Source organism: Methanonatronarchaeum thermophilum (assembly GCF_002153915.1).
Classification (GTDB): Archaea; Halobacteriota; Methanonatronarchaeia; order Methanonatronarchaeales; family Methanonatronarchaeaceae; genus Methanonatronarchaeum; species Methanonatronarchaeum thermophilum.
In genome coordinates, this window is sequence record NZ_MRZU01000003.1 from 114,875 (window position 1) to 171,135 (window position 56,261).

The following is a 56,261-nucleotide window of genomic DNA, read 5'->3' on the forward strand; positions in this document are numbered from 1 at the left end:
CGAACAAATCAAAAACGAATTGGTAAAAAGAGCCAGATACGGAGGAATCAGATACTCAACAACAAAAAAATTCCACAGCGATTTCGACAAAAAAGACCAATTCAACATCAAAATCCAAGAAAAAACCTTAGTATACAGACCAATCTGGAACGTAAAAACAGAAAAAGGACAATACACCGTAGACGCTGCCGACGGTAAAGTAATATCAGGAACAATAGACGACGGAGTAATGTTCATCTAAAAACATACCTCCAACCCCCAACCACCCATAAAAAATGGATCCCAGAACAAAAAACATAGTTATCAGTAGTTCCATAGGCTAAACGTTCTACCAACCAAACCCTGAAACTTTTTAAACATCAATAGATAGACCTACTTGACAGCAAAAAAACAACCATATTATTCTTTCCCTTGATAGAACATATACCTACAATCCATAATTGTTCTACCCAACATCGATAATTGTTATCCACAAAAAAACAGGTTTCAGTGTGAACGAATAAAAACAACAAAACAATCCAGCCATTAGCAACAAAACAGAGTATCTATAACTCCCCCGCCGAAAATATTTAATTACTGTAACTACAAGGGTATATGCCGAGGGGCCGTGGCCTAGTCAGGAAGGGCGACGGGCTCCAGCGGTTTTTGGTATGATGAACAACGGGTCGACCGAACCCCTACCTGACGAGGTGGGTAATGACGATCCGTTGGAGCACTGACCAGTGCCTGAAGAGACCCGTAAATCGAGGGTTCAAATCCCTTCGGCCCCATACTCCGGGAGAGGGGGTTAACCTCTCCCAAATACTCAATAAATCTTGTTTACGAACCATTAGTTTTTTATTAAAAAAAGTTCTGCACTCGGTTTTTAGGTCTAACTAAATTCTATTCTGTAATCTAACCCACGACTAAAGTCGTGAGTTTCCGCAGTGCTTCTGTATGAAAAAAAGGTGTTTTTACCCTGCTTTTAGGTTATTTTAAATATATCAGATCCGAGTATGGGTCATAAGATAATTAACAGATTTAGTAGAAATCCATTTGGTTTGTTGTGTTGTATTTGTTGGTTTGAGGTTATTCAGCTCTATATGGACATTCGGTTCTGGGACATCCTTTGCATGAGAATATGTTTTTTATGTCGTTGATATGTTGGCCTAATCCTAGTACGAATGAGAGTGTTTTCTGCGGTGACAAGGCGTTTGTATTTTCTAACTTTACACCAATTTTGTGTGCATCAATTTGGTTGAATATAAACTCTTGGTTTTCAATACCCCAATCTACTCTACCACTTCCTGGTGGGATGACCCGGGTTGTGTTTAGGCCTTTTTCTTTAACTTTATTCCTTAGTTCTAGACATACTTCACGTAATGCTTTATCCAAAACAATGTTTTCTAATGCATCACATACAAGTAGATCTAGATTCATTCTTTCCTGACCGGAACCTACCTCCTGTCTAATTGGGTTTTTATAGATGTTATCTCCGATTGTTACGACACCTATAGCAAGAAACTCTGATTCTAGAAGACCTTTGGGCGGTGAATATTTATCGATGCCACTACCTTGTTTTTCAATTATTTTTTGAACTGAACGAGGCTCTATATAAGAAAAAACTTCGTCTTTTATCTCGTAGATTACTTCTAACACTTTATTTTTTGTTTGTTTATTTTGAACCCAGTTTGTGAATGGAGGTCCGTTAACTACCGATTCTATGTCTAAATCAACATCGATATTTTCATAAATATATTCCAAGTGTATATCCATACTCAATATAAACACCAGTTAGAGTTTAAAAAACATTGTAAATATAATCTATCCTATATCGAAAAAATAACTTTCTTTAAGGATAACTATGTTTAGGTGGTTTTTTGAATAAAGATGTTATTTTTCTTAATATGATTTCAAGGGATTTGTGCATTAAAAATCCGTCTTCAGATATCTACTATAACAAACCTGATGTCCTTATCGATACAGGATTGGATGGTAACCTAGCGTTAAGGCTACTTAAAGAAACCAATGTTGAAAGCGATCTAAAATATATTGTTCTTACACATTCACACTATGACCATATCGGTGGGGCAAAAAAACTTAGAGAACTGACTGGAGCCGAAATAGCGATACATAAAAATGGATATCAATCCCTTAAGGAAGGGGATGGTCAGAAGACTGCTTCAAGTCTATTTGGAGCCGATTTTGATTTTTTCGAACCGGATATATCTTTAGAAGATGGAGATGAAATCGGTGGTTTAAAGGTGATTCATACACCAGGGCATACCGATGACAGCATCTGCTTACTTGATAGAGAAGATAAGAAGTTGTTCACTGGAGACACCGTGTTTTCAAACGGAAGGCCAGGCCGCAGTGACCTAAAAACTGGAGATACAAACCAACTGATAGATTCATTAAATCGAATAAAACAACTCGATTTAGAGAAAATATACACCGGACATGGTGGTCCAGGTAAACCAGAAGCAATCGATAGAGCCCTAAATTTTCTGAAAACATCATACATCTAACGGGCAATTAAAAATTTTTAATTTAAATAGGTATTCCTATGGATTTAAGTCAAAAAGGGATTTATACGTTAATCATCAAAGCTAATGAAACCACCCAGGTTGTTGGGGCAATCGGTGAATTACAATTCGATGGTGTGTATCTCTACATCGGCTCTGCTTTAGGGCCAGGAGGCTTGAAAAGAATCAAAAGACATCAAGAGATAGCTGTTGGTATTCGAGACGTGGAAAGATGGCATATAGATTACCTACTATCTAAAGCAGATCTAGTTGGATATGCATTCTCTTTTACCGAACGGGATGTCGAGTGTAAAATAGCTGGAGCATTAGATACAAATAAATCAGTACAGAAGTTTGGTTGTAGTGACTGTAAATGTGAAAGCCATTTATTTAAAACAAAAAATCTGGGAGAGGGAGTAAATAAAATCAAGAAAGCATATACTAATAACAACCTAAAACCAGAAATCAAATTACTGGATGATGAAATCGAAAATGACAAAGAAAATTAAAGACGTAAGTAAAACGAAAAAAGAAAAGACGAAAGTAAAGGACTACATGACAACAGATGTTGTCATAGTCAAACCTGAAGACACAGTTAAAGAAATCGTTGAAATGATACATAAAACAGGTCACGATGGATTTCCAGTGGTTGAAAGGGGTGAAGTTAAAGGTTATATATGCGCAAAACACCTGTTATTGAAAGACAAAACCGAGCCAGCATATAAAATAATGTCGGAAGACGTTACCCTATCATACAAAGAGATGGATTTGGAGGATGCAGCTCGACTAATGTTCAGAGAAGGAGTTTCAAAACTACCAGTAGTACGGGAAACAGGCCGCATGATAGGTATAATTTCAAACACCGACGTAATAAGGTCCCAAATAGAGAGAGCAGACTCCGACAAGATATACAACCTTAAAAAAACACTTGAAGACATCCATGGATTAAACGTCAAGGTGGAGAAGGGATACGTCGAAGTAGACCAATTGATACCGACACAACGCATGATACACAACGACGAACTAAAAGGCCGTATGTACGAAATGAGAAAAGGTCTTGCAGAGCCGATAATAGTTGTAGAAAAACCAAGAAAAACAATATTGGTCGACGGCCATCACAGAGCAGTTGCGTCAAAAAAACTTGGGATAAAAGAAATCGAAGCACACAAACTAAAGATAAACACAGATAAAAAAATCGGTTTAGAAAAAATACCAGAAAGCAGTGGAATAAAGACCTTAGACCAAATCGATATAATAGACTTCCCTCCCCACCCACTAGTTAAACTCACAAAAATGTATGGAGATAAAAAACCCTAAAAACATTGAGTTAAAATGAACCTAGAAATAATAGAAGAAATAAGAGACGTAATCGAAAACCGTAAAGAAAACCCAAAAAAAGACTCCTACGTAAACCAACTACTAAAAAACGAAGACAAAATACTAGAAAAAATCGGAGAAGAATCAACCGAGCTAATAATATCTACAAAAAACCTAAACCAAGAAAACAAAAAACAAGAATTCATACACGAAGCAGCCGACCTACTATTCCACACAATACTACTATGTCAATCTCAAAACATAGATTTCAACGAAGTACTAAAAGAACTACAGAAAAGAAGAAAATAACAACACGCCCTCCTATTCTAAACAAAGGAGAGACAATGCAAACAAAACAACCTTTCTAAGATCTAAATTTTTTTATTTAATAGTGGATTTTCAGGGCGCTGGTGTTTAAGAGAAGTTAAAGGGAACCAATCTCCTTAATATATCTCTCATAGTTATTATCCCGGTTGGCTCGCCATCTTCAATAACCAACAAACGGCTTATGTCATGTTCATCAAGTTTAATCATAGCGTCATCAAGGGTGCTGTCACCTGAAATAGATATGATTTCTCTGGTCATTACATCTTCAACAACAATTTCAACCTTACCTTCACCCACAGCTTTGGCTATATCGGTTAAAGTAACCATACCCACTATCTCCATACCCTGAACTACTGGAGCGCCCTTAATATTGTTTTCATACATCTTTGAAGTAGCACTCTGAATAGATTCTGAATGATCGATAGTAATCAGGTTATCTGAAGAAATCTGTTTAACTGGAATTATAGGGATAGAATGAATCTCCTTTATCCTAATAATAAGTTTGTTATCAAGGTCATCCCTACCAGCAACCTCACCACGAATCAACATTTTATTAACTGGAGTAGGGCCAATCTGAATCTCATCTCCACCTTCAAAAGACTTGATATCGCCCAATATACGGATTGTAGCTTTACATTGATCAGGTTGAGGTAATGTAGTTAGATCTATCTCAGTTGCTGTTGCTCCCTCAATCTGCTCGCCACCTAGAAAAATCTGAACAGGCTCACCTTCATCGAAACTCTCATAATCAAGTGCGGCATATGCACGAGAAGTAGGTTTATATCCACCTTTAGGGCCTGGAACACCTTCAATTAACTCCAATGCCTTAAGTGACTGCATTTGATTTCTAATGGTACCTGGATTCCTATTAATAGCTGAAGCAACTTTCTCCCCTTTAACAGCTGACTTATCTTTCTGATATAGATTTATCAGAGCATTAAGAATTTCACATTGAGTTGGAGTTAATTCCATAATATTCACATCCTAAAGCTGGTGTAAAACAGTTCTGACCTAAAAAAACCATATATAAATCCTTACAACAGTAGCCAGAAATTCCTAATGGTTATTAGTAATCAATTATTATTAAGGTTTTTGACAGCAAATGATAAAACAACCAACCGAAACAAAAAACAACAGAAAACGGGGAACAAGATGTATAAAAACAAAAATATCTCAATCCAAGAAAAAACCCAAACCAAAAAAGTTCCAATAGAAGAACCAGTATCACTATTCATAAATGGAAAACACTTCAAGACATTCATGATAAGTCCAGAAAAAAAAGAAGAATTCACAATCGGACACCTTATAAGCGAAGGAATAATAAAAACCCCAGAAGAGATACAATCAATAGACATAGACGGAAAAGAGATAAACACAATACTAAAACAATACAAAGAACAGCCAAGCAAAGGCCTCATAGTAAGTGGATGTGGAGGAGGTACAAACTACCTAGACGAAAACAACCTACCAAAAATCAAAAACAAAACAAAATTCAACCTAAAACAAATCAACAAATTCATGCTAAACGTACTTGAATCCGGAAAAAACACCGGAGTCCACAGCAGTGGAATACAAACAAATGACCAAAAATACCAACAAATAATCTACGACATAGGCAGACACAACTCCATAGACAAAATAATCGGAGCAGCAGTCAAACAAAAAATAAACCTAGACAAAAGCTACGTAGTCTCAACCGGCAGAATGTCCTCAGACATGGCATTAAAATGCGCCAAAGCAGGAATACCAATAGCCGGGTCACACAGATCACTAACAACCCTAGCAATAGAAATCGGCGAAAAAACCAACCTAACACTACTAGGAAACCTAAGCAACCCAAAACAAACAGAGATCTACACAAACCCACAAAAAATAATCAACCAAAAAAACCACTAAAAAAAAATAAAAATAAATCAAAATAGATGTTTCGAATGAAATCCATAACAATGAGAAACACATTATGGGCCTGCATGCGCGACAGGTACTACCAACTTAAAGACGAACCCGACTTCTCAAGCTATATACAAAACCTACTGAAACTACTAAACCAAACATATCCAGAACAAAAAGAAGCAAAAAAATATTTCCCAAAAGGTATCGGCCTAAAAAAACTATATTACGAAATAAATCAAGAAACCGGAGAAATACCAAAAGACGAAGAACAGAAAGCCGTATACCTCAAACTCACAGCTGGAGCAAAATACAAAGAATATCAAGACCTAACCAACAAAATCAAAAGACAGGTCGAAGAGATGATAGATTTCTACAACTCACCAAGAAAAAAACCAGTAAACCTAGAAACACCAGAAACAATCCTATCCCTACTAGGCCTACCAAACGGCTTACTCAAAAAATCCGGCAAAACAATTGTAACACAAATACTAGAACTCGGAGATGACATTGAGGTAAGTATCTCAAAAAGAGGCCGCAAAACAACACCCAGAATAAAAAGAACAACAAATAGATACAAAGCAGTCGTATTCTCCAGATACGGAAGACCCTTCTGTAAAATAGGCGCAAACTCCAAAAAAATAGAGATAGGTGACGCAGAAAAAAACAAATTCAAACCAAAAACATACAGAACTAAAGACTTTAAAAACAAAAAAGAACTAACCAAAGAATTCCAAAAACAATATAAATCAATAAAAAAAGCCTACAACGACCTTGAAAACATATAAAATAAGGAACAAAAAAATGGACCAAAAAAAAAGACTAGAAAAAGCTAGAATACAACTTCTAATAAACAACCCCTTTTTCGGACACCTAGCAAACTACTTCCAATTCAAAGAAAACAAAACAATAAAAGGCCCAATAGCAACAAAAAACAAAACCATATACTACAACCCAAAAAATACCACTCAATACAACAATGAAGAACTCCAGACATCGATAGCCCACGTAATAATGCATACAGCACTAGGACATGACTGGAGACAAGGCAACAGAAACAAAAAAATATGGGACACATCAACCGATCAAGCCGTAAACCACCTATTAAACGCAAGCAACTTCACACTACCAAAACAAACCGAATTAAAAGCCAACTTCAAAGATAAAAGCGCGGAAGAAATATACGCAGAACTAAAAAAACAAATAAAAGAAAAAAACAACAAAAACCAAGACAAAAAACAACCAAACCAAAAACAAATAAAAGAAAAAAACAACCAATACAAAGGAGCAAGCCTCGAAAACAAAATAGACAGCCATGAAACATGGGAAAAAACAACAAAAAAACAACAAAAAAACAATCAAGAAGAATGGAAACGAAGAATGACAGAAGCAGCTAAACACGCTGAAAAAGAAGGCCAACTCCCAGGAACAATAGAAAGAAAAGTCAAAAAAACCACAAAACCCAAAATCAACTGGAGACACCAACTCAGAAGATACATAATCCAACACGCCAGAGACGACTACAACTGGATGAGACCAAACAGACGACTCCTACAATACAACATATACTACCCCTCCGCCAGAAACGAAAAACTAGAAATAGCAGTAGCAATCGACACAAGCGGAAGCATAAGCCAAAACCAACTAGAAACATTCCTATCAGAAGTTAAAGAAATACTAAACTACACAGACAACTACAAAATCATCCTAATAGCCTGCGACGCAAAAATACAAAACTACAGAGAAATCACCTCAGAAGAAACAACAAACATAAACAAAACAATACAAAAATTCGCCGAAAACATAAAAGGCGGTGGAGGAACCAAATACTCCCCAGTACTTGAAAAACTCAAAAACAAACAAATAAACGCATTAATCTACCTAACAGACGGAAAATGCAACGAAAAACTAAAAAAACCAAAATACGATGTAATATGGGCAATATCACAACAAGGAACAACAGAACGAATAAACTTTGGAAAAAAAATCCAAATAAACACAGAAAACTAACTTCAAAAACAAGTCAACCAAACCCCCCAAAATAAACTCCCAACAAGCCAAAACAAAACAACAAAAAACACAACAAAAAAACAATAAACACACCAAAACTAAGTAAAAAACCAAGACAACAAAAACATCAAAAAAAACAACCCTCATCTTCTACTAAAAAGTATACAAAACCATCAAAATCATCTTTAATGGGATACTTCTAGAAGACAAATATCCAGCAATATTTACAACACTACTAATTGAGATACCAATAATCCTATTACTCCTATAAACAAAAAAATTGTATTAATCAACTATATTCTAAATAAAATCATTTGTAAAGATATTGAAGTTTATTTTGATATTGAATCGGTGATTAACGGACCTCCAGTTCTCGAAAATAGGTAATTTTTTAAAAAAAAATAAGCTATAAACAATTTAAAGATTAAAGTAAAAATATCAAGGAAGTTTTTAACGAGATATAAGGTAAAATTTAAACTCGCGAACCTTTATGGGAAAGTGGCCTCAACAAATTTTTTGATGTGAGATCATTGGAAATTAAGTCCTTAAACATATCAAGTTTTTATAATGTTTTTTTAAAGAAGTTTTAGTGGGTTGAGTGTAGTTATTTTTTGGCAACTATTTTTTCTGGATTATTTTTATCAAAGTAAATAGCTAGTTTTTAAATTAATTAATAAAGTTTTACACTAATTATTTATTGTTTAAATTAACTAGCTTAAAAAGTATTGACTAAAATAATATTGAGGTCTAGATAATGATTTCGATATTAAGTGTACCAATTGTTCTATCAGCCATCGCTTTTTTATTCTCAATGCTAGGGAGAAGTGGAGGAACACTCTACACACCCTTATTTTTCTGGATGGGTTTCGACCTCAAAACCCAAGCTATACCTCTATCTATATTTTTAGGTTTCTTAACAAGTTCAATTGCAATGGCAAACTACAGCTGGAAAAAAATATTAAATTGGCGTATAGCTATTCCTTTAGGCTTAACAATGCTGATTTTTTCGCCTTTAGGAGCTTATTTTCAACTAAACATACCCGAAAAACACATAATCTTCATTCTAGCATGTTTCACAGCACTATCAGTCATACCTCTCCTATTTGAAAAAACAATCAATATCCAAAATAAAAAGTTTAACAAAAAAAACCTGGTTATAGGTCTTTCTGGAGGCGCATCTCTAGGTTTTTTTACAGCAATTATCGGAAGAGGAGGAGGAACCTTCATCGTCCCATTACTATACACCATTGGTGTAAAAATCAAAACAGCAGCCGCAATATCATCCTTCGCAGTAGCATGTTCACAGGGAAGCAGTCTCATAGCATACTTATCCCTCCATGCTGAACCAGAATGGACCTTATGGATAGCCAGCATCTTAGCAGTAATAACTGGCAGCCTAGCAGGCTCGAAATTTATGGTGGAAAGCCTAAGCTCACGCCAAATCAAATGGATATTCATAATAATAAACCTCCTAATAGCCACCACCCTAATAATAAACGACGTAATCCTAGCATAACCTCTCAAATAAAAAAGCAAATTAAAATTTAAAATAAGCATTCAAAACTTCTTTTTACCCTTCAAAACATCTCTAAAAACCCAAAAATAACTATAAAAAACAGAAAAGCAAAACGGAAAAAAACCTTTAATAGAAGATAGTGCGGGGGGCGAGATTCGAACTCGCGAACCCCTACGGGACAGCGCCCTCAACGCTGCGCCTTTGGCCATGCTCGGCAACCCCCGCAACATTAACGTAGACAAGAAAAACCTCTCAGGAACTACAAACCTCCGTTAGATCTACTAAAACACAGAATGTAAAAATCTTGTCCACAAACCTCTTTCCATACTTATTCTCAAATACTTTTATTTGTTTCCCACCACCTAAAAAAAAAACATCAAGACAACAACGAAATCATGTAAATATTAATTGTGTATATTAGATTAGTTAATGTTATATAGTTTATATGTTAAATTATATTCATAATGAAAGGAAAAACTGATGAAGAAAAATGTATTAGTGCAATTGATTATACAGGTGATTGGGATGCCTGGTTAGACAGACTTCATAATGGGATTAAATCAGCAGAAAAATTGGGTATGTCTGAAGAAAGAATCCAAAAAATTGGTAGAAGACTTGCAGATCACCTTTCAAAAAGTATTTGTGCTTCAACACCTGAAGAGCAATTAATGAAAGATCTATGGAATGTTGCATCAGAAGAAGAAAGAAAAACAATGACATCCGTTTTTTTCAAACTTTTAGATAAAAGAGGGTTTTAAAACAACCCTTTTTTTTAAATATAGAATCGAGATTTCTTAGAACATCAAAAAATAACACTAAAAAAATTTATATATTTATTTTAATTTAAACAAAACTTCGATATCTACTATTTTTTTATCCTAATTTTTCCATTTAAAATAATTTAAAATTAAAATTTGAGTTCTAATTTAATTTAGAATCTTTAATCAATGATTTTCGAATTAATCCGATAAGTTGTTATTTATTTTCCGGAAAAAAATTCTGGATATAACTTAACATTAAAGCCTTTCTTAAAAACATTTTGAAAGGAAGTAGAAATTTAACTTTTTTTATTTACCTTATTAAGTTCCATATCTCCTTATTATTAAAAAAATAGACCTCTAGTTAAGTAGATTACAATGATGGTCAAAAAATTCCTATTCAGCTTAATTATAGTTGGGGTAATCTGTTTAGCTTTCACAGGAACCACACATTCAACATTCACTGATACAGAAAACTCCCAAAACATACTAAACGCAGGAACCATAGACATAGCAGCTGGATCGGATCTAGAAAACCTCCAAAACCCACTAAATACAAAAATAACTCAAGAAATACAAAACACTGAAACAATAAACACCACAATCAAAAACATCGGAACAAACAAAGCAGAAATACACCAAACAACACAAATACAAAACGATAACGAAAACAACATAAACTATATTTTAAATATAACAAAATACGACGGCACACAAAAGATAAATCAAATACAAATCGAAAAAAACCTAACACAAACTAACGAAAAAATATACCTAGAAACACTCGAACCAAACCAACACTTAAAAATCACCAATGAATTCACAACTAAAACAGAAACAACAGACCAAAACATAATAGAGATAACATACACAGCAAAACAAACAGATACAGAAAAAACAAACAAATTTTACGACAATCTCAACACAATCACAATAAATCTAGAAAAAACCCCACAACAACCAGAAACACCAACAAAACAAACAAATGAAAACACCAACAACAGAACAAATGACCCAACAAACACCAACCCAAACGACAACAAAACAAACGAAAAAGAACTAAACAACTCAACCAAAACCAATGAAAACAACACAATAGGCAACACAACTAATGGCGATGAATTTAACAACACTACAGCTAACAAGGGATTAGACAATACAACTGCAGATGAGGAGAATAGTCCAGTTTGTAATTCTAATATTCATGAGGAAAACAAAATTACAGCTAACAAGGGATTAGACAATACAACTGCAGATGTGGAAAACCAAACCGATGGGTCTGTTAATACTGGGGAAGATTTTTGTAAGTTAACTTCAGATTGTGGACCGGATTGTGTAGGTGCTAAGGAAAATAAAGGTGTGGAGTCTGAATTCGTAGAATGTGATGGATTGGATTTGGCTTAGGTGTATATATTGCTTAAGTGTATATCCTAAAAATGATAATTGAGATGAAGTCTTTTATGACTTGTATATTGTTTTTGGTGGTAACGAGGTTGAAGATATTTTAGTGTAAATGATTACTAGTTTTTTTATTTTTTTTATTTTTTTGTGTGTTGTTTTGGTTGTTTTTAGGAAAAACCTAAATATGTTTTTTGTTTAATTTATTGTTGGAAGGAGTATTGGATATTTTGGTGGGTTATATTTGATTATTGATGGTATTTTAAGGTTGTTTAAGAGTGAGGAGGGTGTTAGTCCGGTTGTTGGTGAGATATTGATGGTTGCGATTGTTGTTTTGATGGCTGCAATTGTGGCTGCTTTTGTGTTTGGTGTGGTTTCGGTTCCTGAGGCTACTCCTCAGGCTTATATTGCTGTTGATGAAGTTGATTTAGATGAAGAGGGTGTTGAGGTTAAGTTGCTGCATGAGTCTGGTAGTTCTTTAGATGCACAGGATACTTCAATCATAATTACTAATTTGAATGACACCGATATGATGAATTCAACTAGTCTGTCTGATTGGGATGGTGTTGATGTAGAGTGGTCTGTTGGTGAAAGAATTAGTAGTGTGGTTGAGTTTGATGAAGAATTTACAGATGAGGTAGTTGATGAAATTGAAATTCGTGTGGTTCATGAGCCTTCAGGTGGTACTGTAAGCGTATTAACTTCTTAAATTGGGTGATACCTCCCTGGCTTTTAAGAGTTTAAAAAGAGTTTAGGGTTGGTTTTTTTTGGTTTAGAATAAGGTGTGGAGTTGATGAGGGTTTTGTTGGGAAATTCACCCACATATGATTTGTTTATCATATGTGGGTTGGGTGGTTTATAGTTGTTTTTTTATTGCTTGTTTTAGTTCTTGGTAGTTGTGTTTTTTTTCTATGTCGTCTACGTTTTGTTTGACGTCTTTGGATGGTTTGTATAGGTATCCTTTGTTAGCTTCTCTTAGCATCGTTAGGTCGTTGAAGCTGTCTCCTACTGCTATTGTGTTTAGGTTTATTTTGTTGAATGTTTTTATGGCTGTTAGTTTTATATCGATGTTTTTGGGTGGTGTGTATCCATCTAGGTATCCTTGTTCGTCCCATTTTAGTGTTCTGGCGAATACCATTGGTTTATTGAATTCTTCCATTATTGGGTTTATGAATTCGTAGAAAGAGTCTGTTAGTATTGCTACTTGTGCGTTGTTTCTTGCCCATTTAACAAATTCAGGAGCTCCTTCTAGAGGTTCTATAGTTTTTATTACTTTTTTTATGTATTGTAGGTCTATTTTGTTTTCTCTAAGCACTTGATATCTATGTGCCATAAGTTCGTTGTAGTCTTTTATGTCTCTGGTTGTTAGTTCTAGTTCTTCTATTCCGGTTTCTTCTGCGACTTCTTCCCATATCTCTGGGATCAGTATGCTTTCAAGGTCTAGACAGATTATGTTCATATGTATCACGTTTATTTTTTGTTTTTAGATGATTAGGTTTATTGAGCTGTATAAAAAGATTATTCCGAATACTAGAAGTATGATGGCGCTGAGATATCCGATTGTTTTTTGAAATGTTTCACTTTTTTCGGCGCCTATTTGCATTATTGCAGGGAAGGTTGTTATCCAGAGTAGTATTCCTAAGAAGAATCCAACTATTAATAAAATGCTTCCTGTTTGGATGTTTAATCCAACTACGTTTATGTTCCCTGTTTGTAGTATTGTAACTCCTACTGTTAGCCACCAAATTATTTGGTATGGATTTGTTAGTGAAAGAGTAAAGGTTTTATAAAATCCTTTTCCACTTGTTTTATATGTTTTTATGAGGTTTTTGGCTCCTTTATATGCTCCATAGGAGATATAAACCATTATTATCCCTCCAATCGCCATTATTATTGCTTGAAGGGTGTTTGAATTGTATATGATTGTTGTAGCTCCGAATAGAGCTAGTATGAAGAATAGTATGTCTGCAGATAGAGCTCCCAACCCTGATTTAAATCCTGATCTCCATCCATTAAAAACACTTTCTTCTGCTATAACTGCGTTTATAGGTCCTGGTGGAGCTGCTAGTGATAGACCTAACAACATGCCTCCTGTAATCGCTATTAATTGTTCTATTATCATTTTTAGGCTATAACCTCACAGGTTTTCGTTATACTCTATTGCTTCTTCTTTGTTTACAGCGAATATCTCACCTTTGCCTCCACTATGTACTATGAGACTTTGGCAGTTTTCCACTACGTCTGTTGGCCTGTATTCATGGACTCTAGGTTCTTCTGGAAGTATGCCAATAAAAATCCAAGTACAGCATGTTACAGGGTCTTCAAATGGCTTTTCAGTTATTTCACATTCATTTGTTTTACCACAGGTAGGACAGCCTACTTCAATCATGATTTTAGGTATTATTCTACAGTTACTTGATGTTTTCTAGAATTCTCTATTCATAGTTCCGATTAAAAAGACAAACCATTAAACAGATTGGGATTCTAAACTCGTAATTCATAATAAAAATACAAAACAAAATAGAAGGGATTTATATCTAAGCGGGTCTTTAGCAACCCTATAATAAGGTTTTAATGTTTGTTGCGGAGATACCTGTTTTTTTGCTTGAACTCCCTACTGCGACTGTGGTTCTATATCTAGTAGTTATGGAGGTGATTTATAGGTTATTTGAGGAGATGGAACCCCTTTTTAGGGGGTTATGTTAGATGATGTAGATGGCTGTTAATAGGACTGTTAGGTTGTATAGTGTGTGTGCTATTATTGGGCCTATTACGCTTTGTGTTTTTAGGTAGAGGTATCCTATTACTAGTCCCATTATTAATGGGCCTATGATTTGGATTATTACTCCATAGCTTGCGTGTACTAATGCGAATAGTATGGCTGCTGGTACCAGTCCTATTCTTGTTTGTAGGTAGCCTCTGAAGAATATTTCTTCGGCTATTCCTGCTGATAGGGAGATTATTAATGCCATTATTGGGCCTAGTGCTACCATTTCTTCGAATAGGAGGTTTTGTTCTTCTATTCCGAATATTGATAGTGTTTGGGTTAGTAGGAATGCGAGGAGCAGTGTTATTGCTGCGAATATGATTCCAAGTATTATGTTTTTGGTTAGGTTTTCGGTGTGTAGTCCGAGGTATTTTTTGTAGTTTCCGTTGTTTATGAATTTGACCCATAATATTGGGATTAAAACGAATGGTATGAACATTAGTGCTGAGTTTATTATTAGTGATTCCATTGTTAGTTCGAAAAGCTCTGTTATCTCCATTCCGACGATTGTTCTGAGTTCGAATGCTAATATACCGTCTGCTATTGAGTTTCCGAATATGAACCATATTGTTAGTACTAGTAGCATCAGCATGACGCCGTCTATGTATCTAGATAGGTCAAGTTCTGACCATTCTTCTATTTTATCTGTTATTCTGTTTGGCCTTAGTACGAATGAGAAAACGAATATAGCGAATAGTAAAGAGATTATGGCGGATGTTATTGCCATATATGGGAAGGAGTATTCTATATTTGGAAATATCTCTATTTCAAGTAGGTATATTGTTAGAAAGTTGAAGGATAGGTATACGAAAAAAAGGCCTAGTATTATTGTGATAACGTTTAGTGCAAGATTTAGCCATTTAGATTTATCTGCGTTTTGGTTCATTTGTTTTACTCCTAAATTTTTGGTTTGGTTTTTTGAAAAAGGGGTTTTTTTTGTATTGTTTAGATATCTACTTTAGTTATTGGTTTCATTGTGTTTTTTTGGGTTTGATTTAATGATGTGTAGGTTAGATATATTCTTTGTATATGTTGAAGTTTCATGGTTTGATTATTAGGTATTTATTTAGTTAATTGTTTAATTAGTTTGTTTATGGTGTTTTTATGTTGGTTGGAATTGGTAAGTTTGGTTTTATTGGTTCTTCGTTTGTTGACGCTTTGTTTGATGAACGGGCTGATCGTGAAGATGTTGATGTAAGGGTAGTTGGTTCTGGCTCTAAGATGGGTGTTGATGATTGTATGTCGGTTATGAAGTGTTTGTTGGAGTTTGATTTGGATTGTCTTATTTTGGTTTCCCCTAACCCAAGTATGCCGGGTCCTGCTAAGGCTCGTGAACTTGCTGTTGAAAGTGGTTTGCCTTGTATTGTTGTTAGTGATTACTTTGGTGTAGGTAGTAAAGGTGATGTTGAGGACAGTGGTTTAGGCTATATTTATGTTAAAGGTGATCCTTTAATCGGTGCTAGACGTGAGTTTTTGGATTTTGTAGAGATGGCTGATTTTAATTCCAATGTCTTGAAGGTTTTGTCTTTGTGTGGTTCTTTCCGTAAACTTCAGCTTGAGATTGACAGGTTTGTGGGTTCTGATTTGGACGATCCCTACCTACCTCGTTGTGTTATAACTCCTGAGAAAGCGGTTGAGGATGAGTTTTCGAATCCATATGCTGAATCTAAGGCTATTGCGGCTTTGGAAATCGCTAACAGGGTTGCTGAGATCAATCATAAGGTTTGTTTTAAGATCAATGATCGGGAAAGGTATGTTAGGTTGGCCTCTAGTTCTCATGAGATGTTGAAGAAGGCTGCTGTTCTTGCTGAAGAGGCTAGAGAGATTGAAAAGAAAAATGATTCTGTTAGGAGGACTCCACATAAAAAAGATGGTGGGTGTTTGGAGAAGAAGAGATTACATGAAGATATTTAAATCCCATCTATCTTTTTTTGATTTATAGTTCTCTGATTTTTTTTGGTCGTTGTGTTGTTTTTTTGGAACGTTTTTTGGTTTTTGGTGTTTTTTATGTGAGTGTTTTTTCGAATATTTTTGTTGATGTTAGTATTAGTATTAGTGTTATTGCTAGTAGTGTTAATCCGTATATGTCGTATAGTTCCATTATGTTTATTGTTGCTGCGTAGATTACTGCTATGATTATTGAGAATGTTAGTGCGTATAATCCTATTTTTTTGTCTGTTTCTCTGTCTATTTCATCCATTTTTTTGTTCCTCCATTTTTTTTAGTTTGTTTTTTATTTTTGTTATCGGTTTTACTGGTGTGGGGTTTACTTTGTTTAGGGTTGCTAGGTATATGCTTACGTAGTCTCCGATGTATACTCCGCTTAGCATTTTTGTTAGTGGTGTTTTTCCTGGTGCTTTAATTTCATTTATATTTTTTGCGTATTTAAATGTATTTTTTGTTGCGTTTATTAGCTGGGTTGTTTTTTGTGGTTCGTTTTGTTCTCTTATTAGGCATACGGTCATGTTTTTTGTTATTGGATTGCTCCATCCGACAACCTCGTTGTGGTTGAGTTCTGGGTATCTATTGAATATTGAGAATTGTTTTGCGTTTTCGTTGATTTGGCATTTCCATCGGTATGCAACCGGCTCCATTTTTTGGTATCCATATATCACTGGGATTGTGTTTTTTAGGTTTTTTGCTGTTTTTTTGGCTATGTTTTTTTCGATTGGTGTTTCTGGTTGGTTTGTTTTTTTTATTTGTTTTAGTGTTTTGATTGTTTCTTCGATGTCATGTTTTTTTGTTTGGTTGGAGTTTTCTAGGATTTTTAGTAGTGGTATGAATAGGTATGGGAATGCTGCGCGGGGTTGTAGCCCTGTTGGAGGTTGAAATGTCTTTATTTTGTTTTTTTCTGCGATTTTCTGTAGTTTGCCGTTGGATGTTATGCAGGCTATTTTGCATCCTTTTTTTAGGGCTTTTTTTATTGAGCTGAGTGTTTCTTTTGTGTTGCCTGAATAACTTACGGTGAGTAGTAGTGTTTTTTTGTCAACATATTTAGGGAGGTCGTAGTCTCTGTTCACGATGATTGGGGTTGAGATCTTGTTTCTTAATAGTTTCTCTAGCATGTATCCGCCTATTGCGGATCCACCCATCCCGGTTATAACTATGTTTTTAATGTTGGTGAGATCCATTTGTATGTCTGTTTTTTGGTAGGCTTTTAAGCACATCTCTGGATACATTTCGAGTTCTTTTAACATTCCTTCGCTGTCATACCGGTTTATTTGTTCTCTTGATAACATACCTCGTAATGATTTAATAACAAGAGATTTAACTTTTTTGGGAAAAATAGGGTATGGAATACCTTTTTTTATTTTTGTTTTTTTGTTTCTTTATGTTTTTTTATGGTTAATCCAGTTTTTTTGAGTTGTTTGAAGAAGTTTGGATATGATATTTTTATTGATTCAGCTGTATCGATTTGGGTTTTTCCTTCTGCTTTTATTGCAGCTATTGATAGTGCCATTACGATTCTGTGGTCGTCATATCCCTTTAGTTTGTTTCCTTTGAGTTTGGATTGTTTTATTGTTAAGCCATCTTTGTGTTCTTTTATGTCTGCACCCATTTTTTTCAGTTCGCTGGCCATTGCTTTTATTCTATCGGATTCTTTGTATCTGGCGTGCTCTACGTTATGTATACGGGTTTTTCCTTCTGCTTGTGTGGCTATGACTGATAGTATTGGTAGTAGGTCGGGTATGTTTGAGGCATCTATCTCTATTCCTTTTAGTGGTTTTGGTTTTACTGTTATTTTATCGTTTTTACGTGTTACTTTTGCTCCGAACTTCTCGAGTAGTTCAAGTATTTTTTCGTCCCCTTGTTCACTGGGTGGTAGTCCGTTGATTTCTATTTTTTTGTCTGTAATTGCACCTATAGCTAGTATGTTTGCTGCTGAGGAGAAATCGCCTGGTATCGTCATGTCTAGTGGTTGGTATTGTTCATCTCCCTGAACCTTGTAGTTTCTTTTTTCTTTTTCCACATCTATACCTGCTTTCTTCATTACTTCAAGTGTTATATCGATGTATGGTTTGGATCTTATTTTGGTTGTTGCATCTATTTCGCTGTCTTTTTTGGCTAAAGGTACATTTATTAGTATGCTTGAAATGAACTGGCTGGATATATCTCCTCGTATATCTACATATCCTCCAGTTAGTTTTCCATTGATAATTAAAGGAGCTGTTCCATCTAGTTTAGAGCTTTTAATTCTAGCTCCCAATTTGTTGTATGCATCGATTAATGGTTTATTTGGCCTTGACCTGAGTGAACTGTCTCCAGTTAACACAGAGTATCCTTTTTCAAGGTGTGTGGAAACACCTGATATAAATCGGAGGGAGGTTCCGGAGTTTTTAAGGTCGATTACGTCTTCAGGGATTTTTGGAGAACCATTAAATCCATCAACAACCAACCTATCTTCCTGGAATTCAATTTTAGCTCCAAACGCTTCACATCCACTTACAGTAGCTAAAGTATCTTCAGATAACAATGGATTCTTAATAATTGATTTACCTCTAGCAAGAGCGGCTATTGTAATAGCTCGGTGCGTATAGCTTTTAGAAGGAGGAGCAACTAAAGTCCTAGGGGTTATATCCCCACCATCAATTTCCACTTTCATTAAAAACCTATTAATCCTAAAAAATAAAGTAAATACTGCAATGTTGACTGAGAACATAGAGAAAGAGGTCAAACTACTTCATAGACACATTAAAGTACTTAACGTCGCCTACAAAAAAGGTCCAATTGGCATGGGGCAATTATCGGAGATAACAGGGATCCCAAAACACAAAGTAAGATATTCACTAAGAGTCCTTGAAAGAGAAGGATATATAGAGCCATCCACAGAAGGAGCAAAAGTACACAACATGGATAAATTCCAAAAAAAATACAAAAAAGACTTAAACAACTGCATAAACGAACTCGAAAAAATAAGAACACTCATTTAAACAAAAACCAAACATATAAATAGAAAAATGAAATGTAAAAAATGCGGTAAAAAACTTGAAACCGACATTAAAAAGAAAGAGATACGTTGTTCCTGCGGGTATGTAGAAAAAATAGAAGGAAAAGACGATAGATGCCTATACAAAGTATGGTGACCCGGAAACAACCACAAACAAACCTAAATTACAAACAAACAATAAAACTTACTCAACAACCCAATTAAATCAACCGAATATTGTGTTTTAGCTTCAATTTTATGTTTTCAAGAGCTATAGGTAAAAGCCAGTTATGGTTAGGTGTATTGGGTTTATTCTATTTTTTTGGATTTAGCATATCTGTCTGTTACTTCTGTTATTTCTATTTTTACGAAATCACCGACCGTAGTGTTTGGGACAAAAATGACAAAATCCTTAATTTTGGCGATTCCATCTCCTTGATGTCCTTGATCTAAAACTTCAACTTTAGCTATATCTCCTTTTTCTACAGGGACTGAAATATAATTTTTTGCAATTACGTATATCTCTGCGCTTTGTTCTCTTGAAGCATCTGGTGAATGTCCTTTTACAAAACCAAAATCTCCATCAACTTTTTTATAAAAATCATCGTACATATCTCCTTGGAAAACTTTTACTACGAAACTGCCTTTAGGTTTCAATATTTTTCTAGCAAAATCTAAAGCATTAGTTGCGAGTTCTATCGACCTACTGTGATCTATACTCCAATTACCAGACAAATCCGGTGAAGCATCGCACAAAACCACGTCAGCATCACCCACCATATCGTGAACAGACTCTAAAGTAGAATCTTCACGTATATCGCCTACAACCGTTTCAACACCATCTATCTCTTTAATACGATTTAAATCAACGCCAACAACAACACCATCAACAGAAAGTTCCTTTGCAACCTGTAGCCAACCACCTGGAGCAGCTCCAAGGTCAACAACACTATCTCCCTTCTGAATCAAATCAAAACGCTCATCTATCTGCTTAAGCTTATAAGCACTTCGAGCCCTATATCCCTCTCTCTTAGCCTTCCTCCAATAACGATCCCTATCCTTCATAAAAATACAAACAACAATCATACCTCCAAAAAAGAGTAACTTTCGATACAACCAACCCAAACAAAACCAAGGTTTTTTTATAGCGCAATGAACTTAACAACTAAAAAATAATTGTATCTTTATGCGACGTTATATTCTATACTCCAATACTGGAAGAACAGATGGAGATTTCAATATAAACGACCTACCTGGAGACGGTGGTAGGATGGATTTAATAGCTAGATCGGTAATCTCCAGTCTATGGATATCAGGAGAGGTTAGAAGTGATGTTGAAGTTACTGTTTGTCTAAATGGACCACCAAACCCCCCTATATCACTAAAATTCAATGGAAATAATATACAGGGACTCAGGCCGAACGAAAGAAGCATAGGACATTGGATTAAAAAAACATTAAACTACAGCGATACCTTGGTTGGCTGTGAATGGAGTAATCCAACAAACTCCAACATACAGATAAGTAAAAAAGACATAAGCGAACTGATACCAGACAACCAAGAGATATACCTAATGGACAAAAATGGCGAGAAAATAAAAAACGTAAACATAAAAAACCCCGTATTCATAGTAGGAGATCACAAAGGAATACCTAAAAAAACTAAAGACCAACTAAAAAATAAATCCAAAAAAATTTCTATAGGACCAAGAGAGTACTTTGCATCACAAACAATAACAATAATAAACAACCAGATAGACAAAAAAATCTAACAAAAAACTTAACCAAGTGATAAAATTAAAGAAGTGGCCATATAAGGCCACTAAAACAACCTAATGTCAATCAACGCTTAAATCCCACTCCTCTATATCTCCGCTCTCGTCTTTCTTATCATCATCTTTCTTTTTATCGTCTTTCTTACCACCTGAAATAATCTCCTCTAAGAAATCATCTTCAGACTCCTCTAATTCATCTTCAATTTCATTGGAACCTGCTAAATCACCAGAAGGTTCTTCTGTTTTTTTAGGTTGGTTAAAAAAATCTTCAGGCTCTTTATCCGGTTCTTCCAAATCAATGGCTTCACCAGATGTATGGGGCTCTGTTTTCTGTGGCTTAGTTTCTTGTTGAGGTTGTGCAGTTTCTTTTTTTGGTTGTTCTATTCCTATTGTGATTTCTAGTGCTTTTTGTGTCATTTTTTGGTATTTTTCTGTGTTTGTGTTGTAGTGTTGTTTTGTTTTTTGGTCGATGTTTTGGAGTCTTTTTAGTGTTTGTTTTGCTGTTTTTACTATCCATCGGTCTCTGTCGATTTCTTTGCAGTAGTTTATGCTTTCTGGTCGTATTGAGGTTATTACGGTTTCTTCGTCTGGCCGATATACGTTTGTTTTGCCGTATATTGTTACGAATGATGGGGTTTCTGCTTCTGCTAGGAATCTTGCTGCTTCTGGTTGGTATTCTCCTGCGAATACCAGGAATTGGCCTGTGGGGTCTGATATTCTGGCTCTATAGCTTTCGTCGTCTCCCATTTTTTCGATTTCTGTTATTACTCCTGATACGTATAGTCTGTTGCATTTTGCTCCGGTTGGTGTGATTACGTAGGATGGTGCGTATTCTGTGTTTCCGTCTCTGACGACTAGGTTTGAATCTGCGTATTCTTTTGCGAATACTCGTTTTGCTACTTCTCTCATTTTTAGGCCTCCTTGATTTGTTGTAGTATTTGTTTTGCTTTTTCTTCAGGGTCCCAGGATACTTCTTTGTAGTCCATTACAAGGAAGTTGTTTCCTATTGCTCTTCCGACTGTTACTATTGATTTTCCAACGACTTTTTTAACTTCTTCGTATACTACGGTTTTGTCCATTTCTTCTCTGGCCATTTCCATTGCTTCGTCTAGGGTTATACCGACCATGGTTTCTACTATCTCTTTCGGCATTGTTGCTTGAATTGCACCTACTCCATCGTCTAGTACGGCTTTTATTCTTAAGTCGGGTATTGTGTCAACCTTTCCGTGTTCTTGACATTCACTTGCCATTGTTACTCGATTGCACTCTGGACATCTCATTATTAGCCCGCTTCTTTCCATAACTTCAACTATCTCGGCTTCTACTTCTGCAGTGTAAACTCTGTCGACATTGTCTAGATCTACTTTTATTGGTTTTTTTAGTTGTTCAGCAGTTGGTAGGTCTGATTCACTTGGCTCCCGGATTTCTGCATAATCCCCTATCTGCAGTTCTGGACGGTTTCGATATTCTTTTACGTATGCGTTTTTAATCTCTACAACACTGTTTTCTTCAAAAGGGAAGTCTCTCCATGCAGTGAAATCTATTGATCCTGATTTATCAGCTATTGTACCAGATCGTATTGAACGAGGTTCGCTATCAACCTCTATTTCACGGTCAACAACCCGGAGAATTCTACCGGTAATCTCTACTCCACTATCACCTGAGTTCAGTTCCGATATGTTTTTTTGTCCAACTGTTTTACGCGTTGTACCTGTATGTTTTCTAAGAATAGTTGACACTGCTTGGTCTTTAGGCACTTTGTATTTCAAAATTAGGTCTTCAACTTCTTCTCTTATCTCTGATTCATCGAAATCACTAATGGAGCCCTTAAGCTCCTCTAATGCTTCTTCTACTTTGTTATTCATATATAGGCCCCCTCCTTGGGTTTGGAGGCTTTTCTATCTAAACAAAAATTAACCGTCATATTAAATAAAGGTATGTGTTAACCTAACCGAAAGTGAAAAAAAGTATAGCATAATCAATTCCTCACCTATCAATAATTGTTAGGTATATCTGGTTTTAAACTACATGGTCTGATTTTGTTTGAAAATTCCAAAATTTGTTTTTATTGGTATTGGTAGGTATGGAGGTAGTCTAAATTCTTTTGTTTTTTTTGTAGGTTTACATCTTTTTTTGGGTTGGTATTCCTTAAGGTAACAGTAAACATTAATAAAACAAAATAGCATAGTAGTGTGTAATGGGTTTAAACCAGTAATCGATGTTTGATTTCATATCCAAATTCAACCCATAATTTGGGTGTTATTGAATCAAGTGTATAGTGACATCGGTTTTGAACGGTTCAGGGAAACGGATGTTGAATTACTATAGCTTTATATAACAATTGTTTATAAACCATAAACTGGTTTCAAGAAATCTTATATATAATATTTGAGTGGTGGAATTAATGGAATTAGAACTAACTAATTTACTAAACGTTGATGTGTACACAAGAGATGGTATGTTCGTAGGAACTACTGAGGATGCAATCCTCAATATCGAAGATAGTAAGGTCGAGAAACTTTCAGTAGGGAATCTAAACTCATATTTTGAGGAACAGCTTGACGGTGCAAATGGTATACTATTGCCATACCGATGGGTACTTGCTTCAAATGATGTTATGATTGTTAAACCAATACCAACAAAAAAGAAAGAGGAAGAAGAGGAAGAAACCGAGGAAAAAAAGAAGGATAAAAATCTGTTCCAATAACTCCCTACAACAGGGAGTTCCCCTGGAATTTTATAATTCCACCAAAAAAACAAAAAAACAATACTTTACAATATAACAGAACAAAGCCATACACATAATGATTAAAATTTGGTTTTGAATCCTAGTTGCGTAAGACATCTATGTTGGTTTTGAAAAAAACTGTTGGTTGTGCGAAAAGCTTAAGTGATTCATAGATTAATTAGATTGATACAGCGATAATTCCCACGATTAAAGTCGTGGTTCGCGTTAATGATTAATCGACGTCCATTCTTGGATGTTGATTTCCTGGACAGTTCTTTAATTGTCCAGCGTTGGCCGCACTGACTCGGCCCAAAGCCTCCGGCAATGTCCGGAGAACTCCCACCTAAATAAACAGGCTGTTTTCAGCCAGGGTGTGGGAGAAGTCAGAAAAACCAATTGAGGTCGCAAAATGTCAGAAGATAACGTCGTATATGTAGGAAACAAAGAAGTAATGAGCTACGTGCTCGCAGTAACAACCCAATTTAACGAAGGATCCGATGAAGTAGTCATCAAAGCCAGAGGTAGAGCCATTTCAACAGCCGTTGACACAGCAGAAGTTGTCAGAAACAGGTTCCTCGAAGATGTTGAGGTTGAAGATATAAAAATCTCTACAGAAACACTTGAAAACAAAGAAGGCGGAGAATCAAACGTCTCTTCAATGGAGATTTACCTAAAGAGAGGAAACTAACGTTTTTTCTCTCTTAAAAACCCCATTTTCTTATTTTTGTTTATAAACCTATTTATTCCTATCGAATTTTTAGAGTGAGTTATAAAAGATTTTTAATTAATCTGTTTATTATAGAAAGCCACTAACGTTTTTTGTGTTTTTATTTATTTGTGTTTTGGATTAAATCTTTTAGGTTTGAGGTTTAATTGTTGATTAGTATGTCTAAGAAGAGGGTTCATGTTTTTGTTGAAGGGAAGGTTCAAGGTGTATTTTTTAGGGCAACTACGAGAGATAATGCTGTTGAAAAGGGTGTTGGTGGTTGGGTGAAAAACCTGCCTGATGGTAGGGTTGAAGCCGTTTTTGAAGGAGATGATGATATGGTGGATGAAATGATTGATTTTTGTTGGGAAGGGCCTGAAAGAGCTGAAGTAACCAATGTTGAAGTGAGGTCTGAACAATATAAAAATGAGTTCGGTGATTTTAAAGTAAAGTATTGATGAACGATAGGTCTTATTTATCTTAAATTTCTGAAAGTTATTGGAGGTGGTTTATGTGTGTAGGTTTTTTTGTTTTTAGTGGTTGATTTCTATTAGTTCGTATTTTTTTTCTCCTAATCCGATTTTTTCTGCGTAGTTTGTTTGGTGTTCGGGGTTTATGTTTTCTGGTATGAATTTTTTTCCTGTTAGGTCGATGCTTGCTTGGTCTATTGATACGATGTCGTTTGATGCTAGTATTCCGATGTCTTGTATGATTGGTTTTTGTGGTTTGTTTACGCAGTCGCATAGTTCGGTTATGTTAAGGAGTACGTTTATGTGGTAGGTTTTTTTGTTTTTTAATGCTGCGTAGGCGTATTCCACTATTTTTTCTTGTAGGTCTTTTGATGTTGAGTTGCTCCATGGGATTTTTACTGCTCCTTTTGGGCACCAACCTACGCAGCTTCCACAGCCTATGCAGGTTTGTTGGTTGATTTCTGCTTTATTATTTACTTGTATTGCATTTTCTGGGCAGATATCATTGCATTTTTTACATCCTGTGCAGGTTTCTTTGTCTACTTCTAGTTCGAATGCGTTGTGCATTTCTAGTTTTCCTGGTTTACTACCTAGGCCCATGCCTATGTTTTTTAGGTTCCCACCGACTCCTGTTGCATCGTGCCCAGTATAATGTGCAATTGATATTACTCCATTGTAGTTTTCGAGTTTTTTCCCGATTCTTGCTTTTTCGAAGTGTTTTAAGTTTATGTCGATTTCAGTTTCGTCTTTTCCGTCTTCACCATCTGCTATTATGATTGGTGCAAAATTGAATCCATTTTTTTTAGCTGTTTTTTTATGTGATTCACCGAAAGAACGATCGCTTTTATATAGTACGTTGCAGTCCATTAGAACTGCTTTCTTGACGTGATTGTTTATTCTGTTGTAAAGTGATTTAACCAACTCTGGGTTTAGGTGTGTATCACTTTCTTCTTCACCGAAATGGAGTTTCAAAGCTATTTTGTCGTTATGGTTGAATTTTTGTTTGATTTTTGATGCTATGTCGTCTAAGATGGATTCATACTCTATTTTTTCTTTGTTTTTACGGTAAAGGTAGACTTTGGACATTTTTCAAACCACTCTAAACTTAACTCAATTTCGATGGATATTGAATTTTTGTGTAAAAATGAAAATAAAAATAAATAAACTTGATTTCTGTTTAAGATAGAAATAGTATTAGATATAATAGATTGGTGTGATTCAAGATGGATAGGCCAGTTGTTTTCGAAATAGATGATATTGTTGATGAGACCCCGAATATAAAAACTTTTATTTTGGATGGTAGTATTGATTGTGAGGTTGGTCAGTATTTTATGGTTTGGATTCCTGGTTCAGATGAAATTCCTATTTCTCCCTCAATTATCGATCCGACTGGTTTAACCGTTCAGAAGGTTGGCCCTGCTACTGAAGACATGTTTGGTCTTGATGTTGGTGATCAGGTTGGGATTAGAGGGCCATATGGTAATACCTTTAGTTTAAAGGGTGATCGGGTTCTGATCGTGTCTGGTGGTTGTGGTGGTGCTCCCTTGCTTCCATTGGCTAGAGAGCTTAAAAAGATGGGTAAGGAGTTGACTATCGCAGTTGGCGGTAGAACTAAAGATGAATTGTTGTTTAGAGATAAGTTTAAAGAGTTAGGCGACCTTGTTGTTGCTACAGAAGATGGTTCTGAAGGATGTAGTGGATATATAACTGAACCTATAATGGATTTGTTAGATGATTTTGACGCTGTTTATTCTTGTGGCCCAGAACCTATGCTTAAAAAAATTGTTGAAAACACCCCTGATGATGTTTTTATTGAGGTTAGTCTTCAGAGGTATGTGAAGTGTGGTGTCGGTGTCTGCGGTTCTTGTTGTATGGATCCAGATGGTACACGCCTATGTGTAGAAGGTCCAGTTTTTAATAAAAAAGAGCTTTTAGGAACAGAGTTTGGTGAGTATAGAAGAGACGGCTCTGGCAAAAAAATAAAATTCTAATACTTTATTTTAAAAAAATTAATATATCCTATTAAGCTGAAGGGTAGTGTGTTTAGGTGTTTTTGGGGTTTAAAACCACCAAATTAGGTAGAGAAGGAGGGGTAGGATGGGTTTGTGGAATCACTGGGGATTTGATTGTTTGATTTGGGTGCAGTATACTACTTGTCTTCTCTTAGTTTTTTTTGTGTTTTTTTGGTTTTGTGGTTTGTGTTTTTGTGGTTTATTTTAGGTTTTTAGTATTTGTTGGGCTAGTATGGCTGCGTTGTCTGCTCGGTCTATTCCGACGCATGCGACTGGGACTCCTTTTGGCATTTGTACTATGCTTAATAAAGCGTCTAATCCATCTAGTTTTGCGTTTACTGGTACTCCTATAACTGGTTTATCTGTGTGGGATGCTATTACTCCTGGTAGGGCTGCGGCTAGACCTGCTATTGCGATGTAGACTTTAGCGTCTGACTGTTTGATGTATTTTTCTAGTTTTTCGGGGTTTCTATGGGCTGATATAACTTCAACTTCATATTCAATTTCTTTTTGGTCAAGTATATCGAAAGCTTTTTCAGCCACGGGCATATCGGATTCTGATCCCATTATAATTGCTATTTCAACCATTTTATTCTCCGTTTTTTCTTTTGTTTTGATTTAACATAGTTTTTGAGCCATGTAGTATGTAAATTTTTTTGTTATTGTTTTGATTTGGTTTTGGTTGGTGTTGATTTGTTTTGTGTGGTTTTCCCAAAGATATAAACAATAAAAGGATGTAGTTTGTTGTAGTTATATGGTGAATTATTTATGAGTACTGGACAACTACCCCCGGAAGTACAGCAAAAATTGCAGAAAGGTCAACAGCTTCAGCAGAAAGCAGAGAACATTGCTAATCAGAAAAATCAGAGCAGTATGAGGCAAAATCAACTTGAGAATGCTATTGAAGAGCTTAAGAATGCTGATGAGGATTCCACTGTTTATCGGACTTATGGTGACGTTATTATTGAGAAAGAAAGTTCTGAAAAGCTTATTGAAGAGCTTGAAGAAGAAGTAGAAGATCTTGAAGTTAGGGTTGAAACATTAGAGAAACAGCAAGAAAAAGTTCAAGAGAAACTACAAGAACTTCAGAAAGAACTTCAAGCTGAGATTGAAGGTATGAGAGGCGGAGGCCTTCCTGGAGAAGCAGGATAAAAAAAATAGTTTTTAGAGATTTTTTTGTTAGGTCTATAGCGGGTTTTGATTATGGTTTGGGTCTGTCTTTTGGCAGGCTTTTTGCTATAGGCTGTGTTTATTTTCTTTTTTTGTTTTGTTTTTATTTTTTGTGTTGTTTTTATGTTGTTTTGTGTAGTTTTAGTGATGTAGTTTTGTTTTTGATGGGGTTTGGTTTTTTTAGAGGTTTGTTTGGTTGTCTGTTTCTGGTGTTGGGGTGTCTTTTGTTATTAGTTGTGAGATTACGTCGCTTGAGATTGTTCCGATTACTTTTTGTTTTTTGTCGACTACTGGTAGTGCTGATATGTTGTGTTTTTTTATTTTGTTTATTACGCTTCTGATTGATTCGTTTGGGTTTGCTGTTACTACGTTGTTGGTCATTACGTCTTCTAGTTCTTTTAGGTCTTCTGATACTGCTTTTGCTATGTCCCAGGCTGTTATTATTCCTGCTATTTTTCCGTTTTGTGTGATTACTGGTAGGTGTGTTGAGTTGTTTTTCATCATTGTTTTTGATGCTTGTTTTATTGAGGTTTTTTTGTTGATTATTGGTGTTGTTTCTTCCATTACGTCGTTGACTGTTATTTTTCTTAGGAAGCTTGTTATTAGGTGTTTCATTTGTCCTGGTTCGAGTAGGAATGCGTCGTGTCCGTATGTTGATCTTAGTTCTGAGTAGGATACTTCTATGTCGTTTGCTTCTAGTGCTCGTACTATTTCTTTTGATTGGTATGGTGGGTATAGCCAGTCTGATGTTATTGCTATGACTAGGAATTTTGTTTTTACGTTTTTGAATGCGTTTGTTAGTTCGTTTTCTCCGTTTGTTAGGTCGAAGTAGTCTACTGCTCTTGTTAGGTATAGGTAGGAGTTTGCGTCGAATCTTTCGACGAATGTTTTGCCTTTGTATTTTAGGTAGCTTTCGACTTCGAAGTTTATGTCGAAGTCGTATGTGAATTCTTTTTTGTTTCTGAGTTTTCTTCCGAATTTTTTTTTCATTGATTCGTCGCTTAGGTATGTTATGTGTCCTACCATTCTTGCTAGTGCTAGTCCGTTTTTGGGTGGTTTTTTGTTGTAGTAGTTTCCGTTGTTCCAGTTAGGGTCTGACATTATTGCTCTTCGGCCTACTTCGTTGAATGCTATTTGTTGGGGGCTTGATTTAGCTGTTGTTGCTATTGGTATGCAGTATTTTACTTTGTTTGGGTATGTGACTGTCCATTGTAGTGCTTGCATTCCTCCTAGTGAGCCTCCGGCTACGGCTAGGAGTTTTTTGATTCCTAGGTTTTCTGTTAGTTTTTTTTGGACTTTGACCATGTCTTTGATTGTTACTACTGGGAAGTCGGTTCCGTATGGTTTTCCGGTTTCTGGGTTTGTTGATGGGGGGCCTGTTGTTCCTTTGCATCCTCCGAGTACGTTGGAGCATATAATGTAGTATTTTTCTGTGTCGAATGTTTTGCCTGGACCGATCATGTTGTCCCACCATCCGGGTTTTGTGTCTCCGGGGTGGTATCCGGCTGCGTGTGCGTCTGCTGTTAGTGGGTGGCATATGAGTATGGCGTTTGTTTTTTCTTCGTTTAGGTTTCCGTATGTTTCGTATGATATGTTGATTGGACCGAATTTTTTTCCGCTTTCTAGTTTTATTTTTCTGTTTATTTTGTGGTTTTTTGTTTCGACGATTCCTACAGACCCTTGTTTCATTTTTATGCCTCGTTTAGTGCGTTTGATATGTCGTTTATTATGTCGTTTTGGTTTTCAATTCCTATAGATAGTCTTATGAAGTCTTCTGTTACTCCGCCTTCTTTTCGTTGTTTTGGTGTTAGTTGGGAGTGGGTTGTTGTCCATGGGTGTATTGCTAGTGATTTTGCATCTCCTACGTTTGCGAGGTGTGAGAATAGTTGTAGGGATTCTATGAATTTTTTTCCTGCTTTTGCTCCGCCTTTTATTCCGAATCCTATCATTCCGCCGTATCCGTTTTGTAGGTATTTTTTGGCTTGTTTGTGTGTTGGGTGGTTTTTGAGTCCTGGGTATGCGACCCATTTTACTTTGGGGTGGTCTTGTAGATATTCTGCGGTTGCTTGGGCGTTTTGTGAGTGTTTTTCCATTCTTAGGTGTAGTGTTTCGAGTCCTTGTAGTAGTAGGAATGCGTTGAATGGGCTTATGCAGGATCCGAAGTCTCTTAGGTATCTGCTTTTTAGTTTTGTTATGTAGGCGTTTTCTTTGTATTCGTTCCAGTAGTTTAGTCCGCCTCTATAGCTGGGGTCGGTGTCTGTGATTGCGGGGTAGTTTCCTTTTGGCCATTTGAAGTTTCCGGAGTCTATTACTGCTCCGCCTAGTACTGTTCCGTGTCCTCCTATCCATTTGGTTGCTGAGTGTGTTACTATGTGGCATCCGTGGTTTATTGGTTGGCATAGGTATGGTGTGGCGAATGTGTTGTCTATTATTAGTGGTATGTTGTTTTCTTCTGCGATTTTGGCTGTTTTTTCGATGTCTAGTACGTTTAGTTTTGGGTTTCCGATTGTTTCGGCGAAGATTGCTTTTGTGTTTTTGTCGGTTTTTTCTTGGATTTTTTGTGGGTCTGGGTCTGTCCAATCGACTTTTATGTTGAATTTTTTGGGTAGTGTTTGGTCGAAGAGTGTTACTGTTCCTCCGTATAGTGTTTTTGTTGCTAGTATTTTGTCTCCGGTTTCTAGGAATGTGAGTAGTGCTAGTGTGTTTGCGGCCATTCCGCTTGCTGTGGAGGCTGCTTGTATTCCGTTTTCGAGTTCTGTCATTCTTTGTTCGAATGCTTCGTAGGTTGGGTTTGTGAATCGGCTGTATATTTGGCCTGGGAATTCTGGTGGTTTTATTGCGAAGAGGTCTGCGGCTTGTTTTGAGTTTTTGAAGTTGTAGGCTACTGTTGGGTGTATTGGGGTTTGGCAGGATCTTCCGGGTTGACTTGCTTCTCTTCCTGAGTGGATTGTTTTTGTCTCGATTTGGTATTCTTTTTGTTTTTTTGGCATTTTTGTTTCTCCTTGTTGGGTGGTAAACACAATAGAATTACTCTACCTTATAGCTTACCTATATCTATATTACTGTGGGTAATTTTATTTGGTTTTTTACAAGATTCACTATAGGTTTATAGCGACAACCATTCCATCACCTAACCAACTTATCCATACTACCCGAACTATAGCCAGCCATATCCAGAGTTACATAATCAAAACCAATCTCCTTCAAACGACTATCAACCTCATCCATAACCTCAACATCAAGATCCCTGTTCTCCCGTGAAAACTCAATCCTAGCTATCCCATCATGATCCCGAACCCTAACCTGCTCAAAACCAATCTCCTTCAAAAAAACCTCAGCCTCCTCGATACGATTCAAACGCTCAATAGAGATCTCACTTCCATAAGGAATCCGAGTTGCTAGACACGACATAGAAGGACGGTCACTGTTAGGAAGACCAAGCTCACTCGCAATAATCCTCACCTGATCCTTATCCAAACCCTGCTCCGCAAGGGGTGAAAAAACACCGAACTCCTCTAAAGCTCTGGCTCCAGGCCTATCCTTCTGAAAATCAGAAGCAGTGGTACCATCAACAACAGATTCAAAACCACGTTCAGACGCGATATCAAACAAACAACCCATAATCTCTTTTTTACAGATATAACAACGCTCAACAGGGTTCTCCCGGAACTCAGGAATATCCAATAATTCTAGTTCAACGACCTCATGTTCGATTCCAATCTCGCCTGCCACATCGACAGCATAATCAATCTCAGAATCAGAGAAAACTTCAGAACGAACCGTCACAGCCAACGAATCCCCGTCCAATGTCTCGTCAGCTAAACTAGCGACAACAGAACTATCTACGCCACCAGAAAAAGCAACGACAACACCATCCCTACTTTCCAACTCACTTAAGAGTTGATCCATAACCACAGATGTATCGAACATAAATAGATATAGTCATGAATCATCAATAAATGGTAGGCCTAACCCCACCCCAACACAAAAAAAAACAAACCAAAAAACAATGAGAAAGAAACAATAGGCTCGACATAAATTCATATTTATGAGACACCGGGCGATCACATGAGGTCTGCCATAATACTAGCCGGAGGAAACAGCACAAGGTTCGGTAGCGACAAAGCACTATACGAACTAAATGGAAAAATAATGATACGACACGTTGCCCAAAAACTAACAGAAACATCAGACAAAATCATAGCCGTCGCCAAAGACGAAGCACAAGGCGAAATAATCATGGCCAAAGTACCCGAAATAGACGAAATAACATACGACCCAATAAAAAACTACGGACCCGTAGCAGGCATATTCGCCGGCCTCAAAACAATAAATAAAGGTAAAGCAATAGTATCAGGCTGCGACATGCCATACATCAAACCAGAACTAACCAACTACCTATACAACAAAACAGAAAACTACGACGCAGCCGTAATAAAAAACAAAAAAGGATACATAGAGTTCCTTCCAACCGCAATAAAAATCAAACCCGGACGTAAAGCAACCAAACACGCCTTAAAACAAGGCGACCGCAGAATACTAAACATCCTAAACAGACTAAAAGTCAACTACATACCAATAAACAAAATCGAAAAAATAGACCCAGAACTAAAAACATTCCAAGACATAAACAAAATCAAAGACATAAACCAACCAACCTGCTAAAAACAAACAAAAACACAGCAATCCAAAAACCAAAAACAAAACCTTAAATTAAAATAACAAAACATACACATACATCCAACAAAAAAATAAAAACAAATTCAACTAAATCCAACTTAGATTTGATTTGATTTGATTTGATTTGATTTGATGGTGTTGGTGGGAGAGATGGAGAAAGAGATTATTAATAAATCGGTTGAGATTGCTAATGAGCTTGGAGCTTCGGCTTTGATCGTTGTTGTTGGAGATCGTGACATTACTGGTTTGCTTGATGATGAGTATGATTTTTCGGTTTTTATTGTTACTTCTCATGAGAGTAAGTATTCTGGTGAGCATGAGGAGTTTAAGATTACGACTGAAGGGGGTACTCAGAACTTCTCTAGGCAGTTGAATGAAGCGGTTGTTCATGCTTATATGAAGGGTAAGATTGAGATTGGTGACACGATTATCGGTGTTGGTAGTGTTAATGAGGATGCTGTTGGTATGTTGGTTTATAAGGTTTCTGAGCACCCTATTTTTGAAAGTGTTTCTCAGGGTACTTCTCAAGTTGATACCGATATTGTTAAGACTGTTATCAATCTTGCAGTTAAAATTGGTAGTGAGGGTAGGGAAGGTAAGGCGATTGGAACTGGGTTTATTATAGGCGATATTGACAATGTTCTTGAGAAGTCGCATCAGATTCTTATAAATCCCTATAAATGCCAGGATGATGAGGTTAGGGATGTTCGGAATCATGATAACTGGGAGAATATAAAGGAGATATCTCAGGTTGATGGTGTGTTTCTTATAGATGATGAAGGTTTGATTAGGTCTGCTGGAAGATATCTTGATATACATGGAAAGGATATTGAGTTGAAAAAAGGTTTAGGTGCTAGGCATATAGCTTGTGCCGGTATAACTAAAGAGACGGATGCTATAGCTGTTTCTGTTGCGAAAAGCGGTGGAGTTGTGAGGATGTTTAAAGATGGTGAGATTATCGGTGAGATAGAGCCGACGGTTAGGATACTACCGGTCTGAAAATTCGGTATACATTAAAAATAAAGAACCCAATAACCATGCCTAATAAAAAATAACTATGAGTAATAGGTTTGTTTTTATAATAATAAAAATAATATACCCGCTACCCCAATAACTAACCGAACAAACAACAAAAACCAATAACCCAAGGTAATTTTTTATCAATAAAAAGAATTATTTCTATAATCAATCAAAACCTGATTCTACGATTGGAGGTAATTTAGTGAGCCAGAATAAAAAGAACATCAATGTTGAAAACGTACTTAAAACACCGGTTGAAGATCAAAAAGTCGAGTTAGTTGAAAGAAAAGGAATAGGCCATCCAGACACAATAGCAGACGGCCTAGCAGAAACAGTTTCACAAGCACTCTCCCAAGAATACCTAAATAGATATGGAGAGGTAATGCACCACAACACAGATGAAACACAAATCGCTGCAGGGAGCTCCTGCCCAAAAATTGGAGGCGGCGAAGTAATAAAACCAATATACATACTACTGGTAGGTAGAGCAACAACCTCCATTGGGGACGAACAGTTCCCAGCTGAAAAAATAGCTCTAAAAGCCGCAAGAAAATACCTAAAAGAACATTTCAACCACCTAGACACAGAAGGAGACATAATAATCGACAGCAAACTAGGTCAAAGCTCAGCCGAACTAAGAGAAGTATTCGAAAGAGACAGCATACCAAAATCAAACGACACATCCTTCGGAGTAGGATACGCACCATTCTCAGAAACAGAAAAACTGGTCTACCAAACAGAAAGATATCTATACAACCTAAGAAACGAAATCCCAGCAATCGGAGAAGACATAAAAGTAATGGGATTAAGAAACAACGAAACAATCTCACTAACAATAGCCCAAGCAACAGTCTCAAGCGAACTAGACGACATAGACCACTACAAAAACATACTCAACGAAATAAAAAACAATGTACACGACATGGCAGTTAAAAAAACAGAAATACCAATAGAAATAGACATAAACAAAGCAGACAACATCGAAAAAGGAAATATCTACCAAACAGTAACAGGAACAAGCGCAGAGATGGGAGACGACGGATCAGTAGGAAGAGGAAACAGATCAAACGGACTAATAACACCAAACAGACCAATGAGCATAGAAGCAACAAGCGGCAAAAACCCAGTATCCCATATAGGCAAAATATACAACATCCTATCAACAGAAATAGCAAACCAAATCAGCAACGAAGTAGACGAAATACGAGAAGTATACGTAAGACTACTATCACAAATCGGACAACCAATAAACGAACCAAAATGCGTAAGCGTACAAACAATACCACACAAAGGAGAAAACATAAAACAAATACAACCAACTATAGAATCAATAGTAGAAGACAAACTCGATAACATAAACAAAATATCAAAAAAAGTAATCAACGGCGAAATAAAAACATTCTAAAAACCAAAAAACCTCCAATCGACACTCCCTCCAAAACAAAAAAACATGGAGGGAGAACAAAAAACAATACCTTAAATAAACCCCAAAACCACACAAAAAACAAAACATTACTATAAACAAAATCCACCAAAGTTAAACTTATAAAGAACCATTATCAACCAGATCGGTGGCAAATTTTGATTGAATGTATATGCAATGGCAAACACAAGGTACCAGCCCTTGCAGTAGACATAATTATAACCAACACAAAAAACAACCCAAACAAGGTAGTTCTAATTAAAAGAGCCAGTGAACCATACAAAAACAGTTGGGCGATTCCAGGCGGATTCATAAAACACGGAGAAACCATCAAAGAAGCCGGCTATAGAGAAGCATTAGAAGAAACAGGCCTCAAAATAAAAAACAAAAAAATAAATAGAGTCTACTCCAAACCAGATAGAGACCCAAGAGGCCACGTAATATCTATAGTAGTAACAGGAACTGCAAAAGGAAAACCCAAAGCCGACACAGACGCAAAAACAGCAAAATGGTTCAAAACCAACAACCTACCAAAACTAGCATTCGACCACCAAAAAATAATAAATGATCACTTAAAAACAGGAGGCAATTAAATATGGAGTTCTGTTCAGAATGCGGAAGTATGATGATGCCCGAAGAAGGCTTCTTCAAATGTAGAGACTGCGACGTAGTTATAGAAATAAAAGAAGACTACACATACACCGAAAACCAAGAAGACAACGAAATACCAGTAATCGAAGACGGAAACGCAAACGTACTACCAACAATCGAAGAAGAATGTCCAGAATGTGGACACAACAAAGCAGGTTGGTGGCTAAGACAACTACGAAGCGCAGACGAATCAGAAACACGATTCTTCAGATGCCTAGAATGTCAATTCACATGGAGAGAATACGACTAACAAAACCAAACAACAAATATAAACCAAAACCTAAACCATTTAAATAAAAAATTAAATCAAATTAAATAAATCGGTTTAACTTAAACCAAATCTAACTAAACTGAATAATTAATTATTTAGTTATATACCTATTCGGAGCAGGTTGAACCTATATATTTTTATTGAAGGAAAAAAAGCTTGATAGTTAAATTTAAAGCTTGATGGTAAAATATAAAAATCGATAGACGTAATTTTTGGTGTAGCAAAAGACATCTGTTTGGTCAAAACATCTATACAGGGCAATATAACACGGTAGAACGGGTTTAGGTGAAGTAGGTCAGGCAGGTATTTTATAAACCATTTTGAAAGTAGAGTACAAAGGTATTGGTGTTGTGGCAACGCCGCAGAGAAATGACTGGAATCAAAAAGGTTCTCTGAAACCCCCTGTTTTTTTAGAACAGGGAGGATGTCAAGAGTATGGCTGGTGTAATTAATGGCATTTAAAGCAAGCATAAAAACAGGGAAACTTAAGGAATCACTAGATGCAGTTGGAAGACTGGTGGACGAAATAAAACTGAACATCACAGAAGAGGGATTGAATACGAAAGCAGTGGATCCAGCGAACGTCGCTATGGCTCTATTAACAATTCCCGAAGACGAATTCGAGTCTTACAACTATACAGAAGATATGACGATAGGTATCGATCTAAACAGAATAGACGATATACTATCACTCGCTTCAAACGAAGACATACTGAAAATAGAGACTGAAGAAGGATCGATGATGAACATTCAAGTAAGTGGATTCGAATACAACATATCACTAATTGATCCATCAACTATAAGAAAGGAACCAAACATACCCGACCTCGAACTTCCAGCAGAAATAGTGTTAAATGGACAGAGAATACAGAGAGCGATTAAAGCAACTGAAAAAATAAGCGACTACATCGTATTGTCAACCGAAGACAACTCACTGATAATAACTGGAGAAGGAGACACCGACAGCGTTAAAATAGACCTAACAGAAGACGACCTAATAAAAATCGATTCAACAGAAAACGCGAGATCACTATTCAGCCTAGACTACCTATCAGACATGAGCAAATCAATACAAAAAGCACCTGAAGTAACCATGCATCTAGGTACCGACTACCCAATCATGTTCAAATTCAATATAGCCGGAAGCAACATAGAATACCTACTAGCCCCAAGAATCGAGTCAGACTAAAAAACCGCTGAAAAAGCGGAGGATCCAAAGAAAAGATGGAGGAAAGGCTCGCGAAATACCCATTCCTCCCTGAAGCACAAGAATACGTCAGGGAGGCTGGTTTCGACATAAACAGCCTAATCGAAAAACCAGCCTACAGTAGCGAACGCCAATACGCAGTGAAAAGAATAAAAAACGCGATAAACAACAACCACCAACCCAAAACAACAGAAAACCACATAGAACTACTTTCATACCCCATATCAAGACTTATAGTAAGCTGCATAAACGACCACTACCTCACAAACAAAATAGCACTCCACGAGTCCAAGAAATTCCACAAAAGACTAAAAACCGAAAACAACGAAACAATCAAACAGATAGCACAAGCTCTAAACATCAAAACACAACAACTGCAAAACAAAAAAAAATACAAAATACACTTCACAGACTACCTAAAACAAACACAGAAAATCAACGAAAAAAAATGGAAACTAATAAACCAACAAATAAAAAAAGGCAACGTAACACTCAACAAAAAAGACTTCACACGACTCCTCCAAGAATCAATAAGAACAAAAATACTAAAAGAACTCCCCCTCAACGTACCAGAAAAAATATGCCAAAACCTAAAAAAACAAACCAAAGAAATAGAAAAAAACCTACAAAAAAAGAAAAACCAAATCACAATAAACAAAAACCTACCAATAAAAGAAAAAAACTACCCCCCTTGCATACAAAACCTAATAACACGCACAAAAAAAGGAGAAAACCTCTCACACACAGATAGATTCACATTAGTATCCTTCTTAATCAACATCGGAATGACCCCCAAGGAAGTACTAAACGTATTCAAAACCTCACCAGACTACGACGAAGAAAGAACAAGATACCAAGTACAACACATAGCAGGAAGAGAAAAAACAAAAGAATACACACCCCCCTCATGCAAAACAATGAAAACATACAACATCTGTCCAGAACCCAAAGGAATGTGCGAAAAAGTATCACACCCATTAGGATACTACAGATGGAAAACAAAAACCAACAAACAAAAAAACAACGACTAACAAAACACAACCAAACCAAAAGATAGCCAACCAAAAAATGTGGAAAAAATGAGAATAAGAACAAAAAAATACCTCAAAGAAAACTTCAAAAAATACTACACAAACCCAAACCTACACATACCACCACAACAAAAAAACCGCGAATGGGGATTCATACACTTCGACAAAAGATATCCAAAAGAAATCTCAATGAAAAGACACAGAGCATTCAACAACCAACAAGAAATAAAACAATACCTACAGACAACAGCACCCGCACACACATACTACTCCTCAGCAATATACAAAACACCAAACGCCACCACAATGGACAAAAAACAATGGGAAGGAGCCGACCTAATATTCGACCTAGACGCCGACTACATAGCAAACCCAAAACAAACATACAAAGAAATGCTACACGAAGTAAAAAAAGAAGCAGACAAACTAATAAACCAATTTCTAATAAACGACCTCGGATTCAACCCCAAAAAAATACAACTAGTTTTCTCAGGAGGACGTGGCTACCACATACATGTCTACGACAAAAAAATAAAAACACTAGGAAGCAATGAAAGACGAGAAATAATCGACTACATCTCAGGAAAAGGCCTTTCACCAATTAAAGAAGGAAGCGACATCCAAGACGAAGTAGTCATAGAATACCTCAAACTAAAAAAACACGGAAACAACTGGGACAAAAAAATAACAAACTGGATCTACCAAGAACTACCAAAAAAACTACAAAACAAAACAAAAGAAAACGCAATAAAATACCTCAAACAACTAAACGGAGTTGGAGAAAAAAAAGCAGAAAGACTATATAAATTCTTCACAGACCCAGAACGAGTGCAAAGAGCCAGAAAAACAAAAAACCTAGACATGGTGCGAGGCGTAAAAAAAGACGTATGGACACAAATAATAGACATAGCAATAAAAAAACACAGCGTAAACGCCGACGAACCAGTCACAAGCGATATAAAACGCCTAATAAGACTCCCAGGATCCCTACATGGAGGCACAGGCCTACAAGTAAAACCCATAGACAAACAAAAAATAAATGAATTCGAACCACTCAACGACGCCGTAATATTCAACGACCAACCAGTCAAAATAAAACCCAAAAAAGACTACCAAATAACAATCAAAAACAAAAAAACCCAGATAACCAAAGACACAATACAAGAAATCCCAAAACACACCGCCATCTTCCTAGCAGGAAGAGGAATAGCAGAGGTGGAAGGATGGTAGACTTCGACAAACTAAGAGAAATACAACAAGAAGAAAACAGAAAAAAAGAACTACTACAACTAAACAAAAACTTCTACAAAAACACCGGCAAATACCTAAAAGACCTACAAGACGAAATACAACGACAAGACGGTAAAGCCGAACTAATACTACGAGACGAATACGACAGCGCAATAAAAGTCATAGAAAACATATTCCACCGAAGAATAGGAAAAATAATCTCACTATCAACAAGACACATCCAAAACGAAAAAACAGACACAAAAAAAATGCTACCAATCGAAAAACAAATATACAACAAACTCTGCAACGACCTACAAACAACCAAAAACAAAGTAATGACACAAATCAAACCAACAAAACCAACAAAAAAACAACCAAAACAAACCGAAAACCTAGAAAGTGATCTAGAAAACGAAGAAGAAAAAAATGAAAACAGAGAAAATAAAACGGATATGGATAGTGAAGAACCGTCGAAAACTTTTAATAATTCACAACACCCATATACTGTAGTTAGGATAATAGATAATTTTCCGAGGTTTGTTTCTTCGGACCATAGGACACATCAACTTTCAAAAGAAGATATAGTCTATATTCCAAATAATGATGCAAAAGTCCTGGTGGAACGAAAAATAGCTAAAAAAATAGAAACAAGGTGAATAATTATGAAGATGCCTAGAAGAATCAGAACTCACTGCCCGTTCTGCAATAGCCATGAAGAACACGAAATAGAAAAAGTTAGAAAAGGGAAAGCAAGCGAGATGAAGTGGGGACAGAGACAGTTTAGAAGAGTAACAAGCGGTTATAGAGGATATCCAAGGCCACTACCAGTTGGAGATAAACCAACAAAAAAAGTCGACCTTAGATACCGCTGCACAGAATGTAACAAATCACACACCAGAGAAGGATTCCGTACATCCAGACTCGAACTAGAGGGATAAAAAAATGAAAAAAAGAAGTAGATTTATAGAAGTTAAATGCAAAGATTGTGAAAACCAACAGGTAATATTCAACAAAGTATCAAACGACGTAGAATGCAGGATTTGTGGTCGAACCCTTGCAAAACCCACCGGAGGACTAGCCGAACTAAAATCAAAGGTGGTAGACGAGGTTGACTAAAAAACAAAAATCATATCCAGAAGTAGGCGAGCTCGTAGTCTGCAGGGTATCAAACGTAGTAGACTTCGGAGCATTTGTCGAGCTAGAAGAATACGGACAGAAAGAAGGGTTAATACACATATCAGAACTCGCCTCCGGATGGATCAAACACGTAAAAGACCACGTACAAGAAGACCAGAAAGTAGTCTGCAAAGTACTCGAAGTAAACCCACAAAAACAACAAATAAACCTATCACTAAAAGACGTCAACGAACACCAAAAAAGACAGAAAATACAGGAATGGAAAAACGAACAAAAAGCAGACAGATGGCTTGAATTCGTCGCCGAAAAAATGGATTCAGACGTAGAAACAGTAAACGAAGAGATAACAAACAAAGTAATCGATGACTACGGAGGCCTAATGCACGCAGTATTCGAAGACGTAGCACTAGAAGGAACCACTCCCCTAATAGAACAAGGAGTTAAAAAAGAATGGGCCGAAACCTTCGAAGAAATAGCAGAAGAAAACGTCGAAATACCATACGTCGACATAACCGGATATCTAGAACTAAAATCCAGAAACTCAAACGGCGTCGAAAAAATCAAAAAATCCCTCAAAGAAGGCAGTAAAATAGAAAAAGACAACGCCAAAATCAAAATAAGCTACGTAGGTGCTCCATACTACCGAATAAGAATAAACGCTACAGACTACAAAACAGCAGAAGCAATACTAGAAGAAGTATCAAACAGAGTACTCAAAAAAATGGAACAACAAGGCGGAGAAGGCCAGTTCCACAGAAACATAGAGGAGGCAGAATAAAAATGAAAACCAAAGTAAACTACCTAAAAGAAATCAACCTAGACAACCCAATACTAATAGAAGGACTACCAGGAGTCGGCCACATCGGAAAACTCGCAGCAGAACACCTCATAGACGAACTTGACGCAGAAAAAACAGCCGAAATATTCTCACCACACCTACCACCACAAGTAATAGTCAACGACGACGGAGTAGCAAGACTGGTACGAATAGAAATATACACCGCTAAAATACAAGACCACGAAAACGACCTAATACTAGTAGTAGGAGACCACCAAAGCGTAGAAAACGCAGGACACTTCGAAATCGCAGAAAAAATCCTAGAAATCGCAGAACAAAACAACACACAAAAAATATACACAATCGGCGGACTCGCAACAGGCGAAATGTCCGACACACCAAAAATATACGGAGCAGTAAACGAACACTACCCCAAAAAAGAACTCACAGAAAAAGACGTAGTATTCGAACAAGGAAAACCAAAAGGCGGAATAATAGGCGCATCAGGCCTACTACTCGGAATAAAAACCAAAAAACAAATACCAGCAGCCTGCCTAATGGGAGAAACATCAGGATACATCGTAGACCCAGCAAGCGCCCAAAAAATACTAAGAACCATAAGCAAACTACTCAACATAGAAATCGACACAAAAGAACTCGAAGAAAGAGCAAATGAAATGGAAGAAGTAGTATCAAAAATAAAACAAAAACACCAAGAACAACAACAACCACAACCAACAGGCGACGACCTCCGATACATAGGATAAAAAACCCAAAACAAAAAAAGGGGTCAAACATGGAAATCAAAAACTGCAGAAAATGCCAACTACACAAAAACAGAACAAACATAGTAACAGGCCATGGCCCCACAAACGCCGAAACAATGCTAATAGGCGAAGCACCAGGAAAACAAGAAGACAAACAATCCAAACCATTCGTAGGCAAAGCAGGAAAAATACTAACACAAACACTAGAAAACACAGGAATACAAAAAAACAACCTATACATAACAAACGTAATAAAATGCCGACCACCCAAAAACAGAGACCCAAACAAAAAAGAAATGGAAGCCTGCAAACAACACCTACAAACACAAATCAAACAAATCAACCCCACATACATAATCTGCCTAGGAAGAATCGCCTCCAAACAACTAACAGGCAAAAACATAAAACTCAAAAACAAACACGGAACATTCCTACGAACAACCAAAGAATACGGAAAAAAGAAAGCCTACATAACATACCACCCAGCAGCAACAATATACAACAAAAAACTAAAACAAACAATAAAAAAAGACCTACAAAAATTCAAACAAATACAAACACTAGGCCAAACACAAAACTAAAAACAAAAACCAACCAAACAAAACCAACAAAAAATAAAATAAAATAAAATAAAATATAGTTTGTGTTTAAGAGAAATTTTTTAGTTTTCTCTTCTCTTTTTTGTTCTGTTTCTTTAGGTATATATTGATTTTTAACCGATTGTGATGGTTATTTTGAATAGATTTTGAGTTAGCAATATTAAGAATAACAATCCAACGATTATTTTGAAGTTGTTGTCTATATCTTTGAATATATAGCTCTTACCTAATGATCCTAAAACTCCATCTGCAAATATCAATGCAGAGAAAAATAAGACCAGTAAACTACCAAACAATGCAATAATATCTATCAAAACCACCTATCTAACGCATAATTAATTAAAAACATTATAACTTCCATATAAGGATTATATTCTATTTATAACTTTCTATAGTAGTTTTTAGACTAAAAAAATGATTAAAAAGTTTGATCGAAAAATAAATAAAAAAAGGAGTGGAGATAGGTTCTATCTTTCTTGGTAAAATTTATTTTTTTAGGGTTTTTTGGTGTTGGGTTTTTTATTATATCATTGGGTTTAGTTGTAGGTTTTTGTCTGTTTTTTGTATGGATTTTGTTGGGTTTTTTTCGAGTTTTGTCATTGCGCGGATTGCGTCTATGTTTTCTGGTACTACGTCGGATTCTTGGTGTACTGCTTGGAAGTAGTATAGTTCGTTGTTTTTGATGACTATTGATTCTTTCCAGACTGGTATTTCCCATACGTCGTTTCTTGGTCTGTTTGCGTCTCTTGCTAGTTCTATTATTTGGGCGGTTGATTCGATGCCATGTTCTTCGGTGACTAGGGTTACTCTTGGTGTTTCTTCGAGTGTTTTGATTATGTCTTCAGGTTTTGTGTTTTTGTTTTTGAGTTCTATGTTTATTGAGTGGAAGTGCATTATTGTTGTTGGTACTTTTACTGCTGTTGTATCGATTTCTATGTCTGGTATCACTGTCATTACGTCGGGGCCGTGGTGGCTTGGTACTTTCATTTTGGGTTTTATGGCGTTTATTGGTCCACGGTTGTCCTGTTTGGGGTCGCCTCCTCGCCTTATCATTGTGGCTCGGACTTTGTTGATTCCGTATTGTTTTTTGATTGGGTATAGTGTTCTGCATAAAGCGGTTGTGTTGCATGAGACGACTCTTGTTTGGTCTCGTCCATATGCTTCTTCGTAGTTCACTAGTGAGTTGAAGGAGAAATCAGCTACTTGATGGTCTTCTCCACCTTGGTATATCGCTTTGACTCCAGCTTTTTTATATAGTTCACTGTTTTTCGCTCCTACTCCACCGGGTGTGCAGTCAACTATTATGTCAGATTCGTCTATAAGGTCGTTTAGGTCTCCTTCTACATCCATTCCTTTGTCTCTGAACTCTGAAATCCTATCTGGTATTGCGCAATACAATGGGTATCCTCGATCTAAAGCTAGTTTGCTTTCATAGTTAGGAGATGTTTTTGAAACACCAACTATCTCCATGTCGTTTTGAAGTGAAACAGCATCAGCTATTCTTTTACCTATAGTTCCAAAACCATTTATTCCAACTTTACAATTCATGAAAAACCTCCAAAATACAGAAATCTCTTAAATACACAACAACTATTCGATTTTACATCAATTTAACTCTTTTTTACCTACAGAGGAATTAGAAACAACAATTGTATTCGATAACTAATATACCAGAAATAGTTTTGTCATGAAACTTAATTAATTACCTAAAAACACAAATAATTTTAAAAAAATTATGTTAAGTATTTGTTTGTTTAAAATTGGTTTGTTCAGAATGGGTTTGTTCAGAATGGCTGGATATCTTTATAAACCTAAACTGGTTGGTTTAAATATGAATGTGGTTTAAAAAATGAATATTAATGTTAGAGATAAATTTCCTTTAACCGAGAGGGTTGTGTATCTTGATAATGCTGCAACAAGTTTAACTCCGACACCCGTGTTGCAGGAGATGAATGGGTACTACAACGAGTATTGTGCAAATGTTGATCGTGGGGTTCATCATCTATCGAAACTTGCATCACATCGATATAAAGATGCTCACAAAAAAATCGGTGAGTTTATTGGCTGCAATGAAAACGAGGTTGTTTTAACAAAGAATACAACTGAGGCGATAAACCAGGTTGCCTGCGGCCTTGATTGGAGTAAAGGGGACCATGTTATCACAACTGTGATGGAGCATCACTCCAATTTTGTACCTTGGTTAAGGTTGAAGGAAAAAGGAGTTGAAGTAGACATAGTTGGTATAAAAAACGGTGCTGTGGATATCAACGAGGTTAGAGAAAAAATAAAATCCAAAACAAGGTTAATCGCTGTCTGTCATGCATCAAACGTCTTAGGAACAATAAATCCTATTGAAGAAATAGGAGAGATCTGTAGAGAAAACGATATCTATTATCTGGTTGATGGAGCTCAATCAACCCCTCACATACCAATAGACGTAGCTAAATATAACTGCGATTTTTTCTGTTTCTCTGGACATAAAATGCTAGGACCTACAGGAATCGGTGTTCTATATTGCAAACAACAACATCTTGATAAAATCAAACCACTTCTAGTTGGCGGTGGAAACGTCTCCAACGTCACCGAAAAAACATTTGATCTAAAAAAAGGACATAAAGGAATTGAAAGTGGAACACCACATATCGCCGGAGCTATCGGCCTAACCAAAGCAATCGAAATACTGAACAAAATAGGCCTTAAAAAAATCCAGAAACACGAACAAAAACTAAACAAAATACTAATCGAAGAACTCGCTGAAATAAACAGTATAGATATACTATATCCAGATATAGATCGGACAGGAGTAATATCATTCAACATAGAAGGACAAGACCCACACCAAACCGCAATACACCTAGACCAAAAAAACATAATCGTAAGGTCAGGAAACCACTGCTCACAACCATTAGTAGAACACCACAACTACAACAAAATACTCCGAACCTCAAACTACCTCTACAACACCGAACAAGAAATAAAAAAACTCACACAAACAATCAAAAAAACAATATAAAACCCCAACCCAAGTGAAAAAATGAACCAAACAACAAACCAAAAAAACATAAAAATTAGAAAAGCACGAGAAAGCGACGCAGAAAAAACCGCCCCACTAATACTAGACGCCTTCGATACCGAAAAAGAACTATTGGGTAAAACCAAAGAAGAAAGAATCAAAACTATTGAAAAAATGTGGCTATGTTGCAACCCTTTTGAGTTTGGTTGGTGTTTTAAGGTTTAATGGGGCGAGATAGTTTATTGTTTTTTCTATGTTTTGTACTAGGCATTTTACTGTTATTTCTCTGAACTGTTTCCACCATGATCTTGAGCTGACGTGGGAGCCGTACTTCCTCTTCAATGAGGAGTTCATACATTCGTTTATGTTTCTCCTCCCGTAGTCTTCAAGCTCCTTGTTAAGCTTTTTGTGCTCCTCTGTGAACTCCTTATATTTTATAACTGGTGTTACATTCTTCTCGAGGCATAGCTCTCTTAACTTTTGGTCGTCGTATCCCTTGTCCCCTAAAAGGACGTCTATAAGTTTGGAGTTTCTTCTAACGATCTGTGGAGCTATCTTTGTGTCATGCTTCCTTGTTGTCGTTACATGAAGGTCAACTATCGCTCCCTTTACATCTACGAGGAGCGTCGTCTTCAACGAACTTAACTTCATTTTGGTTCTCTCTGTGTAATGGCGTGATGCATAGCTTCTGTCGAACCCTGAGGCATCGATACCTGCAGCACCAGAAAGATCCAGCTTCTTTATGGACAATCTTAGGAGAGTTCTCCATATCTTCATCGAAAGTTTATTGAATGCTCTACAGAGTGTTGAAGGGTGAGGGATCTCGTCTAGGTTGAGTTCGCTTCTAATACGAATCATCTCTACAGCTTCGTCAGCAATCTCTCTATAGGTGTCCTCCTTCTTTATTTTTAGACAGATGAGGACAGCATGCTGCCTCAAACTGTAGTCTTTTCTTGAGTATTTGGAAGAATATCTTGGAACCTTTCTAGCTACCAAACATTTAATCTCTTCAACAAATCTGTAAAGCTCTGTCTCAGGAAGCTCATCCAAATCTAACTCCAACTGCAATTATCCCATCCCCAAACCTATTTCTTACCGAAAGTTCAAGTAAGTTCCGAAAAAGGTTGCAACAGAGCCAAAAATGTTCAAAAAACCCAAAAACCGCGTAACATACAAAAACACATACATAGCAGAAACAAACAACGAAACAGCCGGCGTACTAATCTCATTCCAAGGAAACAAACTATCCAAAAAAAACCGATACACATTCCTCCACCTAATATCCACAAAAAACCCAATCCAAATAATACGTACGATAATAATATACCTAAAACAAATCGACGAAAAAATCTCATTCGAAGAAGCAAAAAAAGACGAATACTACATAGCCTGCCTATCCGTACACCCAAAACACAGAAGAAAAGGCATAGCACAAAAACTACTCAACAAACACGAAAAACAAGCCAAACAAAACAACCTAACCAAAACATCACTCTGCGTACACGGAAAAAACAAACCAGCAATAAACCTCTACCTAAAACAAGGATACCAAATACAAAACAAAACAATAACAAACGGAATAAAACTAATAAGAATGACAAAAACACTAAACCAAACCAAAACAACCTAAAAACAACCAAAATAAGCTTGATTACAACCTTAATGAAACCTAAATATGTTTATTAGTTTTTATTGGCTGGGTTTTTATAGGTTTGTTTTGTGTCTGTGGGTTGGTTTAAATCATTTTTTGTAGTGTTTTGTCGACCTTTGTTTTTTTGTTGTTGGTTTTGTTTGGTTGGTTTAGGTTTTCTGTGTATGTTGGTTTTTTTTCTTGGTAGAATATGCCTATTGGTATTTGGTCGTTTTCGTAGTCTGCTTTTTTCCATGCTAGTTTTTTGTCTGTTGGGTCGTAGTTTTGTTGTTCGAGTTTGGTGATGTGTTCACTGTAGTGTTTCCATGTGTTGTAGAATGCGACGCATGGTTGCAGTATCTCTATAACTGAAAATCCTTTGTGGTTGATTGCTTGTTTTAATGTTTTTTTGAAGTGCTTACGTTCGCCTGGATAGCATCTAGCTATAAAGGTGGCTTTTGATCCTAGTAGTAGGTGGATTGGGTTTATCGGTTCTTCAGGGGAGCCTTTAGGTGTTGACTTGCCTTTGAATCCTTTTGGCGATGTAGGGGTGAATTGGCCTGTTGTTAGGGCATAGACTTTGTTGTTATGGATTAACATGGTTGCGTCCAGATTTCTTTTAGCATTGTGGATTAGGTGGCTGATTCCTTCGTTCAGTATGTCTCCATCTCCAGCGAAACCTATAACTGTTAGTTCTGGATTTGCAAGTTTGATACCATATAATAGGGGGGGTACCCTGCCATGTAGTCCATAAAACCCATTTAGATCTAGGTAGTCGAAGATTTTGGCGTGACAACCAATTCCAGTTGAAATAACAATATTTTCTTTCTTATATCCATTGTCGATTAGTTCTCCTAAGGCTTCTTTAACTCCTCTGAGTATGCCGAAATTACCACAGCCGGGACACCATGTATTTATGGCATCTGTATCTAACTCACTACTCAACTTTAGACACCTCCTAATTTTGTTTTAAGTTCTTTAGGTCTAAAAGGCCTCATATCATATTTGCAGAACACTTCATCGATCGATATACCTGTTTTTTCTGTGAACAGTGTTGCAAGCTGGCCTGTCGCATTAGTTTCTACACATACAAGAGTATCTATATCGTTACAAAGTTTTTTAAGTGTTTTTTTGGGAAATGGATTCATCAACACTGGCTGTACAACCATAAAATCTCTATCCAGTTGTTTTACAGCTTCTAAAACACTTCCTTTACTGCTTCCCCAAGTCAATACTGCGTGTCTAGATTCACCGTAAATATTAACACCGGTTTCTCCGGAAAGAAATTCTTTGATGGTGTTTTGTTTACGGAGCCGTTTGTCCTGCATATACTGGATTTGACCTGGTTTTTCGGTTGTTATTCCATGTTCATCGTGTTCATAACTTGTGTTTTTAACCACAACACCCTCTTCACCTGGGAAACAGAGTGGGGATATACCATTTTCCGTGTCTTTATAACGCATATAACCAACATCCTTGTTATAAGGAATATCTCTCTTATCCACCTCATCGGTAGGGAGGTTACAGGTAGTTCTAGATTCACAGAGCAATGCATCCATCAAAACCAATACAGGTGTCTGAAAACGCCAAGCCAGGTTCAATCCCAACCCACCATGCAAAAAACATTCATGGTGGTCCCCAGGAGCAAGTACAATACGTGGGAACTCCCCATGTGCCGCATTAACAACCGAAAGTAGATCTGATTGAGAACTATATGTCGGTACACCGGTTCCCGGACCAGCCCGCTGACCCACAACAACAAGCAATGGAGTCTCACTAATACCAGCAAGGGAAAAACCTTCATGCATCAAATCAAAACCCCCACCCGAAGTCCCAACCATAACCCTACCACCCGCATAAGCAGTTCCCAAAGCAGCGTTAACCACAGCAATCTCATTCTCAGGCTGAACAACCAATACACCCAACTCATCACCATGTTCAGCAAGGAAATGAAGAATAGATGTAGTTGGAGTCATAGGATAGCCAAAATAAAACTCAAGGCCACCAGAAACAGCACCAAGAGCAACAGCTTCATTACCCGATATCAAAGGCCTTGGACCGCCAACACTATCCAACCCAACATACCTATCAACCATCTCTCTACAATAACTAAATGCCTTCTCACCCACAACAACATTAACCTCAGCACGATCACCATAGACATCCTGCAAAACCTTCTCAAAATCATCGAAACTAAACCCAGTTAAATAAGCCAAAACACCAACACAACCAGTGTTGAACACAATTTCAGGAGCCTCAGCCTCCCTAACCCAACTAGAAACTGGTACGCGAACACAATCTACATCACCACAATCCAAATCAAAACCACTATCGACAACTGCAACCCCACCACTAACCACATCATCAACATGTTTTTCAAACGTATTCCTATCCAGACAAACCAACAAATCAACCTCACTAAACGTACAGCCAGCACTACCACCCTCACCATCACTAGAGATTTGGATCTCACAATAATTATGGCCACCGCGAATCAAAGAAGGATAGTCATTTCTAATAAAAACATTATATCCAGAACGACCAGCAAGACGACCATACACACCGGCAGCAGCTAAAACACCCTGTCCCGCTTCACCACCTAAAACAACAGACAAACCACTCATAAAAAACCACTCATAAATAAATGATATCAAATAAAACAATAAAAGCATTACCATCAAAAAAACTAGAATACAAACATAGAGAAAAAACTATATCAAAAAAATGTTTGTTCAGAAACTATTGGTGTAGTTTTTGGTGAGGGGATGGACCCCCACCGGTATTGGGTGGGGGGTTTTTAAGTAGGGTTATCCTTTTACTTTACGTCTTCGAACCAATGCAAAAATCAATAGGATTAATGCTATTAGTAGTGGTAGTGCTATCATTAATGCGGTCATCATTTCTTCTTCGACTTCAATTTCTATTGACTGTTCGTTGTAGATTGTTTGTACGCCGTTGTTGAACTCAAACTCTTTTTCAACATGTATTTGGTATATTCCTGGTTCTTCGAATGTTAGTGAAGCAACTCCGTCTTGGTTTGTGGTTGCATTGTTACCGTTGTTGTAGATCAAGGCTCCTTCTACTGGCTCTCCATCTATTTTTACATTGAAATCGATTTCTTCACCAACAAGAAAACTATCATTTTTGTCAACGGATAGCTCTAGGTCTTTCGTGATTACCATTAGTTCGATTGAATTGAACTGTCCAACAGCTGTTCCCTCAAATATTTCTGACAACATAGTATCTTTGTCGCTAACAAAGATCTCTGCAACTTTTTCACCAACACCTGTTGGGGTTATCTCTATCAAACCGGTTTGTACACCATCGATTAAACTGGTAGCTGTGTACACAGTTTCATCGATTATATCACCTGTTACCACTATCTTCAGGTCATCTAAAGCCATCTCTCTTTCGTCTGCAGGAACTAAACTGACCTTTAGTTTGTTAGCAAGATCAACTATCAAGTCATGAGTTAGTTCGCCATCTAAAACAACCGAACTTAAGTCCTTTTCTTCATCGATTATCTCTATACCTGGGTTTTCAGCAACCAAACATCGATTCTCAACAATAACCTTATCATCGTTTGCACTGTCTTCATGACCCAACAACCAACTAACCTCTACAGGCTGGTTTGGTGTGAATACAAATTGAGCTACACCAGTTTCATTTAGCTCTAAAGCACCTACATCGCTTGAATCACTCCAATCTTCAACTATGCTATGAGTTAGATATTCACCAGAACCATCTAACAGCCAGACCAACCCACCAGACAATGGCTCTCCATCTTCACAGGTAACAAACAAAGTCACTTGGTACTCATTACCTACTCCAGCAGTTGAAACAAACTCATCAACACAATTAAACTCAACGACCTCACCATCCATATCAGTCAACGCTATTTTAAACTCAACACCAAGATTCAAACCAACCAAATCTAATCCAATATCACTGGGTCCTGAAGGAGTTGTTGGAGTAGTTGGTGCACCAGGAGAATCATTGTCACCGTTTCCATTGGTTTTGTTTTCATCTGATTCTTCGTTGTCACCGTTTCCATTGGTTTCATCTACAGTAAATTCATATGTTGAGGTTACATTTTGGATTTCGATGGTGATCGTTTGAATTTCTTCGAACTGTTCAGTGTTTAGGTTGAAAGCTGTTTTGCATATATCAAATTTTATTTGGTCACCGGTCCAGTTATCTCCTTCATTTATGTTTGCAATTGTTGTTTGGGTTGTTTTTTCAAATCCATTTGCTATTGTTATATTGACGGGTGTTTGGGTTTCTAATGGTGTTTCACTGTCATGTTTTAGTTCTATTTCGAATCCGGCTTCAGTTTTGTTGCAATCTAGTATTGTTAGGTTCCAGTCTCCGACTGGTTTTTCTATGGGTTCTTCTATTGGTTCTTCAGTTGTTTGGTTGAAGTCGGTGATTGTGTTTGTTACACCCATTATTTCAACTTTTATTTGGTTCAGGTCTTTTGTGAGGTTGTGTTCCATATCTATTGCGAAATCTGTTTTGTTGAGTGTTTTGCATGCTGTTTGGTCTTCAAATAGGTCTCCGTCTGCGAACATTGAAATGGTTTTTTGGTGTTCAGCTTGACCCCATTCACCTTTTAGTGTGATGTTTACAAAGGCATCTTCATTGATTTTATCGCCTTGATTTTTTATACATAGCTCTACGCTTTTGCTTGTTAGTTCACCTATCGATAGTTTGAAGTCGATTTTTGGTTCTGTTTCTATTGGTTCTTCTTCTACTACCTCTGCATTCTCTAAATCAATGTAATTTTGTATTGATTCGAAATCATTTGTCTGCAACGCCACAAACTTAATGTTAAAACGGAACTCGTCTCCCTGATACTCGTTACCTGCATCACCATGTAGTTTGTAAGACTGATCAACGCTTAATGTATCACCTGAAGCTAGTGTACCTAAATACATGTAAATGCCTGAGATGTCTCCAACCGTTAAACCGACAGCTGTATCACCAACATCAACCAACTCACCTACGTTTTTCTGTTCACCATCAAGAGTTATAGTATACAAAGTTACGTTATGAATATCATCAACCCTGTTGATTTCATAATCCACAACTAAACCATCATCGTAATACAAAGTTACTTCCTTTTTCCATTCAGCAGCTGAAGAGAAATACTCACCTGAATATGGACACATAAACTCTGTGATACCAGTATCATAACCGGTTACCTCAACCAACTTAAAGATTCTAGCATCATTAGTTCCAACATTCTTTATCTCCAAATCAGCATAACCAAGTGACTTACACGGCTTCATATCACTGAAAATAAAATTACCAACCCACGGATTCATCTCATTAACCGATATATCTATAGTGCCAGCTTGGAACACCCCATCCCCCTGCTCAACGTCAGTGAAATAGGCATATGTACCCACACCAGCAGCAACCGCTATAAACCCTATCAGTAAAACACTGAACAAAGCTTTCTTAGAAAACATCTTATTAATCTCCCTAATTTAAAAATCGTTTCTTTTGGTATTAAGGAGATATGAACTAATATTAGATTAAAAAAGCATATCTAAAAGATATATTATCTAAAAACTAGCTATAAAAACTATTCTAAAAAATATCCTAACAAAACATAAATTAAAACCTTTTCAATAAAAAATGAATAGAAGTTGTCTGGGAGTTTGGTTTTTTAGGTTTTTTCTTGTTGGTTATGTTTAAATAGATCACGGATCTCCATGGCAACTAGAATCGATGCTGGAATCAATATAAACAGAACCAACCCGTAGATACTGTTAACATAATAGAGTAGATATCCATAGAATGGTATTGAAAAAATAACTTTACCAATCACATTTTCTTCTAAAACAGGATTTAAATCAGGAGAACTCATAGCGTCACCCATCGTAGTGAACAACAACCTCTCTTCAGTCTGCTCAATATCAAGAACACGGTGAGTAACCACCTTATCCTCACTAAAACTAAAAGTAATAACGTCTCCAACAACGATATTCGCAGGATCAACATCCTTAACCACAATTATGTCACCTGGACTATATGTAGGCTCCATACTACTAGAAAGAACAATAAAAGAATGATCAGCAGTAACAACCATAGGAACAGCATACACAATAGCTGGAGCCAACAAACCAACCAAAACAAATACCGAAACAACTTTCAAAACACCATTTCTATCCATTCTAAATAACAAATATAAAACACAACAAAATAAGCAAATATGAACAACAAACACATCACACAAACACTCAAAAAATAAAAAACCCAAAAAAAGTGAAAATAATTAAACCAAAAAAATAAGAAAGTGAAGGGAGTTAACCCTTCCAACTTTACTTTATTTGTTCACTGTCTATTCCACTTGTTGATGTTTATAGGACATGTAGCCATCTGTTTATTACATCATCAGGGCTAAGGGCTTTTTCATCAGCATTTTCTATAGAGTAGAACAATATCAACTCTAAATCCAAGCTACCAAGCTCTATGTCAGCACTTTTATCTGTTTCACCTAAAGTGAATGTAGCAACGCCTTCATCGAAGAACATAAGACGTTTTTCATCGAATACAGCGTTCTCTGCTCCAGGGTAATCGTCTATCTCTGTGAACATTACATGTCTAACAGTGAAGTTTCCATCATACTCTTCAGTGTTTTCTGGTGCTACTTTGACTTCAACTATTATTTTATCTCCAAGTGACTCAATATCAGCAATAGTCCCCTGTTGTTGGCTATTTAGGTTTCCAACTTCGATTCTTTGTAGGAATTGTACGTCTACTTCTTTGTCTTCTGTCATTTCAAGTGTTAGTGTGTCTCCAGATTTAATTTCATCACCGTCTACTATGTGGTGGCCGAGACTGAAAATTTCAGGGTCGTTAACGTTGAATTGTAGTGTTATTGTTGTATCTTCTTCGTATTGTTGTGCTTCACCTGTAGCTGCGTTTACAGGGTCGGCATCATTGATTATTTTTAGTACTTCGCCTCTTGTTTCATTGAAGTTGACTGTTAGGTCAAATGTTTCAGGTTCTACATCGCATGGTTGTGTTAGGTCTATGTATTCTGGGATTGTTGTGTCATCGTTTGTTTGTAGTGCTATGAACTTCATCTTGAAGTTGAATTGGTCTCCTTGGTATTCATTTCCAGCATCTGCTGAGAGTTTGTAGGTCTGATTAACCATCATACTGTCACCATTGTCAAGAACGCCCAAAAACATGTATTTGCATTCAATGTCTCCAACAGTTACGTCTTCAAGACCTAAGAAGCATTCTAGATCTATTAATTCACCATCTATCGTTATACTGTATTCTGTAACGTTGTGTATGTCGTCAACTCTCTCTCCAAGTTGTTTTTCTGCTGTCCATTCAGGTTCTGAAGAGAATTCTTCTCCACACCACCATTCACAATCATTGTTATCAACAACTTGTGGTGTAACATCATTGTTGTTGCAGTTGTCACAAGTTGGTGCTGTAAATAGTTCTAGCCCTGTGTTGTAATCTGTTACATTAATGTGTTTGAATATTAGTGCTGGGTTTGTTCCAACATTTGTTATATTTACATTGGCGTCTTCAACTTGTTTACATGGCTTCATATCTATCATTTCGTAGGATTGACTCCATGGGTTTTCACCGTCCACTGCTATGTCTATGGTTCCTGCCATGAACACTCCATCCGCCTCTTCTGTATCGCTGAAAAATGCGAATGTTCCGGCTCCGGCAGCAACTCCTATCAGCCCGATCAGCATTACGCTGAACAAGACCTTTTTAGAAATCATCTATTAATCTCCTTAACTTAAAAATTGTTATTACTGGTATTAAGGAGATATGAACTAATAAAATAGCTTAAAAAACAATCTAATCTAACTGTATTACTGAAAGAAGTGTGTAAAATCTTTTATTAAAACATCACATAGAAACATAGCTAAAAATAAACCTACCTAACTCTATTTCCTATTTATATTTTTGAGAATATATCGTTAATTAAAAATTAAAGAAAAATAGGGTATCAATTCAATTAATTAACATTTCTATTTATATTTACGAAAAATATTGTTCTACTAAAAAAATATTAAAAAAGATGCGATCTATTTTTTAGTGTTTTTGTCATGGTAGTTGTGTTTTTAATGTTTTTAGTGTTTGATGTAGTTTTTGGCCTTTTTTTGTGATTTCATAGTCTTCGTTGTTTTTCTTTAAGAATTGGTTTTGTTCTAGATATATGAAGTGTTTGTTGAAGGATTTCCAGTTCATATTGATTTCATGCATGACGTTTGTTTTTATTATTTTGTTTCCTTTGTTTTTCATTTCATTTAGGTTTTCTAGTATTGCTAGGTATATTTCCCAATCACTTCTTTTCTTCATTTTAAACAAGCCCTTTATCGATCTAGATATCTATGATTCACACCGATTTTCTATTTAATGAATAACTTAATTTCGGCTGGTTGTTTTCGATTTTTTTTGGTTAGTTAGATTTATCTAAGTTTATATTTGTATATTTAAGTTATAAGTTGATATGACAGTCTATTATATTAAATAAGACTATTAAAAATACATGTTAAAACT

General features: G+C 36.5%; 64 protein-coding genes and 2 tRNA genes (1 of these 66 cut by a window edge). 39 read left to right on the forward strand and 27 right to left on the reverse strand.

The window, feature by feature from the left end; all coding sequences use genetic code 11:
* Window positions 1-241, forward strand: partial view of a hypothetical protein gene (locus AMET1_RS01740; protein ID WP_086636768.1) — the end only. Its footprint begins 998 nt before the window's first position; only the last 241 of its 1,239 coding nucleotides appear in the window; its start codon lies off the left edge, out of view; the stop codon is at window positions 239-241.
* A gap of 360 nt (window positions 242-601) precedes the next feature.
* A tRNA-Trp gene (locus AMET1_RS07820) sits at window positions 602-770 on the forward strand.
* A 298-nt stretch (window positions 771-1,068) separates the two neighbouring features.
* Here the strand turns inward: AMET1_RS07820 and AMET1_RS01745 are convergent.
* Window positions 1,069-1,755, reverse strand: coding sequence for a hypothetical protein (locus tag AMET1_RS01745; protein WP_143406800.1), 687 nt, complete (start codon window positions 1,753-1,755; stop codon window positions 1,069-1,071).
* A gap of 104 nt (window positions 1,756-1,859) precedes the next feature.
* On the opposite strand from AMET1_RS01745, the gene AMET1_RS01750 reads away from it, so the two are divergent.
* The 4 genes from AMET1_RS01750 to hisE are packed head-to-tail and all read left to right on the forward strand — an operon-like array spanning window position 1,860 to window position 4,130.
* A complete protein-coding gene (locus AMET1_RS01750; protein WP_086636770.1) occupies window positions 1,860-2,507 on the forward strand; it encodes an MBL fold metallo-hydrolase in 648 nt (215 codons plus the stop codon).
* Window positions 2,508-2,545: 38 nt separating this feature from the next.
* Window positions 2,546-3,013 carry a GIY-YIG nuclease family protein gene (locus tag AMET1_RS01755; protein WP_086636771.1) on the forward strand — a complete coding sequence of 156 codons (468 nt, stop codon included), beginning with the start codon at window positions 2,546-2,548 and terminating at the stop codon, window positions 3,011-3,013.
* A complete protein-coding gene (locus tag AMET1_RS01760; protein WP_086636772.1) occupies window positions 2,997-3,821 on the forward strand; it encodes a CBS domain-containing protein in 825 nt (274 codons plus the stop codon). The genes AMET1_RS01755 and AMET1_RS01760 overlap by 17 nt, the downstream gene beginning before the upstream one ends.
* Window positions 3,822-3,836: 15 nt before the next feature.
* Window positions 3,837-4,130, forward strand: a complete 294-nt coding sequence (gene hisE, locus AMET1_RS01765; RefSeq protein WP_086636773.1) for a phosphoribosyl-ATP diphosphatase — start codon at window positions 3,837-3,839, stop codon at window positions 4,128-4,130.
* Between the two features lie 105 nt (window positions 4,131-4,235).
* Here hisE and AMET1_RS01770 read toward each other — a convergent pair whose 3' ends face one another.
* On the reverse strand, window positions 4,236-5,120 hold the full coding sequence (locus AMET1_RS01770) for a CBS domain-containing protein (RefSeq protein ID WP_086636774.1): 885 nt from the start codon (window positions 5,118-5,120) through the stop codon (window positions 4,236-4,238).
* A gap of 180 nt (window positions 5,121-5,300) precedes the next feature.
* On the opposite strand from AMET1_RS01770, the gene fdhD reads away from it, so the two are divergent.
* From fdhD to AMET1_RS01790, 4 genes are all read left to right on the forward strand, one after another.
* The gene (gene fdhD / locus AMET1_RS01775; RefSeq protein ID WP_161490715.1) at window positions 5,301-6,044 is read left to right on the forward strand and encodes a formate dehydrogenase accessory sulfurtransferase FdhD; all 744 of its coding nucleotides are present in this window, start codon (window positions 5,301-5,303) and stop codon (window positions 6,042-6,044) included.
* Between the two features lie 35 nt (window positions 6,045-6,079).
* On the forward strand, window positions 6,080-6,826 hold the full coding sequence (locus AMET1_RS01780) for a hypothetical protein (RefSeq protein WP_086636776.1): 747 nt from the start codon (window positions 6,080-6,082) through the stop codon (window positions 6,824-6,826).
* 16 nt (window positions 6,827-6,842) lie between these two features.
* On the forward strand, window positions 6,843-8,048 hold the full coding sequence (locus AMET1_RS01785; protein ID WP_143406801.1) for a vWA domain-containing protein: 1,206 nt from the start codon (window positions 6,843-6,845) through the stop codon (window positions 8,046-8,048).
* 754 nt (window positions 8,049-8,802) lie between these two features.
* The gene (locus AMET1_RS01790; protein WP_086636778.1) at window positions 8,803-9,564 is read left to right on the forward strand and encodes a sulfite exporter TauE/SafE family protein; all 762 of its coding nucleotides are present in this window, start codon (window positions 8,803-8,805) and stop codon (window positions 9,562-9,564) included.
* Window positions 9,565-9,704: 140 nt separating this feature from the next.
* Here AMET1_RS01790 and AMET1_RS01795 read toward each other — a convergent pair.
* Window positions 9,705-9,789: transfer RNA gene (locus AMET1_RS01795), tRNA-Leu, on the reverse strand.
* 239 nt (window positions 9,790-10,028) lie between these two features.
* Between AMET1_RS01795 and AMET1_RS01800 the strand changes: the two genes are divergently transcribed.
* The 3 genes from AMET1_RS01800 (at window position 10,029) to AMET1_RS01810 (ending at window position 12,429) form a co-directional block, all read left to right on the forward strand.
* Window positions 10,029-10,322, forward strand: a complete 294-nt coding sequence (locus tag AMET1_RS01800; protein ID WP_086636779.1) for a DUF3243 family protein — start codon at window positions 10,029-10,031, stop codon at window positions 10,320-10,322.
* 378 nt (window positions 10,323-10,700) lie between these two features.
* Window positions 10,701-11,726: a SipW-dependent-type signal peptide-containing protein gene (locus AMET1_RS01805; RefSeq protein ID WP_086636780.1), complete on the forward strand. Its 1,026-nt coding sequence runs from the start codon at window positions 10,701-10,703 to the stop codon at window positions 11,724-11,726.
* A gap of 238 nt (window positions 11,727-11,964) precedes the next feature.
* Complete coding sequence (locus AMET1_RS01810) at window positions 11,965-12,429, forward strand: type IV pilin N-terminal domain-containing protein (RefSeq protein WP_143406802.1); 465 nt, start codon at window positions 11,965-11,967, stop codon at window positions 12,427-12,429.
* A 147-nt stretch (window positions 12,430-12,576) separates the two neighbouring features.
* On the opposite strand, the gene thrH is transcribed toward AMET1_RS01810, so the two are convergent.
* From thrH to AMET1_RS01830, 4 genes are all read right to left on the reverse strand, one after another.
* Window positions 12,577-13,179 carry a bifunctional phosphoserine phosphatase/homoserine phosphotransferase ThrH gene (gene thrH, locus AMET1_RS01815; protein WP_086636781.1) on the reverse strand — a complete coding sequence of 201 codons (603 nt, stop codon included), beginning with the start codon at window positions 13,177-13,179 and terminating at the stop codon, window positions 12,577-12,579.
* Window positions 13,180-13,203: 24 nt separating this feature from the next.
* The gene (locus tag AMET1_RS01820; protein ID WP_086636782.1) at window positions 13,204-13,842 is read right to left on the reverse strand and encodes a LysE family translocator; all 639 of its coding nucleotides are present in this window, start codon (window positions 13,840-13,842) and stop codon (window positions 13,204-13,206) included.
* 15 nt (window positions 13,843-13,857) lie between these two features.
* Window positions 13,858-14,109, reverse strand: coding sequence for a hypothetical protein (locus tag AMET1_RS01825; protein ID WP_086636783.1), 252 nt, complete (start codon window positions 14,107-14,109; stop codon window positions 13,858-13,860).
* 313 nt (window positions 14,110-14,422) lie between these two features.
* Window positions 14,423-15,373: a CPBP family intramembrane glutamic endopeptidase gene (locus tag AMET1_RS01830; RefSeq protein WP_086636784.1), complete on the reverse strand. Its 951-nt coding sequence runs from the start codon at window positions 15,371-15,373 to the stop codon at window positions 14,423-14,425.
* Between the two features lie 218 nt (window positions 15,374-15,591).
* Here AMET1_RS01830 and AMET1_RS01835 point away from each other — a divergent pair, with 218 nt between their 5' ends.
* On the forward strand, window positions 15,592-16,401 hold the full coding sequence (locus tag AMET1_RS01835; RefSeq protein WP_086636785.1) for a F420-dependent methylenetetrahydromethanopterin dehydrogenase: 810 nt from the start codon (window positions 15,592-15,594) through the stop codon (window positions 16,399-16,401).
* Window positions 16,402-16,492: 91 nt separating this feature from the next.
* Here AMET1_RS01835 and AMET1_RS01840 read toward each other — a convergent pair whose 3' ends face one another.
* The 3 genes from AMET1_RS01840 to aroA form a co-directional block, all read right to left on the reverse strand.
* A complete protein-coding gene (locus tag AMET1_RS01840; protein ID WP_086636786.1) occupies window positions 16,493-16,687 on the reverse strand; it encodes a hypothetical protein in 195 nt (64 codons plus the stop codon).
* Entirely contained in the window at window positions 16,680-17,726 is a 1,047-nt protein-coding gene (locus AMET1_RS01845; RefSeq protein WP_086636787.1) for a bifunctional phosphoglucose/phosphomannose isomerase, read from the reverse strand. Before AMET1_RS01845 ends, AMET1_RS01840 begins: the two co-directional genes overlap by 8 nt.
* A 68-nt stretch (window positions 17,727-17,794) precedes the next feature.
* Window positions 17,795-19,090: a 3-phosphoshikimate 1-carboxyvinyltransferase gene (aroA, locus tag AMET1_RS01850; protein ID WP_086636788.1), complete on the reverse strand. Its 1,296-nt coding sequence runs from the start codon at window positions 19,088-19,090 to the stop codon at window positions 17,795-17,797.
* Window positions 19,091-19,130: 40 nt separating this feature from the next.
* Between aroA and AMET1_RS01855 the strand changes: the two genes are divergently transcribed.
* Window positions 19,131-19,418, forward strand: coding sequence for a winged helix-turn-helix transcriptional regulator (locus tag AMET1_RS01855; RefSeq protein WP_086636789.1), 288 nt, complete (start codon window positions 19,131-19,133; stop codon window positions 19,416-19,418).
* Between the two features lie 27 nt (window positions 19,419-19,445).
* Entirely contained in the window at window positions 19,446-19,571 is a 126-nt protein-coding gene (locus tag AMET1_RS08080) for a hypothetical protein (RefSeq protein ID WP_269087987.1), read from the forward strand.
* Between the two features lie 152 nt (window positions 19,572-19,723).
* On the opposite strand, the gene AMET1_RS01860 is transcribed toward AMET1_RS08080, so the two are convergent.
* The gene (locus tag AMET1_RS01860) at window positions 19,724-20,500 is read right to left on the reverse strand and encodes a 23S rRNA (uridine(2552)-2'-O)-methyltransferase (RefSeq protein WP_201721237.1); all 777 of its coding nucleotides are present in this window, start codon (window positions 20,498-20,500) and stop codon (window positions 19,724-19,726) included.
* A gap of 100 nt (window positions 20,501-20,600) precedes the next feature.
* Between AMET1_RS01860 and AMET1_RS01865 the strand changes: the two genes are divergently transcribed.
* Window positions 20,601-21,185: a hypothetical protein gene (locus AMET1_RS01865; protein ID WP_086636790.1), complete on the forward strand. Its 585-nt coding sequence runs from the start codon at window positions 20,601-20,603 to the stop codon at window positions 21,183-21,185.
* Window positions 21,186-21,251: 66 nt separating this feature from the next.
* Here the strand turns inward: AMET1_RS01865 and AMET1_RS07975 are convergent, their stop codons facing one another.
* Together AMET1_RS07975 and AMET1_RS01875 are read right to left on the reverse strand one after the other, a co-directional pair.
* Window positions 21,252-22,097: a hypothetical protein gene (locus AMET1_RS07975; RefSeq protein ID WP_201721238.1), complete on the reverse strand. Its 846-nt coding sequence runs from the start codon at window positions 22,095-22,097 to the stop codon at window positions 21,252-21,254.
* 2 nt (window positions 22,098-22,099) lie between these two features.
* Window positions 22,100-23,053 (reverse strand): hypothetical protein, encoded by a 954-nt coding sequence (locus tag AMET1_RS01875; RefSeq protein WP_086636791.1) that lies wholly within the window; start codon window positions 23,051-23,053, stop codon window positions 22,100-22,102.
* A gap of 539 nt (window positions 23,054-23,592) precedes the next feature.
* Here AMET1_RS01875 and AMET1_RS01880 point away from each other — a divergent pair.
* The 3 genes from AMET1_RS01880 to AMET1_RS01890 all read left to right on the forward strand — a co-directional run bounded on the left by AMET1_RS01880 (window position 23,593) and on the right by AMET1_RS01890 (window position 25,080).
* Window positions 23,593-23,895 carry a PRC-barrel domain-containing protein gene (locus tag AMET1_RS01880; protein WP_086636792.1) on the forward strand — a complete coding sequence of 101 codons (303 nt, stop codon included), beginning with the start codon at window positions 23,593-23,595 and terminating at the stop codon, window positions 23,893-23,895.
* Between the two features lie 430 nt (window positions 23,896-24,325).
* Entirely contained in the window at window positions 24,326-24,604 is a 279-nt protein-coding gene (gene albA, locus AMET1_RS01885; RefSeq protein ID WP_086636793.1) for a DNA-binding protein Alba, read from the forward strand.
* Between the two features lie 197 nt (window positions 24,605-24,801).
* Window positions 24,802-25,080 carry an acylphosphatase gene (locus AMET1_RS01890; protein ID WP_086637362.1) on the forward strand — a complete coding sequence of 93 codons (279 nt, stop codon included), beginning with the start codon at window positions 24,802-24,804 and terminating at the stop codon, window positions 25,078-25,080.
* 75 nt (window positions 25,081-25,155) lie between these two features.
* Here the strand turns inward: AMET1_RS01890 and AMET1_RS01895 are convergent, their stop codons facing one another.
* Window positions 25,156-26,178 carry a DUF362 domain-containing protein gene (locus AMET1_RS01895; protein ID WP_086636794.1) on the reverse strand — a complete coding sequence of 341 codons (1,023 nt, stop codon included), beginning with the start codon at window positions 26,176-26,178 and terminating at the stop codon, window positions 25,156-25,158.
* 137 nt (window positions 26,179-26,315) lie between these two features.
* On the opposite strand from AMET1_RS01895, the gene AMET1_RS01900 reads away from it, so the two are divergent.
* Window positions 26,316-27,083 (forward strand): dihydroorotate dehydrogenase electron transfer subunit, encoded by a 768-nt coding sequence (locus tag AMET1_RS01900; protein WP_086636795.1) that lies wholly within the window; start codon window positions 26,316-26,318, stop codon window positions 27,081-27,083.
* 225 nt (window positions 27,084-27,308) lie between these two features.
* Here AMET1_RS01900 and purE read toward each other — a convergent pair whose 3' ends face one another.
* The gene (gene purE, locus AMET1_RS01905) at window positions 27,309-27,692 is read right to left on the reverse strand and encodes a 5-(carboxyamino)imidazole ribonucleotide mutase (RefSeq protein ID WP_086636796.1); all 384 of its coding nucleotides are present in this window, start codon (window positions 27,690-27,692) and stop codon (window positions 27,309-27,311) included.
* A 180-nt stretch (window positions 27,693-27,872) separates the two neighbouring features.
* On the opposite strand from purE, the gene AMET1_RS01910 reads away from it, so the two are divergent.
* Window positions 27,873-28,256, forward strand: coding sequence for a prefoldin subunit beta (locus AMET1_RS01910; RefSeq protein ID WP_086636797.1), 384 nt, complete (start codon window positions 27,873-27,875; stop codon window positions 28,254-28,256).
* 198 nt (window positions 28,257-28,454) lie between these two features.
* Here the strand turns inward: AMET1_RS01910 and metX are convergent, their stop codons facing one another.
* From metX to larE, 3 genes are all read right to left on the reverse strand, one after another.
* The gene (gene metX / locus AMET1_RS01915) at window positions 28,455-29,963 is read right to left on the reverse strand and encodes a homoserine O-acetyltransferase MetX (protein WP_086636798.1); all 1,509 of its coding nucleotides are present in this window, start codon (window positions 29,961-29,963) and stop codon (window positions 28,455-28,457) included.
* A gap of 2 nt (window positions 29,964-29,965) precedes the next feature.
* Entirely contained in the window at window positions 29,966-31,264 is a 1,299-nt protein-coding gene (locus AMET1_RS01920; protein WP_086637363.1) for an O-acetylhomoserine aminocarboxypropyltransferase/cysteine synthase family protein, read from the reverse strand.
* 136 nt (window positions 31,265-31,400) lie between these two features.
* Window positions 31,401-32,183: an ATP-dependent sacrificial sulfur transferase LarE gene (gene larE / locus AMET1_RS01925; protein ID WP_161490716.1), complete on the reverse strand. Its 783-nt coding sequence runs from the start codon at window positions 32,181-32,183 to the stop codon at window positions 31,401-31,403.
* Window positions 32,184-32,342: 159 nt separating this feature from the next.
* Between larE and mobA the strand changes: the two genes are divergently transcribed.
* The 14 genes from mobA (at window position 32,343) to AMET1_RS01995 (ending at window position 43,053) form a co-directional block, all read left to right on the forward strand.
* Window positions 32,343-32,939 carry a molybdenum cofactor guanylyltransferase gene (gene mobA / locus AMET1_RS01930; RefSeq protein ID WP_086636800.1) on the forward strand — a complete coding sequence of 199 codons (597 nt, stop codon included), beginning with the start codon at window positions 32,343-32,345 and terminating at the stop codon, window positions 32,937-32,939.
* Between the two features lie 165 nt (window positions 32,940-33,104).
* A complete protein-coding gene (locus AMET1_RS01935; protein ID WP_161490717.1) occupies window positions 33,105-33,953 on the forward strand; it encodes a DNA integrity scanning protein DisA nucleotide-binding domain protein in 849 nt (282 codons plus the stop codon).
* A gap of 223 nt (window positions 33,954-34,176) precedes the next feature.
* Complete coding sequence (locus AMET1_RS01940) at window positions 34,177-35,379, forward strand: methionine adenosyltransferase (protein ID WP_086636802.1); 1,203 nt, start codon at window positions 34,177-34,179, stop codon at window positions 35,377-35,379.
* A 176-nt stretch (window positions 35,380-35,555) separates the two neighbouring features.
* Window positions 35,556-35,990 carry an NUDIX domain-containing protein gene (locus AMET1_RS01945; protein WP_201721240.1) on the forward strand — a complete coding sequence of 145 codons (435 nt, stop codon included), beginning with the start codon at window positions 35,556-35,558 and terminating at the stop codon, window positions 35,988-35,990.
* Between the two features lie 2 nt (window positions 35,991-35,992).
* Entirely contained in the window at window positions 35,993-36,298 is a 306-nt protein-coding gene (locus AMET1_RS01950) for a transcription factor S (protein ID WP_086636803.1), read from the forward strand.
* Between the two features lie 472 nt (window positions 36,299-36,770).
* Entirely contained in the window at window positions 36,771-37,508 is a 738-nt protein-coding gene (gene pcn, locus AMET1_RS01955; protein ID WP_086636804.1) for a proliferating cell nuclear antigen (pcna), read from the forward strand.
* A 35-nt stretch (window positions 37,509-37,543) separates the two neighbouring features.
* Entirely contained in the window at window positions 37,544-38,557 is a 1,014-nt protein-coding gene (locus AMET1_RS01960; RefSeq protein ID WP_086636805.1) for a DNA primase large subunit PriL, read from the forward strand.
* A 48-nt stretch (window positions 38,558-38,605) separates the two neighbouring features.
* A complete protein-coding gene (gene priS, locus AMET1_RS01965) occupies window positions 38,606-39,787 on the forward strand; it encodes a DNA primase catalytic subunit PriS (RefSeq protein ID WP_086636806.1) in 1,182 nt (393 codons plus the stop codon).
* Entirely contained in the window at window positions 39,781-40,446 is a 666-nt protein-coding gene (locus AMET1_RS01970; RefSeq protein ID WP_086636807.1) for a hypothetical protein, read from the forward strand. The genes priS and AMET1_RS01970 overlap by 7 nt, the downstream gene beginning before the upstream one ends.
* 6 nt (window positions 40,447-40,452) lie before the next feature.
* On the forward strand, window positions 40,453-40,728 hold the full coding sequence (locus AMET1_RS01975) for a 50S ribosomal protein L44e (RefSeq protein ID WP_086636808.1): 276 nt from the start codon (window positions 40,453-40,455) through the stop codon (window positions 40,726-40,728).
* Between the two features lie 4 nt (window positions 40,729-40,732).
* Window positions 40,733-40,906: a 30S ribosomal protein S27e gene (locus AMET1_RS01980; RefSeq protein ID WP_086636809.1), complete on the forward strand. Its 174-nt coding sequence runs from the start codon at window positions 40,733-40,735 to the stop codon at window positions 40,904-40,906.
* A complete protein-coding gene (locus AMET1_RS01985) occupies window positions 40,899-41,705 on the forward strand; it encodes a translation initiation factor IF-2 subunit alpha (protein ID WP_086636810.1) in 807 nt (268 codons plus the stop codon). Before AMET1_RS01980 ends, AMET1_RS01985 begins: the two co-directional genes overlap by 8 nt.
* Before the next feature lie 2 nt (window positions 41,706-41,707).
* Window positions 41,708-42,472, forward strand: a complete 765-nt coding sequence (locus AMET1_RS01990) for a proteasome assembly chaperone family protein (RefSeq protein ID WP_086636811.1) — start codon at window positions 41,708-41,710, stop codon at window positions 42,470-42,472.
* Window positions 42,473-42,501: 29 nt separating this feature from the next.
* The gene (locus AMET1_RS01995) at window positions 42,502-43,053 is read left to right on the forward strand and encodes a uracil-DNA glycosylase (RefSeq protein WP_086636812.1); all 552 of its coding nucleotides are present in this window, start codon (window positions 42,502-42,504) and stop codon (window positions 43,051-43,053) included.
* A gap of 131 nt (window positions 43,054-43,184) precedes the next feature.
* Here AMET1_RS01995 and AMET1_RS02000 read toward each other — a convergent pair whose 3' ends face one another.
* Both AMET1_RS02000 and AMET1_RS02005 read right to left on the reverse strand, forming a co-directional pair.
* Window positions 43,185-43,385: a hypothetical protein gene (locus tag AMET1_RS02000; protein WP_086636813.1), complete on the reverse strand. Its 201-nt coding sequence runs from the start codon at window positions 43,383-43,385 to the stop codon at window positions 43,185-43,187.
* Window positions 43,386-43,593: 208 nt separating this feature from the next.
* Entirely contained in the window at window positions 43,594-44,619 is a 1,026-nt protein-coding gene (locus AMET1_RS02005; protein ID WP_086636814.1) for a type II glyceraldehyde-3-phosphate dehydrogenase, read from the reverse strand.
* A gap of 301 nt (window positions 44,620-44,920) precedes the next feature.
* Here AMET1_RS02005 and AMET1_RS02010 point away from each other — a divergent pair, with 301 nt between their 5' ends.
* Entirely contained in the window at window positions 44,921-46,084 is a 1,164-nt protein-coding gene (locus AMET1_RS02010; RefSeq protein ID WP_086636815.1) for an aminotransferase class V-fold PLP-dependent enzyme, read from the forward strand.
* A 21-nt stretch (window positions 46,085-46,105) separates the two neighbouring features.
* A complete protein-coding gene (locus AMET1_RS02015) occupies window positions 46,106-46,309 on the forward strand; it encodes a hypothetical protein (protein ID WP_086636816.1) in 204 nt (67 codons plus the stop codon).
* On the opposite strand, the gene AMET1_RS02020 is transcribed toward AMET1_RS02015, so the two are convergent.
* Entirely contained in the window at window positions 46,265-47,134 is an 870-nt protein-coding gene (locus AMET1_RS02020) for an IS5 family transposase (protein WP_086637365.1), read from the reverse strand. The two genes, AMET1_RS02015 and AMET1_RS02020, sit on opposite strands and share 45 nt — an antisense overlap.
* Window positions 47,135-47,225: 91 nt before the next feature.
* On the opposite strand from AMET1_RS02020, the gene AMET1_RS02025 reads away from it, so the two are divergent.
* Window positions 47,226-47,714, forward strand: a complete 489-nt coding sequence (locus AMET1_RS02025) for a GNAT family N-acetyltransferase (RefSeq protein WP_086636817.1) — start codon at window positions 47,226-47,228, stop codon at window positions 47,712-47,714.
* A 105-nt stretch (window positions 47,715-47,819) separates the two neighbouring features.
* On the opposite strand, the gene AMET1_RS02030 is transcribed toward AMET1_RS02025, so the two are convergent.
* From AMET1_RS02030 to AMET1_RS02055, 6 genes are all read right to left on the reverse strand, one after another.
* Window positions 47,820-48,659 carry a thiamine pyrophosphate-dependent enzyme gene (locus tag AMET1_RS02030; RefSeq protein ID WP_086636818.1) on the reverse strand — a complete coding sequence of 280 codons (840 nt, stop codon included), beginning with the start codon at window positions 48,657-48,659 and terminating at the stop codon, window positions 47,820-47,822.
* A gap of 2 nt (window positions 48,660-48,661) precedes the next feature.
* On the reverse strand, window positions 48,662-50,338 hold the full coding sequence (locus AMET1_RS02035; RefSeq protein ID WP_161490718.1) for a 2-oxoacid:acceptor oxidoreductase subunit alpha: 1,677 nt from the start codon (window positions 50,336-50,338) through the stop codon (window positions 48,662-48,664).
* Between the two features lie 183 nt (window positions 50,339-50,521).
* Window positions 50,522-53,188: a TasA family protein gene (locus AMET1_RS02040; protein WP_086636820.1), complete on the reverse strand. Its 2,667-nt coding sequence runs from the start codon at window positions 53,186-53,188 to the stop codon at window positions 50,522-50,524.
* 200 nt (window positions 53,189-53,388) lie between these two features.
* Complete coding sequence (locus AMET1_RS02045; protein ID WP_161490719.1) at window positions 53,389-53,877, reverse strand: signal peptidase I; 489 nt, start codon at window positions 53,875-53,877, stop codon at window positions 53,389-53,391.
* Window positions 53,878-54,082: 205 nt separating this feature from the next.
* Window positions 54,083-55,477: a TasA family protein gene (locus AMET1_RS02050; RefSeq protein ID WP_086636822.1), complete on the reverse strand. Its 1,395-nt coding sequence runs from the start codon at window positions 55,475-55,477 to the stop codon at window positions 54,083-54,085.
* A gap of 328 nt (window positions 55,478-55,805) precedes the next feature.
* Window positions 55,806-56,060: a winged helix-turn-helix domain-containing protein gene (locus AMET1_RS02055; protein ID WP_086636823.1), complete on the reverse strand. Its 255-nt coding sequence runs from the start codon at window positions 56,058-56,060 to the stop codon at window positions 55,806-55,808.
* Window positions 56,061-56,261: the final 201 nt, after the last annotated feature.

Excerpts from the sequence above, each read along its gene's own strand:
- AMET1_RS01830 (WP_086636784.1), bottom strand. The coding sequence starts at position 15,373 with ATGAACCAAAACGCAGATAAATCTAAATGGCTAAATCTTGCACTAAAC.
- AMET1_RS01995 (WP_086636812.1), top strand. The coding sequence starts at position 42,502 with ATGGAAATCAAAAACTGCAGAAAATGCCAACTACACAAAAACAGAACA.
- metX (WP_086636798.1), bottom strand. The coding sequence starts at position 29,963 with ATGAAACAAGGGTCTGTAGGAATCGTCGAAACAAAAAACCACAAAATA.
- AMET1_RS01890 (WP_086637362.1), top strand. The coding sequence starts at position 24,802 with ATGTCTAAGAAGAGGGTTCATGTTTTTGTTGAAGGGAAGGTTCAAGGT.
- AMET1_RS01910 (WP_086636797.1), top strand. The coding sequence starts at position 27,873 with ATGAGTACTGGACAACTACCCCCGGAAGTACAGCAAAAATTGCAGAAA.
- AMET1_RS01760 (WP_086636772.1), top strand. The coding sequence starts at position 2,997 with ATGACAAAGAAAATTAAAGACGTAAGTAAAACGAAAAAAGAAAAGACG.
- AMET1_RS02015 (WP_086636816.1), top strand. The coding sequence starts at position 46,106 with ATGAACCAAACAACAAACCAAAAAAACATAAAAATTAGAAAAGCACGA.
- AMET1_RS01865 (WP_086636790.1), top strand. The coding sequence starts at position 20,601 with ATGCGACGTTATATTCTATACTCCAATACTGGAAGAACAGATGGAGAT.
- aroA (WP_086636788.1), bottom strand. The coding sequence starts at position 19,090 with ATGAAAGTGGAAATTGATGGTGGGGATATAACCCCTAGGACTTTAGTT.
- AMET1_RS01745 (WP_143406800.1), bottom strand. The coding sequence starts at position 1,755 with ATGGATATACACTTGGAATATATTTATGAAAATATCGATGTTGATTTA.
- AMET1_RS01820 (WP_086636782.1), bottom strand. The coding sequence starts at position 13,842 with ATGATAATAGAACAATTAATAGCGATTACAGGAGGCATGTTGTTAGGT.
- AMET1_RS01755 (WP_086636771.1), top strand. The coding sequence starts at position 2,546 with ATGGATTTAAGTCAAAAAGGGATTTATACGTTAATCATCAAAGCTAAT.
- AMET1_RS01785 (WP_143406801.1), top strand. The coding sequence starts at position 6,843 with ATGGACCAAAAAAAAAGACTAGAAAAAGCTAGAATACAACTTCTAATA.
- AMET1_RS01920 (WP_086637363.1), bottom strand. The coding sequence starts at position 31,264 with ATGCCAAAAAAACAAAAAGAATACCAAATCGAGACAAAAACAATCCAC.
- larE (WP_161490716.1), bottom strand. The coding sequence starts at position 32,183 with ATGGATCAACTCTTAAGTGAGTTGGAAAGTAGGGATGGTGTTGTCGTT.
- AMET1_RS01860 (WP_201721237.1), bottom strand. The coding sequence starts at position 20,500 with ATGATTGTTGTTTGTATTTTTATGAAGGATAGGGATCGTTATTGGAGG.
- AMET1_RS02005 (WP_086636814.1), bottom strand. The coding sequence starts at position 44,619 with ATGAATTGTAAAGTTGGAATAAATGGTTTTGGAACTATAGGTAAAAGA.
- AMET1_RS02040 (WP_086636820.1), bottom strand. The coding sequence starts at position 53,188 with ATGTTTTCTAAGAAAGCTTTGTTCAGTGTTTTACTGATAGGGTTTATA.
- AMET1_RS01970 (WP_086636807.1), top strand. The coding sequence starts at position 39,781 with ATGGTAGACTTCGACAAACTAAGAGAAATACAACAAGAAGAAAACAGA.
- AMET1_RS02010 (WP_086636815.1), top strand. The coding sequence starts at position 44,921 with ATGAATATTAATGTTAGAGATAAATTTCCTTTAACCGAGAGGGTTGTG.
- fdhD (WP_161490715.1), top strand. The coding sequence starts at position 5,301 with ATGTATAAAAACAAAAATATCTCAATCCAAGAAAAAACCCAAACCAAA.
- AMET1_RS01825 (WP_086636783.1), bottom strand. The coding sequence starts at position 14,109 with ATGATTGAAGTAGGCTGTCCTACCTGTGGTAAAACAAATGAATGTGAA.
- albA (WP_086636793.1), top strand. The coding sequence starts at position 24,326 with ATGTCAGAAGATAACGTCGTATATGTAGGAAACAAAGAAGTAATGAGC.
- pcn (WP_086636804.1), top strand. The coding sequence starts at position 36,771 with ATGGCATTTAAAGCAAGCATAAAAACAGGGAAACTTAAGGAATCACTA.
- AMET1_RS01835 (WP_086636785.1), top strand. The coding sequence starts at position 15,592 with ATGTTGGTTGGAATTGGTAAGTTTGGTTTTATTGGTTCTTCGTTTGTT.
- AMET1_RS02055 (WP_086636823.1), bottom strand. The coding sequence starts at position 56,060 with ATGAAGAAAAGAAGTGATTGGGAAATATACCTAGCAATACTAGAAAAC.
- AMET1_RS01770 (WP_086636774.1), bottom strand. The coding sequence starts at position 5,120 with ATGGAATTAACTCCAACTCAATGTGAAATTCTTAATGCTCTGATAAAT.
- AMET1_RS02050 (WP_086636822.1), bottom strand. The coding sequence starts at position 55,477 with ATGATTTCTAAAAAGGTCTTGTTCAGCGTAATGCTGATCGGGCTGATA.
- AMET1_RS08080 (WP_269087987.1), top strand. The coding sequence starts at position 19,446 with ATGAAATGTAAAAAATGCGGTAAAAAACTTGAAACCGACATTAAAAAG.
- AMET1_RS01880 (WP_086636792.1), top strand. The coding sequence starts at position 23,593 with ATGGAATTAGAACTAACTAATTTACTAAACGTTGATGTGTACACAAGA.
- AMET1_RS01935 (WP_161490717.1), top strand. The coding sequence starts at position 33,105 with ATGGAGAAAGAGATTATTAATAAATCGGTTGAGATTGCTAATGAGCTT.
- AMET1_RS02035 (WP_161490718.1), bottom strand. The coding sequence starts at position 50,338 with ATGAGTGGTTTGTCTGTTGTTTTAGGTGGTGAAGCGGGACAGGGTGTT.
- purE (WP_086636796.1), bottom strand. The coding sequence starts at position 27,692 with ATGGTTGAAATAGCAATTATAATGGGATCAGAATCCGATATGCCCGTG.
- AMET1_RS01980 (WP_086636809.1), top strand. The coding sequence starts at position 40,733 with ATGAAAAAAAGAAGTAGATTTATAGAAGTTAAATGCAAAGATTGTGAA.
- AMET1_RS01780 (WP_086636776.1), top strand. The coding sequence starts at position 6,080 with ATGAAATCCATAACAATGAGAAACACATTATGGGCCTGCATGCGCGAC.
- AMET1_RS01790 (WP_086636778.1), top strand. The coding sequence starts at position 8,803 with ATGATTTCGATATTAAGTGTACCAATTGTTCTATCAGCCATCGCTTTT.
- mobA (WP_086636800.1), top strand. The coding sequence starts at position 32,343 with ATGAGGTCTGCCATAATACTAGCCGGAGGAAACAGCACAAGGTTCGGT.
- AMET1_RS02025 (WP_086636817.1), top strand. The coding sequence starts at position 47,226 with ATGTTCAAAAAACCCAAAAACCGCGTAACATACAAAAACACATACATA.
- priS (WP_086636806.1), top strand. The coding sequence starts at position 38,606 with ATGAGAATAAGAACAAAAAAATACCTCAAAGAAAACTTCAAAAAATAC.
- AMET1_RS01875 (WP_086636791.1), bottom strand. The coding sequence starts at position 23,053 with ATGAATAACAAAGTAGAAGAAGCATTAGAGGAGCTTAAGGGCTCCATT.
- AMET1_RS01840 (WP_086636786.1), bottom strand. The coding sequence starts at position 16,687 with ATGGATGAAATAGACAGAGAAACAGACAAAAAAATAGGATTATACGCA.
- AMET1_RS01975 (WP_086636808.1), top strand. The coding sequence starts at position 40,453 with ATGAAGATGCCTAGAAGAATCAGAACTCACTGCCCGTTCTGCAATAGC.
- thrH (WP_086636781.1), bottom strand. The coding sequence starts at position 13,179 with ATGAACATAATCTGTCTAGACCTTGAAAGCATACTGATCCCAGAGATA.
- AMET1_RS01990 (WP_086636811.1), top strand. The coding sequence starts at position 41,708 with ATGAAAACCAAAGTAAACTACCTAAAAGAAATCAACCTAGACAACCCA.
- AMET1_RS01800 (WP_086636779.1), top strand. The coding sequence starts at position 10,029 with ATGAAAGGAAAAACTGATGAAGAAAAATGTATTAGTGCAATTGATTAT.
- AMET1_RS01950 (WP_086636803.1), top strand. The coding sequence starts at position 35,993 with ATGGAGTTCTGTTCAGAATGCGGAAGTATGATGATGCCCGAAGAAGGC.
- AMET1_RS01845 (WP_086636787.1), bottom strand. The coding sequence starts at position 17,726 with ATGTTATCAAGAGAACAAATAAACCGGTATGACAGCGAAGGAATGTTA.
- AMET1_RS01805 (WP_086636780.1), top strand. The coding sequence starts at position 10,701 with ATGATGGTCAAAAAATTCCTATTCAGCTTAATTATAGTTGGGGTAATC.
- AMET1_RS01900 (WP_086636795.1), top strand. The coding sequence starts at position 26,316 with ATGGATAGGCCAGTTGTTTTCGAAATAGATGATATTGTTGATGAGACC.
- AMET1_RS01855 (WP_086636789.1), top strand. The coding sequence starts at position 19,131 with ATGTTGACTGAGAACATAGAGAAAGAGGTCAAACTACTTCATAGACAC.
- AMET1_RS01960 (WP_086636805.1), top strand. The coding sequence starts at position 37,544 with ATGGAGGAAAGGCTCGCGAAATACCCATTCCTCCCTGAAGCACAAGAA.
- AMET1_RS07975 (WP_201721238.1), bottom strand. The coding sequence starts at position 22,097 with ATGAGAGAAGTAGCAAAACGAGTATTCGCAAAAGAATACGCAGATTCA.
- AMET1_RS01895 (WP_086636794.1), bottom strand. The coding sequence starts at position 26,178 with ATGTCCAAAGTCTACCTTTACCGTAAAAACAAAGAAAAAATAGAGTAT.
- hisE (WP_086636773.1), top strand. The coding sequence starts at position 3,837 with ATGAACCTAGAAATAATAGAAGAAATAAGAGACGTAATCGAAAACCGT.